54 protein-coding genes (1 of these 54 only partly in view) are annotated in these 54,714 nt (G+C 72.9%); 17 read left to right on the top strand and 37 right to left on the bottom strand.

All coding sequences use genetic code 11. The features are described 5' to 3' along the window. Positions 1 to 147: 147 nt before the first annotated feature. A complete protein-coding gene (locus ABZ899_RS03665) occupies positions 148 to 345 on the bottom strand; it encodes a hypothetical protein (protein WP_361340185.1) in 198 nt (65 codons plus the stop codon). Positions 346 to 960: 615 nt separating this feature from the next. On the opposite strand from ABZ899_RS03665, the gene ABZ899_RS03660 reads away from it, so the two are divergent. After that, entirely contained in the window at positions 961 to 2,340 is a 1,380-nt protein-coding gene (locus ABZ899_RS03660; RefSeq protein WP_361340567.1) for a protein kinase, read from the top strand. Positions 2,341 to 2,343: 3 nt separating this feature from the next. Here the strand turns inward: ABZ899_RS03660 and ABZ899_RS03655 are convergent, their stop codons facing one another. The 9 genes from ABZ899_RS03655 to ABZ899_RS03615 form a co-directional block, all read right to left on the bottom strand. Next, on the bottom strand, positions 2,344 to 3,162 hold the full coding sequence (locus tag ABZ899_RS03655) for an RNA methyltransferase (protein ID WP_361340182.1): 819 nt from the start codon (positions 3,160 to 3,162) through the stop codon (positions 2,344 to 2,346). 63 nt (positions 3,163 to 3,225) lie between these two features. Continuing rightward, positions 3,226 to 4,479, bottom strand: a complete 1,254-nt coding sequence (cobA, locus tag ABZ899_RS03650; RefSeq protein WP_361340180.1) for a uroporphyrinogen-III C-methyltransferase — start codon at positions 4,477 to 4,479, stop codon at positions 3,226 to 3,228. Positions 4,480 to 4,648: 169 nt separating this feature from the next. Beyond that, positions 4,649 to 8,329 carry a nicotinate-nucleotide--dimethylbenzimidazole phosphoribosyltransferase gene (gene cobT / locus ABZ899_RS03645; RefSeq protein ID WP_361340177.1) on the bottom strand — a complete coding sequence of 1,227 codons (3,681 nt, stop codon included), beginning with the start codon at positions 8,327 to 8,329 and terminating at the stop codon, positions 4,649 to 4,651. A 367-nt stretch (positions 8,330 to 8,696) separates the two neighbouring features. Further along, positions 8,697 to 9,908 (bottom strand): precorrin-6y C5,15-methyltransferase (decarboxylating) subunit CbiE, encoded by a 1,212-nt coding sequence (gene cbiE, locus ABZ899_RS03640; protein ID WP_361340174.1) that lies wholly within the window; start codon positions 9,906 to 9,908, stop codon positions 8,697 to 8,699. Between the two features lie 114 nt (positions 9,909 to 10,022). Beyond that, positions 10,023 to 10,661, bottom strand: a complete 639-nt coding sequence (locus ABZ899_RS03635; RefSeq protein WP_361340171.1) for a GNAT family N-acetyltransferase — start codon at positions 10,659 to 10,661, stop codon at positions 10,023 to 10,025. Positions 10,662 to 10,822: 161 nt separating this feature from the next. Then, a complete protein-coding gene (locus ABZ899_RS03630; RefSeq protein ID WP_361340168.1) occupies positions 10,823 to 11,656 on the bottom strand; it encodes a MetQ/NlpA family ABC transporter substrate-binding protein in 834 nt (277 codons plus the stop codon). Positions 11,657 to 11,729: 73 nt separating this feature from the next. Next, the gene (locus tag ABZ899_RS03625) at positions 11,730 to 12,455 is read right to left on the bottom strand and encodes a methionine ABC transporter permease (protein ID WP_361340166.1); all 726 of its coding nucleotides are present in this window, start codon (positions 12,453 to 12,455) and stop codon (positions 11,730 to 11,732) included. Further along, positions 12,452 to 13,486: an ATP-binding cassette domain-containing protein gene (locus tag ABZ899_RS03620; protein WP_361340164.1), complete on the bottom strand. Its 1,035-nt coding sequence runs from the start codon at positions 13,484 to 13,486 to the stop codon at positions 12,452 to 12,454. Before ABZ899_RS03620 ends, ABZ899_RS03625 begins: the two co-directional genes overlap by 4 nt. 369 nt (positions 13,487 to 13,855) lie before the next feature. Then, a complete protein-coding gene (locus tag ABZ899_RS03615) occupies positions 13,856 to 14,503 on the bottom strand; it encodes an HAD-IA family hydrolase (protein WP_361340162.1) in 648 nt (215 codons plus the stop codon). A 71-nt stretch (positions 14,504 to 14,574) separates the two neighbouring features. Here ABZ899_RS03615 and ABZ899_RS03610 point away from each other — a divergent pair, with 71 nt between their 5' ends. Further along, the gene (locus tag ABZ899_RS03610; RefSeq protein WP_361340159.1) at positions 14,575 to 14,934 is read left to right on the top strand and encodes a hypothetical protein; all 360 of its coding nucleotides are present in this window, start codon (positions 14,575 to 14,577) and stop codon (positions 14,932 to 14,934) included. Then, positions 14,915 to 15,352: a hypothetical protein gene (locus tag ABZ899_RS03605; RefSeq protein ID WP_361340156.1), complete on the top strand. Its 438-nt coding sequence runs from the start codon at positions 14,915 to 14,917 to the stop codon at positions 15,350 to 15,352. Before ABZ899_RS03610 ends, ABZ899_RS03605 begins: the two co-directional genes overlap by 20 nt. On the opposite strand, the gene ABZ899_RS03600 is transcribed toward ABZ899_RS03605, so the two are convergent. The 3 genes from ABZ899_RS03600 to ABZ899_RS03590 all read right to left on the bottom strand — a co-directional run bounded on the left by ABZ899_RS03600 (position 15,342) and on the right by ABZ899_RS03590 (position 17,629). After that, positions 15,342 to 15,839 carry a GNAT family N-acetyltransferase gene (locus ABZ899_RS03600; RefSeq protein ID WP_361340154.1) on the bottom strand — a complete coding sequence of 166 codons (498 nt, stop codon included), beginning with the start codon at positions 15,837 to 15,839 and terminating at the stop codon, positions 15,342 to 15,344. The two genes, ABZ899_RS03605 and ABZ899_RS03600, sit on opposite strands and share 11 nt — an antisense overlap. Before the next feature lie 45 nt (positions 15,840 to 15,884). Beyond that, positions 15,885 to 16,394 (bottom strand): sigma-70 family RNA polymerase sigma factor, encoded by a 510-nt coding sequence (locus ABZ899_RS03595; protein WP_361340152.1) that lies wholly within the window; start codon positions 16,392 to 16,394, stop codon positions 15,885 to 15,887. Between the two features lie 74 nt (positions 16,395 to 16,468). Continuing rightward, entirely contained in the window at positions 16,469 to 17,629 is a 1,161-nt protein-coding gene (locus ABZ899_RS03590; protein WP_361340149.1) for a glycerophosphodiester phosphodiesterase, read from the bottom strand. A gap of 364 nt (positions 17,630 to 17,993) precedes the next feature. On the opposite strand from ABZ899_RS03590, the gene ABZ899_RS03585 reads away from it, so the two are divergent. Further along, complete coding sequence (locus tag ABZ899_RS03585) at positions 17,994 to 18,668, top strand: lysophospholipid acyltransferase family protein (protein WP_361340565.1); 675 nt, start codon at positions 17,994 to 17,996, stop codon at positions 18,666 to 18,668. 25 nt (positions 18,669 to 18,693) lie between these two features. On the opposite strand, the gene ABZ899_RS03580 is transcribed toward ABZ899_RS03585, so the two are convergent. From ABZ899_RS03580 to argH, 4 genes are all read right to left on the bottom strand, one after another. Next, positions 18,694 to 20,226 (bottom strand): MFS transporter, encoded by a 1,533-nt coding sequence (locus ABZ899_RS03580; RefSeq protein WP_361340147.1) that lies wholly within the window; start codon positions 20,224 to 20,226, stop codon positions 18,694 to 18,696. Further along, positions 20,223 to 20,774: a helix-turn-helix domain-containing protein gene (locus tag ABZ899_RS03575; protein ID WP_361340144.1), complete on the bottom strand. Its 552-nt coding sequence runs from the start codon at positions 20,772 to 20,774 to the stop codon at positions 20,223 to 20,225. Before ABZ899_RS03575 ends, ABZ899_RS03580 begins: the two co-directional genes overlap by 4 nt. An 83-nt stretch (positions 20,775 to 20,857) precedes the next feature. Next, positions 20,858 to 21,829, bottom strand: coding sequence for an aldo/keto reductase (locus ABZ899_RS03570; RefSeq protein WP_361340142.1), 972 nt, complete (start codon positions 21,827 to 21,829; stop codon positions 20,858 to 20,860). Positions 21,830 to 21,906: 77 nt separating this feature from the next. After that, positions 21,907 to 23,337, bottom strand: coding sequence for an argininosuccinate lyase (gene argH, locus ABZ899_RS03565; RefSeq protein WP_361340140.1), 1,431 nt, complete (start codon positions 23,335 to 23,337; stop codon positions 21,907 to 21,909). Positions 23,338 to 23,606: 269 nt separating this feature from the next. On the opposite strand from argH, the gene ABZ899_RS03560 reads away from it, so the two are divergent. The 6 genes from ABZ899_RS03560 to ABZ899_RS03535 all read left to right on the top strand — a co-directional run bounded on the left by ABZ899_RS03560 (position 23,607) and on the right by ABZ899_RS03535 (position 28,974). After that, positions 23,607 to 24,473 (top strand): hypothetical protein, encoded by an 867-nt coding sequence (locus tag ABZ899_RS03560; RefSeq protein WP_361340138.1) that lies wholly within the window; start codon positions 23,607 to 23,609, stop codon positions 24,471 to 24,473. 117 nt (positions 24,474 to 24,590) lie between these two features. Continuing rightward, positions 24,591 to 25,178: a pyridoxamine 5'-phosphate oxidase family protein gene (locus tag ABZ899_RS03555; protein WP_361340136.1), complete on the top strand. Its 588-nt coding sequence runs from the start codon at positions 24,591 to 24,593 to the stop codon at positions 25,176 to 25,178. Between the two features lie 3 nt (positions 25,179 to 25,181). Then, a complete protein-coding gene (locus ABZ899_RS03550) occupies positions 25,182 to 25,871 on the top strand; it encodes a L,D-transpeptidase family protein (protein ID WP_361340133.1) in 690 nt (229 codons plus the stop codon). A gap of 89 nt (positions 25,872 to 25,960) precedes the next feature. Further along, positions 25,961 to 27,343 carry a ferredoxin reductase family protein gene (locus tag ABZ899_RS03545; RefSeq protein ID WP_361340132.1) on the top strand — a complete coding sequence of 461 codons (1,383 nt, stop codon included), beginning with the start codon at positions 25,961 to 25,963 and terminating at the stop codon, positions 27,341 to 27,343. Between the two features lie 46 nt (positions 27,344 to 27,389). Further along, positions 27,390 to 28,178: an FMN-binding protein gene (locus ABZ899_RS03540; protein ID WP_361340130.1), complete on the top strand. Its 789-nt coding sequence runs from the start codon at positions 27,390 to 27,392 to the stop codon at positions 28,176 to 28,178. Between the two features lie 55 nt (positions 28,179 to 28,233). Then, entirely contained in the window at positions 28,234 to 28,974 is a 741-nt protein-coding gene (locus ABZ899_RS03535; RefSeq protein WP_361340127.1) for an FAD:protein FMN transferase, read from the top strand. A 27-nt stretch (positions 28,975 to 29,001) separates the two neighbouring features. Here ABZ899_RS03535 and ABZ899_RS03530 read toward each other — a convergent pair whose 3' ends face one another. Genes ABZ899_RS03530 through argC form a run of 5 tightly spaced genes read right to left on the bottom strand, consistent with a single transcriptional unit; the run spans position 29,002 to position 33,841 of the window. Then, positions 29,002 to 29,547: an arginine repressor gene (locus ABZ899_RS03530; protein ID WP_361340124.1), complete on the bottom strand. Its 546-nt coding sequence runs from the start codon at positions 29,545 to 29,547 to the stop codon at positions 29,002 to 29,004. Between the two features lie 7 nt (positions 29,548 to 29,554). Next, the gene (locus tag ABZ899_RS03525; RefSeq protein ID WP_361340121.1) at positions 29,555 to 30,751 is read right to left on the bottom strand and encodes an acetylornithine transaminase; all 1,197 of its coding nucleotides are present in this window, start codon (positions 30,749 to 30,751) and stop codon (positions 29,555 to 29,557) included. After that, positions 30,748 to 31,668: an acetylglutamate kinase gene (gene argB / locus ABZ899_RS03520; RefSeq protein ID WP_361340119.1), complete on the bottom strand. Its 921-nt coding sequence runs from the start codon at positions 31,666 to 31,668 to the stop codon at positions 30,748 to 30,750. Before argB ends, ABZ899_RS03525 begins: the two co-directional genes overlap by 4 nt. Then, a complete protein-coding gene (argJ, locus tag ABZ899_RS03515; protein WP_361340116.1) occupies positions 31,665 to 32,816 on the bottom strand; it encodes a bifunctional glutamate N-acetyltransferase/amino-acid acetyltransferase ArgJ in 1,152 nt (383 codons plus the stop codon). The genes argB and argJ overlap by 4 nt, the downstream gene beginning before the upstream one ends. Beyond that, a complete protein-coding gene (gene argC, locus ABZ899_RS03510) occupies positions 32,813 to 33,841 on the bottom strand; it encodes an N-acetyl-gamma-glutamyl-phosphate reductase (protein ID WP_361340114.1) in 1,029 nt (342 codons plus the stop codon). Before argC ends, argJ begins: the two co-directional genes overlap by 4 nt. Before the next feature lie 236 nt (positions 33,842 to 34,077). Here argC and ABZ899_RS03505 point away from each other — a divergent pair, with 236 nt between their 5' ends. Then, complete coding sequence (locus tag ABZ899_RS03505) at positions 34,078 to 34,521, top strand: DUF6314 family protein (protein WP_361340112.1); 444 nt, start codon at positions 34,078 to 34,080, stop codon at positions 34,519 to 34,521. Here ABZ899_RS03505 and ABZ899_RS03500 read toward each other — a convergent pair. From ABZ899_RS03500 to ABZ899_RS03490, 3 genes are all read right to left on the bottom strand, one after another. After that, positions 34,503 to 35,096, bottom strand: a complete 594-nt coding sequence (locus tag ABZ899_RS03500; protein WP_361340110.1) for a histidine phosphatase family protein — start codon at positions 35,094 to 35,096, stop codon at positions 34,503 to 34,505. The two genes, ABZ899_RS03505 and ABZ899_RS03500, sit on opposite strands and share 19 nt — an antisense overlap. A 142-nt stretch (positions 35,097 to 35,238) precedes the next feature. Beyond that, positions 35,239 to 35,673, bottom strand: coding sequence for a GNAT family N-acetyltransferase (locus ABZ899_RS03495; RefSeq protein ID WP_361340108.1), 435 nt, complete (start codon positions 35,671 to 35,673; stop codon positions 35,239 to 35,241). A 72-nt stretch (positions 35,674 to 35,745) separates the two neighbouring features. After that, the gene (locus tag ABZ899_RS03490) at positions 35,746 to 37,188 is read right to left on the bottom strand and encodes a PLP-dependent aminotransferase family protein (RefSeq protein ID WP_361340105.1); all 1,443 of its coding nucleotides are present in this window, start codon (positions 37,186 to 37,188) and stop codon (positions 35,746 to 35,748) included. Between ABZ899_RS03490 and ABZ899_RS03485 the strand changes: the two genes are divergently transcribed. Both ABZ899_RS03485 and ABZ899_RS03480 read left to right on the top strand, forming a co-directional pair. Next, positions 37,187 to 38,122, top strand: coding sequence for a DMT family transporter (locus tag ABZ899_RS03485; RefSeq protein WP_361340102.1), 936 nt, complete (start codon positions 37,187 to 37,189; stop codon positions 38,120 to 38,122). The genes ABZ899_RS03490 and ABZ899_RS03485 overlap by 2 nt on opposite strands. Positions 38,123 to 38,217: 95 nt before the next feature. Further along, on the top strand, positions 38,218 to 38,418 hold the full coding sequence (locus tag ABZ899_RS03480) for a DUF1918 domain-containing protein (RefSeq protein ID WP_361340100.1): 201 nt from the start codon (positions 38,218 to 38,220) through the stop codon (positions 38,416 to 38,418). A 46-nt stretch (positions 38,419 to 38,464) separates the two neighbouring features. On the opposite strand, the gene ABZ899_RS03475 is transcribed toward ABZ899_RS03480, so the two are convergent. Beyond that, positions 38,465 to 39,727: a family 10 glycosylhydrolase gene (locus ABZ899_RS03475; RefSeq protein WP_361340097.1), complete on the bottom strand. Its 1,263-nt coding sequence runs from the start codon at positions 39,725 to 39,727 to the stop codon at positions 38,465 to 38,467. A 200-nt stretch (positions 39,728 to 39,927) separates the two neighbouring features. Between ABZ899_RS03475 and ABZ899_RS03470 the strand changes: the two genes are divergently transcribed. Further along, positions 39,928 to 40,800, top strand: coding sequence for a 3-hydroxybutyryl-CoA dehydrogenase (locus ABZ899_RS03470; protein WP_361340095.1), 873 nt, complete (start codon positions 39,928 to 39,930; stop codon positions 40,798 to 40,800). A 215-nt stretch (positions 40,801 to 41,015) separates the two neighbouring features. Then, the gene (locus ABZ899_RS03465) at positions 41,016 to 41,273 is read left to right on the top strand and encodes a hypothetical protein (protein ID WP_361340092.1); all 258 of its coding nucleotides are present in this window, start codon (positions 41,016 to 41,018) and stop codon (positions 41,271 to 41,273) included. Between the two features lie 70 nt (positions 41,274 to 41,343). Here ABZ899_RS03465 and ABZ899_RS03460 read toward each other — a convergent pair whose 3' ends face one another. The 10 genes from ABZ899_RS03460 to infC form a co-directional block, all read right to left on the bottom strand. Beyond that, the gene (locus ABZ899_RS03460; protein WP_361340089.1) at positions 41,344 to 41,919 is read right to left on the bottom strand and encodes an NUDIX hydrolase; all 576 of its coding nucleotides are present in this window, start codon (positions 41,917 to 41,919) and stop codon (positions 41,344 to 41,346) included. Between the two features lie 75 nt (positions 41,920 to 41,994). Next, positions 41,995 to 43,335, bottom strand: a complete 1,341-nt coding sequence (locus tag ABZ899_RS03455; protein ID WP_361340087.1) for a transcriptional regulator — start codon at positions 43,333 to 43,335, stop codon at positions 41,995 to 41,997. Between the two features lie 258 nt (positions 43,336 to 43,593). Beyond that, on the bottom strand, positions 43,594 to 44,634 hold the full coding sequence (locus ABZ899_RS03450) for a PP2C family protein-serine/threonine phosphatase (protein ID WP_361340085.1): 1,041 nt from the start codon (positions 44,632 to 44,634) through the stop codon (positions 43,594 to 43,596). A 175-nt stretch (positions 44,635 to 44,809) separates the two neighbouring features. Next, positions 44,810 to 47,323 (bottom strand): phenylalanine--tRNA ligase subunit beta, encoded by a 2,514-nt coding sequence (gene pheT / locus ABZ899_RS03445; RefSeq protein WP_361340083.1) that lies wholly within the window; start codon positions 47,321 to 47,323, stop codon positions 44,810 to 44,812. Beyond that, positions 47,323 to 48,444 carry a phenylalanine--tRNA ligase subunit alpha gene (pheS, locus tag ABZ899_RS03440; protein ID WP_361340081.1) on the bottom strand — a complete coding sequence of 374 codons (1,122 nt, stop codon included), beginning with the start codon at positions 48,442 to 48,444 and terminating at the stop codon, positions 47,323 to 47,325. The genes pheT and pheS overlap by 1 nt, the downstream gene beginning before the upstream one ends. Positions 48,445 to 48,589: 145 nt before the next feature. Next, positions 48,590 to 49,714 carry an ATP-binding protein gene (locus tag ABZ899_RS03435; protein ID WP_361340079.1) on the bottom strand — a complete coding sequence of 375 codons (1,125 nt, stop codon included), beginning with the start codon at positions 49,712 to 49,714 and terminating at the stop codon, positions 48,590 to 48,592. A 53-nt stretch (positions 49,715 to 49,767) separates the two neighbouring features. Further along, positions 49,768 to 50,616 (bottom strand): RNA methyltransferase, encoded by an 849-nt coding sequence (locus tag ABZ899_RS03430; protein ID WP_361340076.1) that lies wholly within the window; start codon positions 50,614 to 50,616, stop codon positions 49,768 to 49,770. A gap of 163 nt (positions 50,617 to 50,779) precedes the next feature. Further along, a complete protein-coding gene (gene rplT, locus ABZ899_RS03425; RefSeq protein ID WP_006141703.1) occupies positions 50,780 to 51,163 on the bottom strand; it encodes a 50S ribosomal protein L20 in 384 nt (127 codons plus the stop codon). Between the two features lie 102 nt (positions 51,164 to 51,265). Further along, the gene (gene rpmI, locus ABZ899_RS03420; RefSeq protein WP_055574739.1) at positions 51,266 to 51,460 is read right to left on the bottom strand and encodes a 50S ribosomal protein L35; all 195 of its coding nucleotides are present in this window, start codon (positions 51,458 to 51,460) and stop codon (positions 51,266 to 51,268) included. A 109-nt stretch (positions 51,461 to 51,569) separates the two neighbouring features. Next, positions 51,570 to 52,244, bottom strand: coding sequence for a translation initiation factor IF-3 (gene infC, locus ABZ899_RS03415; protein ID WP_361340562.1), 675 nt, complete (start codon positions 52,242 to 52,244; stop codon positions 51,570 to 51,572). 362 nt (positions 52,245 to 52,606) lie between these two features. Between infC and ABZ899_RS03410 the strand changes: the two genes are divergently transcribed. Next, a complete protein-coding gene (locus tag ABZ899_RS03410; RefSeq protein WP_361340073.1) occupies positions 52,607 to 52,984 on the top strand; it encodes a DUF1844 domain-containing protein in 378 nt (125 codons plus the stop codon). 16 nt (positions 52,985 to 53,000) lie between these two features. On the opposite strand, the gene ABZ899_RS03405 is transcribed toward ABZ899_RS03410, so the two are convergent. Then, a complete protein-coding gene (locus tag ABZ899_RS03405) occupies positions 53,001 to 53,729 on the bottom strand; it encodes an SseB family protein (protein ID WP_361340070.1) in 729 nt (242 codons plus the stop codon). Positions 53,730 to 53,878: 149 nt separating this feature from the next. Here ABZ899_RS03405 and ABZ899_RS03400 point away from each other — a divergent pair, with 149 nt between their 5' ends. Continuing rightward, on the top strand, positions 53,879 to 54,714 hold the 5' portion of the coding sequence (locus tag ABZ899_RS03400) for a hypothetical protein (RefSeq protein ID WP_361340067.1). It continues 100 nt past the right edge of the window; 836 of the gene's 936 nt are visible here — the first part of the coding sequence; its start codon is at positions 53,879 to 53,881; the stop codon falls past the right edge of the window.

Raw genomic sequence — 54,714 nt, 5'->3', positions numbered from 1 at the left:
GTCCGCCGGTGGTGCCGGGCAACAGCAGTGCCGGCGCAGCTCCCCAGCTGCGCCGGCATCTGTGCCGTCCGCCGCACCCCCGTCCCCACGGGGTTTCATGGATGGATGTCCCCGCCCGGACCGCTCTTCCGGGCCTGGGGTCGCCGCTCAGCGCCCCAGCATCACACCCACGGACGACGCCTGTGTGGCCACCGTCTCCCACCCGTCGAAGACGAGGAGGAGCAGGGCCGCCAGGGGAAGGGCCATGAGTGTCGCCACCAGCGGGTGGCGGCGGCCCTGGCGGCGGGGGCGCGGCATGAGGCGCGCCTGCGTGCGGATCAGTGCCCGCGGTGCCGTCTGGGCCATGGTCCCTCTCCTGACCTGTGTCGGATCCGGTCGGCAGCGGCGGGCGTCTGACCTCGGGGGACGAGTGCTGCACCCGCCGCTTGACCTCAAATCTAGGCGCGTGCCCCCTTCCGCACGTCATGCCCTCGTACCGATTGGCGGGCCTCCCGGAGGATGAGCCCTCGCGGGCGGAGTACTCCCCTGGGTGGAGATCGGCGCGCGGGTCTCGGGGTCTTCCCGGAGGGGACGTCCGCTCCGCCCGTTTTCTCCGGGGTGTCCGCCGGGGGGGTCCGGCAGGCTCCACCGGGTGACTTCTCTCACTCGGTGTCGGCCGACGGGACCGCGATCCTCCGGTGGCGTCCGCCCCCGCCCGCCGTCGCCGGTCCGCCACGGCCGGCGTCCCGCTCCCCCGTCTCCCTCGCCGGGTCCCTGCCCGGCGTGGCCCCAACCTCCCCAGCTCCATTGTGGGTTGACACCGACGGAGGGGTGAAGTCGCCTTGCCCGTCAGCTCTCTGACCGCCTTTCACCTTCGCGGCAGGCGCCCGACAATCCACCGGACCGAGAGGGCGCGGCCTCTGCGCACGGCGGCCCGTGGAAACGTAAGCTGTGGCACGTCACACGGACCGGGCAGCGGGGATGAACATGGCGATGATGCGCCTGAGGCGCGAGGACCCGCGCGTCGTCGGATCGTTCAGGCTTCACAGACGGCTGGGCGCGGGCGGGATGGGCGTTGTCTACCTGGGCTCCGACAAGAAGGGGCAGCGGGTCGCGCTCAAGGTGATCCGGCCCGACCTGGCCGAGGACCAGGAATTCCGCTCCAGGTTCGCGCGGGAGGTCTCGGCGGCGCGGCGGATCCGGGGCGGGTGCACGGCCCGGCTGGTGGCCGCCGATCTGGAGGCGGAACGTCCGTGGTTCGCCACGCAGTACGTGCCCGGCCCCTCCCTGCACGACAAGGTCGCCGACGAGGGCCCGCTCGGGGCCGCGGAGGTCGCCGCCGTGGGGGCCGCCCTGTCCGAAGGGCTGGTCGCGGTCCACGAGGCGGGGGTCGTGCACCGGGATCTGAAGCCGTCCAACATCCTGCTGTCCCCCAAGGGGCCGCGGATCATCGACTTCGGCATCGCCTGGGCCACGGGTGCCTCGACCCTCACCCACGTCGGCACGGCGGTCGGCTCGCCCGGTTTCCTCGCCCCGGAGCAGGTGCGCGGCGCCGCCGTCACCCCGGCCACGGACGTCTTCTCCCTGGGCGCCACGCTCGCGTACGCGTCGATGGGTGACTCGCCGTTCGGGCACGGCAGTTCCGAGGTGATGCTGTACCGCGTCGTGCACGAGGAGGCGCAGCTGCACGGTGTGCCGGACGCCCTCGCGCCGCTCGTGCGCGCCTGTCTGGCGAAGGACCCCGGGGAGCGGCCCAGCACCGTCCAGCTGTCGCTGCGTCTGAAGGAGATCGCCGCCCGGGAGGCTCAGGGGCTCGGGGACGTGCGCCCGCCGGCGCAGCGCGCCGCCGAGGCGGACCGGGTCACCGGACGGCTCGCCGACACGTATCCGGAACCGCAGCGGGTGCAGCGGCGCTCGCCGGGCACTCCCCCGCCGCGGGGGGCGGCCGGACCGCGCGGCGCGGGTACGGGCCGGGTGCCCGGTCCCGCCCGGGACGGTTCCGCGCCGAGGACCGGTGGCGGCTCCGCGTCCCGCGCGGGTTCCCGGCCGATGCCCGCGCCGCGCGGCGCCCCGCGCAACGGTGGCAGGCCCGCGACACGGGGCGGCTCCGGCCGTACGGCTCCGCGGAACACCGGGACCGGGCGCCGGCCCGCCAATCCGCAGTTGCTGCGGCAGCGGCTGTTCGTGTTCGTCGTGGTGACGCTGCTCGTGGCGCTGGGGATCGCGGCCGCCCAGGGCTGCCAGGGTCCGGACCGGGGCCTCGGTGGCACCGGCGGCGGGCGTCCCGTGCAGGAGCGGGTCGCGCCGGACCACGGGACGATGGACGAGCGGTACTCCTCGGAGTTCGAGATCCCGGAGTAGGGGCTACGTCTCGGGGCGGCCCGTGGCCACCGCGTAGAAGGCCACGGCGGCCGCGGCGCCCACGTTGAGGGAGTCGACGCCGTGCGCCATGGGGATGCGGACCCATTCGTCGGCGGCGACCAGGGCCTGCGTGGACAGGCCGCCGCCCTCGGCGCCGAGCATCAGGGCCACCCGGTCCATCCGGTGCGGAGCGGCCTCGTCGAGGGTCTTCGCCTTCTCGTCCGGGGTGAGGGCGAGCAGGGAGAAGCCGGCCTCGCGCACCGTCTCCAGCGCCTTGGGCCAGGTGTCCAGACGGGCGTACGGCACGGAGAAGACCGCGCCCATGGAGACCTTGACGCTGCGGCGGTACAGCGGGTCGGCGCAGTCCGGGGAGAGCAGTACGGCGTCCATGCCGAGGGCCGCGGCGGAGCGGAAGATCGCGCCGATGTTGGTGTGGTCGTTGACCGACTCCATGACCACGACGCGGCGGGCGGTGCGGAGCAGGTCGGTGGCGCCGGGGAGGGGCTTGCGCTGCATGGACGCCAGGGCGCCGCGGTGCACGTGGTAGCCGGTGACCTGTTCGGCGAGGTCCGGGCTGACCGCGTAGACGGGTGCCGGGAGTTCGTCGATGACGTCGCGCATCACGTCGATCCACTTGGCCGACAGCAGCATCGAGCGCATCTCGTAGCCGGCTTCCTTGGCCCGTCTGATGACCTTCTCGCCCTCGGCGATGAACAGGCCCTCGGCGGGTTCGCGGCGGCGGCGCAGGTCGACGTCGGTCAGGCCCGTGTAGTCGCGCAGACGCGGGTCGTCGGGGTCGTCGACGGTGATGAGATCGGCCACAGAGTGATACTGCCTTGTCCTGGGTGTGGTGCCAACGGTGCGGGGCGGGGTTGTTACCCGCGGTTACGCGTGAGGGGCCGGCGAGGAGGCGGAGGGCGCGGGGCCCGCCTTCACGACCTCGCCGATGACGATGACGGCGGGCGGCTTCACCTCGTGCTCGATCACCGCGGCGCCGGCCGTGGCGAGCGTCGCGTCGACCCGGCGCTGCCCGGCCGTGGTGCCCTCCTGGACCAGGGCCACCGGGGTGTCCGGGGACTTGCCGTGGGCGATGAGCGTCTCGGCGACCTTGCCGAGGGTACCGACGCCCATGAGGATCACCAGTGTGCCGGTGAGCTTGGCGAGCGACGGCCAGTCCACCAGGGACCGCTCGTCGTCAGGGGCGACATGGCCGCTGACCACCGTGAACTCATGGGCCACGCCCCGGTGCGTCACCGGGATGCCGGCGGCGCCCGGCACGGAGATCGAGCTGGAGATGCCGGGCACGACCGTGCACGGGATGCCGGCCTCCGCCAGCGCGATGACCTCCTCCATGCCCCGGCCGTAGACGAACGGGTCGCCGCCCTTGAGCCGTACCACCGACTTGCCCTGCTTGGCGTGCTGGATCAGGGCGTCGTTGATGGCCTCCTGGGCCATGAAGCGGCCGTACGGCAGCTTCGCCGCGTCGATCACCTCGACGCTCGGCGGCAGTTCCGCGAGGAGGTCGCGCGGGCCGAGATGGTCGGCGATGACCACGTCGGCCTCGGCGAGCAGCCGGCGTCCGCGCACGGTGATCAGGTCCGGGTCGCCGGGGCCGCCGCCGACGAGGGCGACGCCGGGCTTGCGGGTGCGGTGGTGCGGGGCGACGAGGGTGCCGTCGCGCAGGCCCTCGACGACCGCGTCCCGGATGGCGGCGGTGTGCCGGGGATCGCGACCGCGTGCGTCGGTCGTGAGGACGGCGACGGTGACACCCTCGCTGTGACCGGTGGCCGGCGTCCAGGCCGTCGCGGCGTCGGCGTCGTCCGAGCGGACGCACCACACACGGTGCCGCTCGGCCTCGGCGGAGGCGGCCGTGTTGGCCTCCGGGTCGCTGGTGGCGATCAGGGCGTACCAGGCGTCCGCGAGGTCGCCCTCCTGGTAGCGGCGCCGGTGCCAGGTGAGCTCTCCCGCGTCCGCCATCGCCTCGACCGACGGGGTCGCCTCGGGGGACACCAGCCGGATGTCGGCGCCCGCCGCGACGAGCGCCGGGAGGCGGCGCTGGGCGACCTGGCCACCGCCGAGGACGACGACCCGGCGACCGGTGAGGCGCAGGCCTACGGGATAGGCGGGGTGTTCGGCCATGAGGGTGCGGCTCCCTTGGAGGTGGCGGCGGGGCGATGCCCTGACGTGCGGATTTTATGCTGCGGACGGCACCGGCCGTCGGGGGGTCCGAGGGCTGGGCGGCTCTCGGGTCTGCGCGCGCACGGCGAGGGGACCCGGGGCGCGCGGCTCCGGGTCCCCTGGCACCCGGCTACTTCTCGGTGACGCCCGCCGAGTCGAACGTCGCCACCTCGTGCATCGCCCGGGCCGTGCTCTGGACGAGCGGGAGGGCCAGGAGCGCGCCCGTGCCCTCGCCGAGCCGCAGGTCGAGGTCGACCAGGGGGCGCAGACCCAGCTTGTTCAGGGCGGCCACATGTCCGGGCTCGGCGCTGCGGTGGCCCGCGATGCACGCCGCCAGCACCTCGGGGGCGATCGCGCGGGCCACCAGCGCGGCGGCGCCGGCGCTCACGCCGTCCAGGATCACCGGCGTGCGCAGGGAGGCGCCGCCGAGCAGCAGACCGACGAGCGCGGCGTGCTCCAGACCGCCGATCGCGGCGAGCACCCCGATCGGGTCGGCCGGGTCGGGCCGGTGGAACTCCAGGGCGCGCCGGACGACCTCGGTCTTGCGGGCCAGCGTCTCGTCGTTGATGCCGGTACCGCGGCCGGTGACCTCGGCCGGGTCGGTGCCGGTGTAGAGGGAGATCAGCGCGGCGGACGCCGTGGTGTTGGCGATGCCCATCTCACCGGTCAGCAGTGCCTTGTTGCCGGCCGCCACCAGGTCGCGGGCGGTCTCGATGCCGACCTCGACGGCCTGCTTGGCCTCCTCGCGGGTCATCGCCGGGCCGGTCGTCATGTCGGCGGTGCCGGCGCGGACCTTGCGGGGCAGCAGGCCCGGGGTGGCCGGGAGGTCGGCGGCCACGCCCACGTCGACCACGCAGACCTCGGCGCCGACCTGGGCGGCGAAGGCGTTGCAGACCGCGCCGCCGCCGAGGAAGTTGGCCACCATCTGGGCCGTGACCTCCTGCGGCCACGGGGTGACGCCCTGGGCGTGCACGCCGTGGTCACCGGCGAAGATCGCGACGGCCGCGGGCTCCGGGATCGGGGGCGGGCACTGCCGGGACAGGCCGGACAGCTGCGCGGAGATGATCTCCAGCATGCCGAGCGCGCCGGCCGGCTTCGTCATGCGCTTCTGCCGCTCCCACGCCTCGCCGAGCGCCTTGGCGTCCAGCGGGCGGATCTGGGAGACGGTCTCGGCGAGCAGGTCGTGCGGCTCCTCGCCGGGCAGGGCGCGGCGGCCGTACGTCTCCTCGTGGACGACCCAGGACAGCGGGCGGCGCTTGGACCAGCCCGCCTGGAGCAGCTCGGGCTCGTCCGGGAACTCGTCGACGTACCCGACGCAGAGGTAGGCGATGACCTCCAGGTGCTCGGGCAGGCCGAGGGCGCGGACCATCTCGCGCTCGTCGAAGAAGCTGACCCAGCCGACGCCGAGGCCCTCGGCTCGGGCGGCGAGCCAGAGGTTCTCGACGGCGAGGGCGGCGGAGTACGGCGCCATCTGCGGCTGGGTGTGCCGGCCGAGGGTGTGGCGGCCGCCGCGGGTGGGGTCGGCGGTGACGACGATGTTCACCGGGGTGTCGAGGATGGCCTCGATCTTCAGTTCCTTGAACTGCTTCGCGCGGCCCTTGGGCAGCGACTTGGCGTACGCCTCACGCTGGCGCATGGCCAGTTCGTGCATGGTGCGCCGGGTCTCCGAGGAACGGATGACGACGAAGTCCCAGGGCTGGGAGTGGCCGACGGAGGGCGCCGTGTGCGCGGCCTCCAGGACCCGCAGCAGCACCTCGTGCGGGATGGGGTCGCCGCGGAAGCCGTTGCGGATGTCGCGGCGCTCGCGCATCACCTTGAGCACGGCCTCGCGTTCGGCGTCGTCGTACGCGGGTGCGGCGGCGCCGGGCCGACGCGGCTCCTCCTCGGCCGGGGTCTCCTCCGCGCGCGCGTCCTGGTCTGCCCGGTCCTCGTCGGCGGCCCGGGTGTCCAGGTCGTCGGCGTGCTGGACGAGCCCGGGGCCGGCCTCGCGGGGGGCGGGCACCTCGGCCGCGGGGGCCGGGGGCTCCTCGGTGGGGAGGAGGAGCGGCTGCGGCGGGGTGGGCGCGAGGTGCGGGGTGGTCGGCACGGTGCCGTCGACCGGGACGAACTGGCCGAGGGACTGGCCGGGCGCGGGCTCCTGGGGGACGGCACCCGGCATCACTGCCACGGCGTCGTCCGGCCTGAGCTGCGGGCCCGCCGGTTCGGCGACGTACTGCCCGGCCGCGTACTGCTCGGCCGCGACCGCCTCGGCCGCGACCGGCTCGGAGGCGACGGCCGCCGCGAGCGGCTGGACGGGCTCCGTGGCCTCCGCGGGCTCCGCGGCGACGGCCTGGGGGGCCGCGTCCGGGACCGGCTGCTCGGCCCGGGCCGCCACCGCGTCGGTCAGCGGGGCCGGCTGTTCGGCCGGGGCAGGCTCGGCTGGCTGCTCGGCGGCGGGGGCCTGGACGGCCGGTTCGGGGGCCGCGACGGCTTCCGGTTCGGCCTGCTCGGGTGCGGCGGTCGGGGCGGCCTGGGGTTCGGTCTGTTCCGGTACGTCGGCGGGGACGGCCTCGGGGACCGGGGCCAGGGGCGGGAGCGCCTGGGCGGGCTCGGGGGTGTGCGCCCCCGCCTCGGGCTCCGGGGCGTGTGCCGGGACGGGCTCGGGGCTCTGGGGCGGTTCGGGCTGGGACTGTGCCTCGGTGCCCTCCGGGGCAGGCACCTCGCCGCCGGCCGGGGTCTCGACGTCCTGCGGGGCGGGCTCGGGGGCCTCGGCGACCGGGGCCGGGGCGTCCTGCACCGGGTCCACGGACGCCGCCTCGGCGACGGGCGCGCCGTCGTGGGGCGCGACCGCCTCGGGCTCCGGCGCCTCGGCGACGGACACGGCCTCGGGCGCCGGCATCTCGGCGACGGACACGGCCTCGGGCACCTCGGGAGCGGCCGGGGCCTGCGCGGGCTCGCCGGGCTGAACGTCCTGCGGGGCGGCGACGGCCTGGGGCTCGGCGGCGTCCTGCGGGTTGCCGCCGGTCGCGGCCGGGGCGGCCGTCTCCCCGTGGGGCTGGTGGGCGACCGGGGCCGGAGCACCGGCCTGGCCGGGGACGGCGGCGGCGTGCTCGGGCGACGGTTCGGCTGCGCCGTACGTCTCGTCGTGGGCGACGGGCGCCCGGTCCTCGGCGGCCTGCGCGGCGGCACCGGCCTCGGCGGCCTGGGCGACGCCCGCGACGGCACCGGCCTCGGTGGCGACGCGGGCCACGACGGCCTGCGCGGCCCCGACGGGCTCGGTGACCGGGACAACCGTTTCGGCAGCCTGGGCCTCGGTCCCGACCGGGGCGGGGGCGGGCGCTCCCCAGGCGGGGGCCTGCGGCGGGGCCTGCGTCTCGGCGTGCTCGGGGACGGCCGGGCCCGGCTGCCGGACCGGCATGCCGACGGCGCCCCGGTCGGCCAGCGAACGGACCGGGCTGGCGGAGGCGTCCGGGATGGGCGGGCCCAGGTGCAGGGGGCGCCGGGGCGTGATCGGCGGGATCGGCGTCGTGGGGGCCGTGGGCGCCGAGGGTCCGGGCAGCCGCACGCCGGTCAGGTCGACGGAGCCGCTGTCGCGGCCGGAGAGCTCGTGCGCGTCGGGCTTGTGCACGGCCTCGACGACCGGCTCCGGCGCGGGCGGAGCGACCTCGTTGCCCCAGGCGCCCTGGGAACCGGGCAGGAGCAGGTCTTCTTCCTCGGCGGGAGTCTCGGAGAGGTAGCTGTACGCATCCGGCGCCGCGGGGACACCCGGCTGCTCCACCATGCCTGCACTCTCCGGCAGTCCCTCGCCCGGGACCTGGCCGGTGTCGGTCATGCGTACCCCTCGCCCATCGGTTAGTGCTTCTACGACCTGCTCACCGGGGACGGCGCACCGACCGCCCCGCTATGAAGAACGAGCGTCCGAGCCCAGCGGCACGAACGACCCGCCCAAAAAAGGCGACAAAGCCATTGAGTGGCATTGTCCTGGCCGTTCGGCCGTCGCGACAGGCTGATCCGCGACGTGCCGCTGTGGACTGCGCCACGTTGCGCGTCCTCCGGTTCCGCCGTACCACACCCACCCCGAACCGGGAGCGTTTTTCCGGACATTGACCGACGAACTGCCGGGCGCCCGCATGCGGTACGACGATCGGCCAGCCTACCGCGAGCGGTACGACAACAGGATCACGGGGATGGTCGGACGGTCACACCGAGCGATCGGGCAGAACCCCGCTGAGCAGGAAGGCGACGCTCCGCTCGCGTTCCGTCCAGGCCCGCGTGTCGAGTTCGACGGACTGCAGCAGGGCGCACTCGACGTCGTAGCCGTGCTCCGTGAGGTCGCGGCCGACGAGTTCGGCGGCGTCGCGGGTCGCGGCGTGGGTGACGATGCGCTGCGGGCGCCGGTCGGCCACGGCGGAGACGACGGCCGCTCCCCCGCCGCCGACGCGGACGACGTCCGGTTCGGGGAGGTCCTCCAGGACGTGCGGGGCGGTGCCGTGGACGATCTGGGTCTGGACACCGAAGGCGCGCGCGTTGGCCTCGGTGCGCTCGCAGGCCCGCGGGTCGCTGTCGACGGCGATGACGGCCGCGCCGGCCCGCGCGGCCTCGGTGGCGAAGGCGCCGCTGCCGCAGCCGATGTCCCAGACGAGGTCGCCGACGCGCGGGCCGAGCCGGGCGAGTTGGGCGGCGCGCAGGGGTTCGAGCTCGCCCTCGCCCATCAGGCCGCCGTAGGACTGCGCGGGCAGGGTCCAGCCGCGCGGGCCGCTGGACGGGTCGCGGCCGGCGATCCAGCCGAGGCCGTCGGGCGCGGGGGCGGTGCCGCCGGCGACGATCACGACGTTGGGGTCGCGCCAGGTGTGGTCGGCGGCCTTGTCGGAGGTGACGACGGTGACCTGCTCTCGGTCGGTGCCCAGTTCCTCGCAGATCACGAAGGTGCGGTGGACGCCCTCCAGGAGCAGCCCGAGTTCGGCGGGGCCGGCGCCCGGGGAGGTGAGCACGGCGACCTTGGTGTGGGCCCGGCACACATTCACCGCGCGTCGCAGGGTGCGTGGGTGGGCCACGACCACCTGTGCGTCGTCCCAGGGCATCCCGGCGCGGGCGAAGGCCGAGGCGACCGGGGAGACGGCGGTGACCACCTCGACCTCGAGGCCGAACTCGGGTGCGCGCAGGGTGCGTACGACGCCGAAGAAGCCGGGGTCGCCGTCGGCGAACACGACCGCGGTGCCGCGGTGGCCGGCGATGCGGCGGGCGGCGAGGGCGACGCTGCCCAGGCGGACGCGCTCGGCGGTGGGCGGCACCTCGGGGAGCGCCAGATGGTGGGCGGCACCGGCCACGAGGGTGGCCGCACCGAGGGCGGAGCGTGCCGCGGCGGTCAGCGGCGAGCCGTCCCAGCCGATCACGGTGACGCGGTCGGCCATCGTCGTCAGTCTCCTGGGTTCGCGCAGGTCGTCATGGGGAGCCCGAGGACCGGGCCTCGTGAGCGTACCTGGTCGCGGCGCGGCAGCCGCCGGGGCCCGGGGGCCTGGTCCGGGTCAGTTCCACTCGCCGTAGGAGGTGAACCCGTCGGATCCGGCCAGGTGGTCCCCGGCGCCGTCGAGGTCCTCGGGCAGGAGGCTCCACACGATGAAGTCGGTGCGCACATCGGTCCAGGTGCCGTCCGCGGCGCGTACGTGGGCTATGCAGGCGTTGCGCAGGACGCCCTCGCTGATGCAGCCGATCTTCTGGGCGACCTGCTGGGAGGCGGTGTTGTCGGCGGCGGTGCGCAGCTCGATGCGCTCGAACTTCTGGTCGCTGAACAGCCATTGAGCGGTCGCGAGGGCGGCCTCGGATGCGTAGCCCTCGCCGCGGGCCCAGGGGGCGACGATGTAGGAGAGTTCGGTGGCGCGTACGTGCCAGTTGGTCTTGGCCAGTTGGACGATGCCGACCAGGCGCTGGGTGAGGAACTCGGTGACGGCGAGGTCGAGTCCGCGGCCGGCCTCCCGTTCGGCGGGGGCGCGTTCGGTGATCCAGGTGCGCGCGCGGTCCTCGGTGAACGGCTGGGGCACGTCCGTCCAGGCGCCGACCTGTTCGTCGTTCATCATCTCGGCCAGGGCGGGCACGTCGTCCTCGTCCAGGGGACGCAGCACCAACCGCTCCGTGCTGATGGAGATGGTGGGGAAGGTGCCAGTCATGCGCCGCTCCGTAACCGTCGGATTTGCCTTCAGGGCCTGCGAACTGCCCAGCATGCAGCATGAAAGCACCTCACCGCACCACGGGGTCCACACCCGGTGAAGGTGTGGACCCCGTGCTGGGCGAAACGCGTCGAACGCCCCGTCAGACGACGGGCGGCGGCTCAGAACGAAGCGACGACGGCGCCGTCGTACTTGTCCTCGATGAACTTCTTCACCTCGGGCGAGGTGAGCAGCTTCGCGAGCTTCTGGACGCGCGGGTCGTCCTCGTCGCCCTTCTTCACGGCGAGGAAGTTGCCGTACGGGTTGTCCTTCGGGGACTCGGCGGCGAGGGCGTCCTTCGCGGGGCTGAGGTCGGCCTCGAGCGCGTAGTTGCCGTTGATCACGGCGGCGTCGACGTCGGCGAGGGAGCGGGGCAGCTGGGCCGCCTCCAGCTCCTTGAAGTTCAGGTTCTTCGGGTTGGAGGCGATGTCCTTGGGGGTCGCCTCGTAGCCCACGCCCGCCTTGAGCTCGATCAGGCCGTTGGCCTCCAGCAGCTTCAGCGCGCGGGCCTCGTTGGTGGTGTCGTTCGGCAGGGCGACGGTGGCGCCCTTCTTGAGGTCCGCGAGCTTCTTGACGCCCTGGGAGTAGACGCCGAGGGGCTCCAGGTGCACCGTGGCGTTCGGCACGGCGACGATGTCGGTGCCGTTCTTCTTGTTGAAGTCGTCCAGGTACGGCTGGTGCTGGAAGTAGTTGGCGTCGACCTCGCCCTGCTGGACGGCCGTGTTCGGCGTCACGTAGTCGGTGAACTCCTTGACCTCGAGGTCGAGGCCGGCCTTCTTCGCGAGGTTGTCCTTGATGTAGGTGAGGATCTCGCCCTGCGGGGTCGGCGTGGCGGCGACCTTGAGCGGGGCGTTCGCGTCGGAACCGGAGTCCTTGTCCGAGCCGCAGGCGGTGAGCCCGAGGGTGAGGGCTCCGACGGCGAGGGCGGCGGTGGTGATCTTGGCGGTGTTACGCACGAAAAGTGCCTTTCCTAGGGGTGGTGCGACCCCGGCATGGGTGCCCGGGGAGTTCGGGGGGTGCGGGCAGGGCCTAGACGGTCTTGCCGGTGGCGGTGGCGGCCTTCAGCAGGCGCAGCTTCGGCGCGGGTCCGGAGCGGCCGCCGCGGTGGTGCAGGGAGCGGGCCGCGTAGTCGCCGGCGGCCTGGATGACGGAGATGACGACGGCGAGGATCGCCACCGTGATCCACATCAGCTCGGTCTCGAAGCGCTGGAAGCCGTAGCGGATGGCGATGTCGCCGAGGCCGCCGGCGCCGACCGTGCCGGCCATGGCCGAGTAGCCGATGAGGGCGACGATCGTGGTCGTGGTGCTGGCGATCAGGGACGGCAGCGACTCGGGGACGAGGACCTTGCGCACGACGGTCCAGGTGTTGCCGCCCATCGCCTGCACGGCCTCGACGAGTCCGCCGTCCACCTCGCGGACGGCCGTCTCGACCAGCCGCGCGAAGAAGGGGATCGCGCCGATGGCGAGCGGGACGATGGCGGCCTCGCGGCCGATGGTCGTGCCGGTGACCCAGCGCGTGAAGCTCATCAGGGCGACCATCAGGATGATGAAGGGCATCGAGCGGGCGATGTTCACGATCTGCCCGATGACCTTGTTGGCGAGGACGTTCTGGAGGAGCCCGTCGCGGTCGGTGAGGACGAGCAGGATGCCCAGCGGGAGGCCGCCGACCACCGCGATGAGGGTGGACCAGCCGACCATGTAGAGGGTGTCCCAACACGCCTGCTCCAGCAGGGGCTGCATCTCGGACCAGGTCACTTGGCGCCTTCCTTCAGCAGAGCGGGCTCCTGGCCCAGGACGTCGATCTGGAGTCCCTGTTCGCGCAGGAAGCCGATCGGCACGACGTTGTCCTCGTAGCGGCCGGGCAGTTCGATGCGCATCCGGCCGACCTGGAGACCGCCGACGGTGTCGATGGCGGCGCCGAGGATCGATATGTCGATGTTGTAGATGCGTGAGAGCTGGGAGATGACCGGCTGGGTGGCGGCCTCGCCGTGGAAGGTGACGTCGACGACGGTGCGGTCGTCGGCGGAGGCCTCGCCGCCCACCGGGAAGAGGGCGGAGGCCAGTTCGGAGCCGGGGGTGGCGAGCAGTTCGCCGACGGTGCCGGACTCGACGATCCGGCCGCGCTCCATGAGGGCGGCGGAGTCGCAGATCGACTTCACGACGTCCATCTCGTGGGTGATGAGCAGAACGGTGAGGCCCAGCTGCCGGTTCAGGTCGCGCAGCAGCTGGAGGATCGAGCGGGTGGTCTCCGGGTCCAGGGCGCTGGTGGCCTCGTCGGACAGCAGCACCTTGGGGTCGCCGGCCAGGGCGCGGGCGATGCCGACGCGCTGCTTCTGCCCGCCGGAGAGCTGGGCGGGGTAGGCCTTCGCCTTGTCGGCGAGGCCCACCAGGTCGAGCAGTTCGAGCGCCTTGCGGGAACGTTCCTTCCCTGACGTGCCGAGGATCTCCAGCGGCAGCTCGACGTTGTCCTGGACGGTCCGGGAGGACAGCAGGTTGAAGTGCTGGAAGACCATGCCGATACGGCTGCGCGCCCGCCGCAGTTCCCGGCCGGCCCGGGGGCCGCGTCCGGCCAGGGCGGTGAGGTCCTGACCGGCGACGGTCACGGTGCCGGAGGTGGGGCGTTCGAGCAGGTTGACGCAGCGGATGAGCGAGGACTTGCCGGCGCCGGACTGGCCGATGACGCCGTACACCTCGCCCTCGCGGACGTGCAGGTCGACGCCGTCGAGGGCGGTGACCTCGCGGCCGCGCGAGCGGTAGACCTTGGTGAGGCCCGAAGTGGTGATCACTGGAGTTCCGTCACTGTCGAGTGCGCGGCGCGTCGTGGTCGCCGGGCACGGGGCATACGTGGTCGAAGGCAGCCGGGCGCAGCACGGTCCCGTGAAAGGGCGGAACGCGGAGAACGTGTGCGCGGGGGCGTGGCTCAGTCCTGGAACCCGGGGCGGGCGGACCTGAGCCGGCTCGCTTCGGGGCGCGAGGCTCGGATGGTGCGGGGGCCCTCTAGAAGGCGCACATTCGACACATACAACGAGCACCGGGCGTCAGGGGCGCCTCGGTCGCGGGAATGCGGCTGCTCGTCGTGGTCATGCGATCAGTAAAGCAGACGTACGGTCCTTACCGACCGCCGCTGTCCGGATGCTGGACAGCGGCGGACAGGGTCAGACAGGGGCGGAGATCTCCACGACGTCATCGCCCACCAGCGCGGACAAGGCCGACAGGTCCTTCACGACGAGGTCGGCGTCCAGCTCGTCGGCCCGGTGGGTTGTGGTCAACGCCACGGTGGTCATGCCGGCGGCCCGGCCGGCCGCGAGGCCCGCGGGGGCGTCCTCGAAGACGACGCAGTCGGCCGGGTCGACGCCCAGCTCACGGGCGGCGAGCAGATAGGGCTCGGGGTCGGGCTTGCCGCGCGTGATGTCGTCGGCGGTCACCATCGTCTTCGGCAGGATGCCGACGGCGCCGAGCCGGGCCTCGGCGAGCCGGCGGGTGGCGGAGGTGACGACGGCCCAGCGGTCGGCGGGCAGTGCGTCGAGGAAGTCCCGGGTGCCGGGCAGCAGATGGACGCCGCCGTTCGGCACGTCCTCCACCTCCAGCGCCTCGATCCGGGCGAGCGCCTCGGGGACGCGTGCCGCGGGCAGCAGGTCGGCCACGATCTCGACGGCCGGGCGCCCGTGCAGCTCGACCCTGCCGAACGCCTCCGTGACGCCGTACTCCGCGGCCCAGCGCGTCCAGCAGCGGTCCACGGAGGCGAGGGAGGAGACGAGGGTGCCGTCGTTGTCGAACAGGAGGGCTTGTGCACGGATCTTCATGCCCCCGAGCCTACGGCCGCTGTCCGGGGGCGGCCGCATCAGGCCTTTTGGCCCGTAATAGGCTCACCGGCATGTTCGCTGCCCTGATGCTGGTGACCGGTGTCGCCGCGCTGCTGCTCGCCGCGTGGTGCGGCTGGGCCGCCTCCCGCGACCAGCCGACGAAGGACTGGCACTTCATCGGCATGGCCGTCGTGACGGTGCTGGCGCTGGTGCAGCTGGTCGCCGGGATCGTGCTGCTGGCGCGGGGCGAGGAGCCGGAGCAGGGCACGACGATCTTCGTGGCGTATCTGCTGGGCGCGTTCGCGTGTGTGCCGGCGGCGGGCTTCATGTCGCTGGCGGAGCGGTCCAAGTGGGGCTCGGTGACGGTCGCCGCGGGCGGCGTGGTGCTGGCCGTGCTGGAGGTGCGGCTCCATGACATCTGGGGAGGCTGAGGTGGCCACGACCGAGGACGGGCCGGCACGGCTGATCGGCGGGCCCGGCGTGCTGCTGGTCTGGCTGTACGGCGTGATGGTGGTCGGCGCCGTGTCGCGCTCGGCGTACCAGATCGCGACGGACTTCGGCCGGGCGCCGCTCGCCTACACGCTGTCGGCGGTGGCCGGCGTGGTGTACGGCTTCATCACGTACACGCTGGTGCGAGGCGGGGAGCGGGCCCGCAGGGCGGCGCTGGTGTGCTGCGCCGCCGAGCTCGTGGGCGTCCTCGTCGTCGGCACCTGGACCCTGGTGGAGCCCTCGGCGTTCCCCGACGCGACGGTCTGGTCCGACTACGGCATGGGCTATCTCTTCATCCCGGTACTGCTGCCGCTGTCGGCCCTGTACTGGCTCCGCAGGGCCCGCGCCGTCACGCCGTAGCGGCGAAGGCGCCCGCCTCCTTCTCCAGGACGATCATGGGGACGCCGTCGGCGCCCTGGGAGGTGCCGACCGTCGCGTAGCCGACCTTGCGGTAGAGGCGGAGGTTGCCCTCGCTGCGGTGACCGGCCTCCAGGCGGAACCGCTTGGCGCCGCGCTGCTCGGTCAGGCCGGCCTCCGCCGCGCGCAGCAGGCGGGCACCGATGCCGTGGCCCTGCAGGCGGGGGTGGACGCACAGCTTGCCGATGGCGGCGGCGCCGTCCTCGGTGACATGGCCGCGGACCGAGCCGACGACCTCCTCGCCGAGCCGGGCCACGAAGACGCAGTCCGCGGCGACCTCGGCCCGGACCGAGTCCAGGCTCTGGATCAGCGGGGCGATGCGGTAGTTGCCGTACAGCGCCGCTTCGCTCTGGAAGCACAGGTACTGCAGCCTGAAGATCTGCTCAGCGTCCTGCTCGGTCGCCGCAGAGATGGTCACGCTCATGCCCATGTGCGCACGCCTCCCGCTCACCTGATCACCGGTCGTCCCTCACTCCTATCCCCGCCCACTGCGGGCCGCAACCTCCGGTGTGAGCAGTCGGCGCAGACATCCCAGGCATCGGGAACGTTCCGGGCCGAGACTGCCCTGTGAGATACCCAACTCCCCCGCGATCTCGCGGTAGGTCGGGTCGTCCGGGGAGAGCAGCGCCTCCAGCAGACGGGGGCAGCGGCCGGGCAGCCGGCGGACCGCGTCGCGCAGGGTGCGGCGGCGGACGGCGGCCAGCGCCAGGCGCTCGGGATCGTGCCGGTCGGTGTCGGCCACGGGCTCGCGCTCGTAGGGCCGTTCATGCCGGGCCGTACGGCGGCTGCGGCGGGACTCGGCGCGCACGGCGCGGCGCAGCCAGGCGTGCGGGTCGGCGGGCGGGCCGTCCGCGTCGAGGTGTTCCAGGAGGCGCAGCCACACCGCCTGTTCCAGGTCGGCGGGCTCGGCGCCGGAGGCGGACGCCTCGGCCCGGGCCTCGGCGGCGAGCAGCGGGTGCAGGGTGGTCACCAGGTCGTCCCTCATGTGCGGCACGACGCGGCCGCCCGGGCGCGGGGTTGCCGGGGCGGCCGCGGGTCACCCCAACCGGGGGCCGCACCTCAGCGGTTGACGAAGTCCTGGCGGGCCAGCAGGCCGGTGTCGGGGTTGTCGGTGAAGACCCCGTCGATCCCGGTGGCGAAGTACGCCCGGTAGGCGCCGAAGACGTCGCCGTAGGCGTCCGGGTCGGTGCCCTTGCGGAACTCGGCGGGCAGGAACGGGTTCTCGTTGCGCATCGTGTAGGGGTGCAGGAGGAGCCCTGCCTTGTGCGCGTCCCGGACCAGGGTGGTGGGGGTGGTGAGCCGCCCGGCCGCGTCCTTGGGGATGACCAGGTCCAGGGTGGGCCCGATGCCCTGGGCGTAGGTGGCGATCTCCCGCAGCCCGGCCGGGGTGACGAGGTCGGCGACGGTGCGCGGGTCCCCGGTCCTCTCGAAGTCCCAGGGGCGGCCGGCCGCCCCGGAGAGCAGGACGACGAGCGGGTTGCCGACGAGCTTGTCCATGCGCTGGACGCTGGTGGGCTCGAAGGACTGGAGGATGACGGGCGAGTCCCGCCGGTCCTTGCCGTGCCGGCGCAGCACCTTGGCGACCCGCTCCTCCAGGCCGAGGCCCTGCTCGCGGAAGTAGGTGGGGTGCTTGAGCTCGGGGTAGATCCAGACCTGCCTGCCCCGCCTGCGGGTCTGCTCGTCCTGCCAGGCGAGGACCTCCTCGAACGTGGGGATCGCCCAGCGGCCGTCGTAGAGGGTGTTGTGCGGGCGGTTGGCCGGGATGCGCTCGGTCGCCCGCAGGGTCTTCAGCTCGGCCAGCGTGAAGTCCTCGGTGAACCAGCCGGTCGTGGCGACCCCGTCGAGCAACTTCGTCTTCCTCCGGCCGGCGAACTCGGGACGGCTCGCGACGTCGGTCGTACCGCCGATCTCCGGTTCGTGCCGGCAGACGAGGTGGCCGTCCCGGGTGGGGACGAGGTCGCCGGCCTCCACGATGTCGGCCCCGAGGTCGAGGGCGAGCTGGTAGGAGCCGAGGGTGTGCTCGGGCCGGTAGCCACTGGCGCCGCGGTGCCCGATGATCGTCGGCTTGGGCAAGCTGTTCAGTCCACCGCCCCCGTGCCCGCCGCCGGCGGCGGCCGCCTGACCGGAGAGCCCGAGGACGCCTCCCGCCCCGAGTACGGCCGCGCCGAGAAGAGTCCGCCGTCCGGTGGTGGCGGTCTGCTCGTTGTCCTGGGTTCCCATGAGCGCCCTTCCTGCCTCGATGCGTCGGTGCGCGCCGATCGTAGGTGCGCGTGCATGACAGAGGGGAGACCCCGAGCCGAACACGTGGGTGACACCGGATGGCGTGTGGGGGCGGCGAGGTGACGGAGCGTCGGATTCGCCACGCCCGGACGGGGCACCCGGGATGCGCCGCCCGAGCGACGTCCGTCACACCGTTGCGGCCGCGTTACGGCCTAGCGGCGCCGCGTCACCGCAGGTGAACGCAGGTCAACGGCGAGTAAGACCTGGGTGAAGTCGGCGTCCCCGATGTGCGGGAACGCGGCGACCGCGAGTATCGTCCTCACCTGCACAGACATAGATGAATCCCTTGACACCGGAGGGCCCGTTGTCCCGCTTCGCGCTCATCAAGGCAGTGCTCGGACCGATCATGCGCCTGATGTTCCGCCCAGGGGTGGAGGGCGCGGAGCACATCCCGGGCGACGGTCCGGTCATCCTGGCCGGCAACCACCTCACGTTCATCGACTCGATGATCCTTCCGCTGGTGTGCGACCGGCAGGTCTACTTCATCGGCAAGGACGAGTACGTCACCGGCAAGGGCGTCAAGGGCCGCCTCATGGCCTGGTTCTTCACGGGCGTCGGCATGATCCCGGTGGACCGCGACGGCGGCCGGGGCGGCGTCGCCGCGCTGATGACCGGGCGCCGCATCCTGGAGGAGGGCAAGGTCTTCGGCATCTACCCCGAGGGCACCCGTTCCCCCGACGGCCGCCTGTACCGGGGCCGCACCGGCATCGCCCGCCTGACGCTGATGACGGGCGCGCCGGTCGTGCCCTTCGCCATGATCGGCACGGACAAGATCCAGCCGAACGGCGCCGGCATGCCCCGCCCGGGCAAGGTGACCGTGCGCTTCGGCGAGGCGATGGAGTTCTCCCGCTACGAGGGGATGGACCGCGACCGCTATGTGCTGCGCGCGGTGACCGACTCCGTGATGGCCGAGGTCATGCGGCTGTCCGGGCAGGAGTACGTGGACATGTACGCCAGCAAGGCCAAGGAAGCGGCGTAACCACGGCCCAGCGCGGAGGCCGTCCTCACCGGGACGCCGAGTCGTCCAGTCGCTGCCCCCGCAGCAGGAACCACGCCGCCACCGCCGCCGCCAGCAGGACCGCCGCTCCGGCTCCCGCCGCCAGGGCGAGACCGTCGACGAAGGCGGTGCGGGCCGCGTCCAGCATCGCCTCGGAGGTTCGGGCGGGCAGGTCCGCCGCCGCCTCCACCGCTCCGCCCAGCGACTCGTGGGCCTCGGCCGGGGTACCGGCCGGGCCGGTGAAGCCCCGGTAGACGCCGGTGACGATCGAGCCGAGCACCGCGATGCCGAGGGCCGCGCCGAGTTCGTACGCCGTCTCCGACACCGCCGACGCGGCGCCCGCCCGCTCCTTCGGCACCGAGGAGAGGATGACGTCCGACGTCACCGTGAAGGAGAAGCCCGCGCCGACGCCCACCACGAGGAGGGCCGCGCCCAGCAGGGGGTAGCCCGTGCTGCGGTCGACCACCGTGAGCACGGCGAGCGCGACGCCGATCGCGGCGAGGCCGGCCGAGACGACGGCCCGGACCGAGAAGCGGCGGGCCGCACGGCCCGCGACCAGCCCGGCGACCACCGCGCCGATCGCCGCGGGCAGTTCGGCCAGACCCGCCTCGAGCGGTCCCCTGCCCTGCACCAACTGCAGGAACTGCGACAGGAAGAACACGAGCCCGGACAGGCCGAGGATGGTGAGCAGGTCGGCCAGGACCGCGCCGCTGAAGCCCCGGTGGCGGAACAGCCGCATGTCGAGCAGCGGCGCTGGCAGCGTGAGCTGGCGCCGGACGAAGCCGTACAGGGCGCCCGCGCCCGCCAGGCCCGCGCCGAGCGTGAGCCAGGTGAAGCCGTGCGCGGCGGCCTCCTTGACGGCGTAGACGACGCCGACCATGCCGAGCAGCGACAGCAGGACGCTGGGCAGGTCCCATGGGCCGGGGGCCGGATCGCGGGACTCGGGCAGCAGCCGCACGCCGACGAGCACCAGGACCACCATCACGGGCAGGTTGATCAGGAAGACCGAGCCCCACCAGAAGTGTTCGAGCAGGAATCCGCCGGCTATCGGACCGACAGCCGTGCCCGCGGACGCCGTCGCGCCCCAGATGCCGATGGCGAGGCTGCGCTCACGCGGGTCGTGGAAGAGGTTGCGGATCAGGGCGAGGGTCGCCGGCATCAGGGTGGCGCCCGCGACGCCGAGCAGCGCCCGGGCGGCGATCAGCATCTCGGGGCTCGTGGCGTAGGCGTTGAGGACGGACAGCGCGCCGAACGCCGTGGCGCCGACGAGCAGGATCCGCTTGCGGCCGATGCGGTCGCCGAGGCTGCCCATCGACACGAGCAGACCCGCGATCACGAACGAGTAGACGTCGCCGATCCACAGGAGCTGGGTGCCGGAGGGCTCGAGGTCCTCGCTGATGTACGGGGTCGCGAGACCGAGGACGGTCGCGTCGACGGCCACCAGCAGCACGGCGAGGACGAGGACGGACAGCGCGAGCCAACGTCCCCGGCGCCTGGTCACCGCCTCGGTCGTCTCCGCCGGCCGCAGGGTGCTGGTCATGATTCCTCTCTCCGGAGTGCGCCGCCGAGCAGCAGCCCGGCGATCATGTGGTGGAAGTCCCTGGGCGCTCCCTTGCCGCTCTGCACCATCCAGGCGCCGGAGGCCATCAGGCCGAACAGCGCCTCGGTGAGCCAGGCCGGGGTCAGGTCGATACGGAACTCGCCGCCGAGCTGTCCGCGCCGGAACAGGGCGGCGATGCGCTCGTCGATCGCGGTCCAGCCGGGGTTGATCTCCTCGCCCTCGTAGAGCTGGTTCTCGGTGTAGAGGAAGGCGAGGAGTCCCGCGGCCGGCTCGATCGCGCGTACGAGCCGGCGGACGGCGTCGGACGCGGAGCCGCTGTCGAGGTCGGCCGCGTCCAGCGCGGCCTCGCATTCGGCGATGCCCAGCGACTCCAGGGCGCGGACGAGCGCTTCGCGTCCCGCGAACTGCCGGTGCAGGGTGGCGCGGCTGATCCCGGCAGCCTTGGCGACCTCGTCCATGGTCGCGGTGGCCTTGCGGGTCAGCAGGGCCGCGGCACTGCGCAGCACGTGTTCACGATCGACAGCCATGACACGAGAGTAACGCACATGAGACAGTGATGTCTCATTCAGGCCGTGCGCGACTCATCACCGGTCGCCGGAGCGAAGAGAGATCAGTGCCAGGGCAGGTGGCCGCGCTTCTCCCAGTACCCGCCCGGCTCCTCCGCGAGGGCCGTGAGCCGTGCCAGCCGGTCCTCGTCCAGGTCGACCACGGCGGCGTGCAGGTTGGACGCCAGCTGCCCGGTGGTCGCCGCACCGGAGAGGACGACACCCACCCAGGGCTCGCGCAGGACGAACGCGAGGGCGACCGCGTCGCAGCCCTGGGAGGTCTCGGCGGCCAGGGCCTTCAGCGCCTCGGGCGCGTGAGGGCCGGCGAGCCGGCCGTTGGCCATGCCCTCCTTGACGATCACCGTGAGCCCGGCGTCGTGCGCCTCGGCGAGGGCGGGGCCCGCCGAGGTCTCCAGGACGTTGTACGTCGACTGGACGGTCCGGAAGAGGGGTTCGCCGTCGACCGTCACGGCGAGGGCGGCGCGCACGGCGTCCGCCTGCGCCGGGCCACTGGTGGAGAACCCGATGGTCACGCCCTGCGCCGCGGCCTCCGCGAGGCGCGCGTGCAGTTCCTTGTCGGTGAGCGCGGGACTGTCCGGGGTGACCGAGTGGATCTGATAGAGGTCCAGACGGTCGCCGAGCAGCGCGGCGGTCTCGGCGCGCTGGCGCTCGTAGGTGGCGAGGCCGTGGTCCTTGACCTCGTGCCGCTCGGCGTCCGTCGTCCAGTCCGCGGTGTAGGTGTAGCCCCACTTGCTGCCGACGACGACGTCGTCGACGTCCGGCCGTGCGGTCAGCCAGCCGGCGAGGAACTCCTCCGAACGGCCGTAGGAGCGGGCGGCGTCGAAGTAGCGCACGCCCTGGGCGTAGGCGGCGTCGAGGAGTTCATGGGTGCGGGTGCGCAGCGTCTCGACGCTGCGGTCGGCCCCGAGGTCCTCGTCGCGGCCGAGGTTGATGTAGCCGGGGCGGCCGACGGCGGCGAGGCCGAGTCCGATGTGGCAGGTCGGGGTCGTCGCTGTCGCCAGTCGGGCGAAGGGCATCGCGGGCTCCGTTCGGTCGGCTGCGTACCGCACTCCGACCAACGTAACCCGCGACGCCCCGGCCCACGGGGCGGGCCTCAGCCCTTCTTGGCCGTGGCCCAGGCGTGCTGGGCCGCCACGTCGGCCTTGACCTCGGCGAGCTGGACGGCGACCGCGCTCGGGGCGGTGCCCCCGCGGCCGCTGCGGGAGGCCAGGGCGCCGGGCACGTTCAGCACGGTCCGCACCTCGGGCGTCAGATGGGCGGAGATCTTCGCGAACTGCTCGTCCGTCAGCTCGTCCAGCTCCTTGCCCTCGGCCTCGGCGACCTTCACGCACTCGCCGGCGACCTCGTGGGCGACCCGGAAGGGGACGCCCTGCTTGACCAGCCACTCGGCGATGTCGGTGGCCAGGGAGAAGCCGGCCGGGGCCAGTTCCTCCATGCGCGCGCGGTTGACCGTGAGGGTGGCCATCATGCCGGTGAAGGCGGGGAGCAGGACCTCCAGCTGGTCGCAGGAGTCGAACACCGGCTCCTTGTCCTCCTGGAGATCGCGGTTGTAGGCGAGCGGCAGCGCCTTGAGCGTGGCCATCAGGCCCGTGAGGTTGCCGATCAGACGGCCGCTCTTGCCCCGGGCGAGCTCGGCGATGTCCGGGTTCTTCTTCTGCGGCATGATCGACGAGCCCGTGGAGAAGGCGTCGTGCAGGGTCACGAAGGAGAACTCCTTCGTGTTCCAGATGATGATCTCCTCGGCGATCCGGGAGAGGTTCACGCCGATCATCGCGGTGATGAAGGCGAACTCGGCGACGAAGTCACGGGAGGCCGTGCCGTCGATCGAGTTGGCGGCGGAGCCGTGCTCGAACCCGAGGTCCTCGGCCACCGCCTCCGGGTCCAGACCGAGCGAGGAGCCCGCGAGCGCGCCCGAGCCGTACGGCGAGACGGCCGTCCGCTCGTCCCACTGCCGCAGCCGTTCGGCGTCCCGGGACAGGGACTGGACGTGGGCGAGGACGTGGTGGGCGAAGAGGACCGGCTGGGCGTGCTGGAGGTGGGTGCGGCCGGGCATCGCCACGTCCGGGTGGGCCTCGGCGAGCCCGATCAGCGCGTCCTGGAGGTCGGCGATCAGGCCGCCGATGATCCGGGCGTGGTCGCGCAGGTACATCCGGAAGAGGGTGGCGACCTGGTCGTTGCGGGACCGGCCCGCGCGCAGCTTGCCGCCGAGGTCGGGGCCGAGGCGCTCCAGCAGGCCGCGCTCCAGGGCCGTGTGGACGTCCTCGTCGGCGACGGTGCCCACGAACGAGCCGTCGGCGACGTCCGCCTCCAGCTGGTCCAGGCCGGCGATCATGCGGGTCAGCTCGTCCTCGGTGAGCAGTCCCGCCGCGTGGAGCACGCGCGCGTGCGCACGGGACCCGGCGATGTCGTAGGGCGCCAGCCGCCAGTCGAAGTGGACGGAGGCGGACAGCTTGGCCAGGGCCTCGGCGGGACCGTCGGCGAAACGGCCGCCCCAGAGCCGGACGTCACCGCTGTTGCTGCTCACTCGCTGTGCTCCTCGGAGGTCTGGGTGTGGCGTCGGTCCCCCGTGGGGTGCACGAGGGACCGTCGCCACGCTAGTGGGCGCCGGCCGGCTCACCACGCATTGTCCTGCATGAGTATGCAGAGGGCTGCATGATTCGTCAATCCGGGCCGGGTCGGAGCGGAAAGCGCGGGCTCCCGTTGAACACGGGTAACCGCTTACTCGTATCTCCCGGCGAGCGCAGGCGCCGCGTTCTCACCCGACGACACCCCGAACCCGAGTGAGGCATCCGTATGTCCAGGGCTCTTCCGAAGTACAACAGGCGTCGTGTCGCGTTCGCCGGCGGCGCCGCCGCGGTGGCGCTGTCCGGCACGGTGATCGCCGGATTCGCCCTGGCCGGGGAGGACGGGCAGCGCGCCGGCGCCGCCCGCACCCTGGCCGGTCCGGGCACGATCACCTGCCCCGACGTCACCGGAGAGCTGCCCGCGATCCCCGCCTCCGCCCAGGCCGAGGTCGACCGCAACCTCGCCCAGCTCCAGACCCAGATCGCCGAGGCAAATCAGCGCCTGGCCGACACCGTGGGACAGGGCGGACCCGCCTTCGTCCAGAACGCCATCCTCGGCCCGCTGAAGGACAAGCGCGTCGCCGCGCTCAACCGCATCGAGACCGCCATCGGCCGCGCGGCAGCGAAGCCCGACGGGCTGGAGGAGTTCGCCGCCTGCACGCTGAACGCCGACGGAGCACAGGCCGCGCCCACGCCGGGCCGGACCGCGGGCGGCGCGGAGGAGACCGGGAGCGAGGCGGGCGCGGGCGCCGACCAGGGCAACGGGAACGACGGGGGCAACGGGAACGGGGGCGATGCCGGCGTCGGCACGATCACCTGCCCCGACGTCACCGGAGAGCTGCCCGCGATCCCCGCCTCCGCCCAGGCCGAGGTCGACCGCAACCTCGCCCAGCTCCAGACCCAGATCGCCGAGGCAAATCAGCGCCTGGCCGACACCGTGGGACAGGGCGGACCCGCCTTCGTCCAGAACGCCATCCTCGGCCCGCTGAAGGACAAGCGCGTCGCCGCGCTCAACCGCATCGAGACCGCCATCGGCCGCGCGGCAGCGAAGCCCGACGGGCTGGAGGCGTTCGCCGCCTGCACGCTCACCCGGTGACGTGACAGGCAGCCGTGGCCGCCCCGTTGGCACGCCGGCCGGGGCGGCCATGGTGACACCGGGACGGCACGCGAATTCCTTAGACAGCCGAAGGATCAGCGCCCATAATCGGTGGACGTGGGCAAAACATATGAGCGCATCGACGGCAGGCTCCGCACGTTCATCGAGGAGCAGCCGCTCTTCTTCACCGCCACCGCGCCGCTCGCGGCCGACGGCACCGTCAACCTCTCCCCCAAGGGCCTCAAGGGCTCCTTCGCCGTCCTCGACGAACGGACACTGGCCTACCTGGACTTCGCCGGCTCCAACGCCGAGACGATCGCGCACCTGCGGGAGAACGGCCGGATCACCCTCATGTGGTGCGCCTTCCAGGGGCCGCCGAACATCGTGCGCGTGCACGGCCGCGGCGAGGCCGTCCTCCGTGACGACCCGCGCTTCGCCGGGCTCCTCGGCCACTTCCCCGCCATCGACCCGGCCCGGCACGGCCTGCGCGCCATCGTCGTCGTCCACGCCGAGCGCATCCGGGACTCCTGCGGGTACGCCGTCCCCCTGATGACGTACGACGAGGACCGGGACCTGCACGGAAAGCGCTTCTCCCGGGAGGACGACGACTCGCTCAGCGCCTACTTCGCCAAGAAGGAGTACATCGCGACCAGCCTGGACGGCCTACCCGGGCTGCCGTTGCCGCTGCCGCCCTCTAGCGTCTGAGGCATGCGCCGTGCCGCCCTCGCCCTCGTGTCCGCCTCCCTCCTCGCGCTCGGCGCCGCGCCGCCGGGCCCCCTGCCCGGCCGGATGGCCGACACCGGGGGCGGCACCCAGCTGATCACCGCCGTCGCGCCGCGGACCGGCTCGACCAGGGGGACGGTGACCTGGTGGGACCGCGTGGGCGGCCGCTGGGTGCGGGCGGGTTCGGCGCCCGCGCGGTTCGGGGCGAAGGGCCTGGTCGCGGGGGCACGGCGGAAGCAGGGCACGAACACGACGCCGACCGGGCTGTTCCGGCTCCCGTACGCCTTCGGCATCGAGGCCGCGCCGCCCGGTACGGCGTACAGCTACCGCCGTGTCCGTGAGAACTCCTGGTGGTGCCAGGACAACGACTCGCGCGCGTACAACCGGTGGAGCCAGCCGCTGGCGCGCGACTGCCGGCCCGCCGAGTCGGAGCACCTGATCACCTACGGCTCCCGCTACGCGCACGCGCTCGTCATCGGCTTCAACTACACCCGTCCGGTGAAGGGGCGCGGCGCGGGGATCTTCCTCCACGTCAACGGGCGGGGCGCTACGGCGGGTTGTGTGTCGGTGCCGCGGGACGCGATGGAGAGGATCCTCGGATGGGCCGATCCCGGACGCAAGCCGCACATCGCGATCGGCACCGCGTCCGGCTCCACGGCGATCACCCGGTACTGACGGGGAACCGCTGAACACACGGGCCTCCGCGCACGTATCTCTGGGCCAAGGGACCACGTCAACCCCTTGCTCCCGTCCCCGGAGGAACCGTGACCACCACGCTCGCAGGCGGCCGTGCCGCCCGCCGCCAGACGATGCGCCGCATCCGTCCGCGCCGCTCCCCGGCCGTCCCGCTGGTCGTCGCCCTGTGGGCGGGCGCGGCGGCGGTGCTGTGGCTGTGGTGGGACAACACGCCGTCCCTCGCGGACAACACCGCGAAGATCCTCGCCGCCGGACGCATCACCGGTCTCCTCGCCGGCTATCTGATGGCGCTGGTCGTCCTGCAGATGGCCCGGGTGCCCGCGCTGGAGCGGCGGGTCGGCTCGGACCGGGTCGCCCGCTGGCACGCCATGAGCGGCCGGTACACGGTCTGCCTGGTCATCGCGCACGTCTTCCTGACGATGTGGGGCTACGCCCTCCAGGGCGGCCGGACCCTCGGCGACGTCGTCCAGCAGACGATCGACTCCGTGAACACGCTGCCCGACATGGGCAAGGCGGCCATCGGCACCGGACTGCTGTTCGTCATCGCGTTCATCTCCATCGGCGGCATCCGGCGCCGCATCCCCTACGACAGCTGGTACCACGTGCACCTGCTGACGTACGCGGCGGTGTTCCTGACGTTCTGGCACCAGATCACCACGGGCAACGAGTTCGCCGTCGAGCCCACCGCGAAGACCTTCTGGTACGGCCTGTACGGCGCGGTCACCGCGCTGGTGCTCTGGTACCGGGTCATCACCCCGATCCGCCTCAACCTGCGGCACCGGATGTACGTCGAGGCCGTCATCGAGGAGACGCCCGGCATCGTGTCGGTGCTGATCGGCGGACGCAAGCTGCACCGGATGGGCGCCGAGGCCGGGCACTTCTTCCGCTGGCGGTTCAAGGCGCCGGGGATGCGCTTCAGCTCCCACCCGTACTCGCTGTCGGCGGCGCCCCGCCCCGACATGCTGCGGATCACGGTCAAGGCGATCGGCGACCACACGTCCCGGCTGCGCGATCTGAAGCCCGGCACCAAGGTGTGGGCGGAGGGCCCCTACGGCGCCCTGACGGCCCAGCGCCGCAGCCGGGGCAAGGTGCTGCTGGTGGCCGGCGGCGTCGGCATCACGCCGATGCGGGCGCTGTTCGAGACGCTGCCGGGCGCCGCCGGCGACATCACCCTGCTCTACCGGGCCAACAGCACCCAGGACCTGGCGCTGTGGGACGAGCTCTCGGCCATCGCCGACGAGCGCGGTGCCCGGCTGATGTACGCGGTCAACAGCCCGGACGGCGAGCGTCCGGACATCTCGGCGGAGCGGCTGCGGCAGAAACTGCCGGACATCGACAAGCACGACGTCTTCCTCTGCGGCCCGCCCGGGTTCGCGCAGTCCGTGTACGAGGCGCTGCGCGGCGCCGGAGTGCCCGCCCGCCGCATCCACCACGAGTCGTTCGAGATGTGAGCGACCGGACTTCGAGTCACCACCACTCCAGGAGCTGTGGAAAGCCATGAGGAAGAGCCACCCCATCCGGCGTTTCGTGCTGGCCGGCGCGGCCACCGTGTCGGGGATCGTGCTGCTGCTGTCGCTGAAGCCGGCGACCGACCCGGCGTCCGCCCAGGCGGCCGGCGGCGCGGCGCCGCCGGTCGCGGCCTCGCCGCAGGGCGGCGCCCAGGCCGCCGGGTCGGGCACGGTCACCGGTGACGCGGCGCGCACCCAGTACGGCGCGGTCCAGGTCCGGCTGACCGTGGCCAACGGCAAGATCACGAAGGCGGAGGCCGTCCAGGCCCCCAAGGGCGGCCAGAGCGACCAGATCACCGCGAACGCGGTGCCGAAGCTCAACCAGGCGGCGGTGGCGGCGCAGAGCGCCGACATCGACGCCGTGTCCGGCGCGACCTACACCAGCGCCGGCTACAAGCAGTCCCTCCAGTCGGCGATCGACAAGGCCAACGCCGCCGCGGGCGCCGGGCAGGGCTCGGGCTCGCAGGAGTCCGGCGGGCAGGGCTCGGGCGGCGGCGCCGCCCAGGCCCGTACCGTGACCGGCGCCGTGGCGCAGACGCAGTACGGGCCGGTCCAGGTCCGCGTCACCGTCAGCGGCGGGAAGATCACCAAGGCGGAGGCCGTGCAGGCGCCGAGCGGCGGGCAGAGCACCAACATCACCGCGAACGCGGTGCCGAAGCTCAACCAGGCGGCCGTGGCGGCCGGCAGCGCCGACATCGACGCCGTGTCCGGCGCGACCTACACCAGCGCCGGCTACAAGGAGTCCCTGCAGTCGGCCCTGGACCAGGCCGGTGGCTGACACGGTGGTGGAACCGACACCAGCTCCCGCCGCGGTACGTCGTGCGGAGGAGGTCATGGGGACGGTCGTCTCCTTCGACGTCCGCGGCGGGGATCCCGACGCCGTCCGGTCGGCCCTGGACATGGCGGTCGCCGGGCTGCACCGGGTCGACGAGGTGTTCAGCACGTACCGTGACGGCAGTCAGGTCTCCCGGCTGGCCCGCGGGGAGCTGACGCTCGGCGCCTGCGACCCGGAGGTGGCCGAGGTGATCGAACTCGGCGCCGAGGCGCAGCGGTTGAGCGACGGCTGGTTCAGCACGTCGTACGCGGGGAGCGTGGACCCGACCGGCATCGTCAAGGGCTGGTCGGTCGAGCGGGCGGCGCGGGCCCTCGCCGAGGTCCCCGGGGTGACCGGCGTGAGCGTGAACGGCGGCGGGGATGTGCAACTGCTCGGTCTGCCGGGTCCCCGGCGCCCCTGGCGGGTGGGCGTGGCCGACCCGCTGCGTCCCGGGGGGCTCGCCGCGGTCATCTCCGCGGCCGGCCTGGACGAGCTGGCGGTGGCCACCTCCGGCACGGCCGAGCGCGGCGCCCATATCGTCGACCCGCGCACGGGCCGCTCGGCGGTCACGGACCTGGTGGCCGTGACGGTGACCGCCCCCCGGCTGACCTGGGCGGACTGCTGGGCGACGGCGGCCTTCGCCATGGGGTCGCGGGAGGGCCTGGCCTGGCTGGAGTCCCTGCCGGACGTGGAGGCGCTGCTGATCACCGCGGGCGACGAGGTGCGGTGCACGGGAGGGCTGGCGGCCCGCCTGGGCTGAGGGGGCTCCCGCCCCCCTCCCGGCCGCTCAGTGCGCGTTCTGGGCCAGCCTCAGCAGGTGGTCGGCGAGCGCCTGGCCTCCCGTGGGGTTCCGGCTGATCAGCATCAGGGTGTCGTCGCCGGCGATCGTGCCGAGGATGTCGTGCAGTTCGGCCTGGTCGATGGCCGAGGCCAGGAACTGGGCGGCCCCCGGAGGGGTGCGCAGGACCACGAGGTTCGCCGAGGCCTCCGCGGAGATCAGCAGCTCCTGCGAGAGCCGCCGCATCCGCTCCTCCTTGGCGGACTCCCCGAGCGGGGCGCGGGGCGTGCGGAAGCCGCCCTCGCTGGGCACCGCGTAGATGAGGTCGCCGTCGTTGTTGCGGATCTTGACCGCGTTCAGCTCGTCGAGGTCGCGGGAGAGCGTCGCCTGGGTGACGTTCAGCCCGTCGTCGGCGAGCAGTTTCGCCAGCTGACTCTGCGACCGCACGGGCTGCCGGTTGAGGATGTCCACGATCCGGCGGTGACGTGCGGTGCGGGTCTGCGGCACGGCGGGCCCGGCGGCCCCGTTCGCCCCGTGGTCCTGTGCCTGGCTCATCGTCGTCTCATTCTCCGGATCCGTCCCCTGCGGCCACGTCCAGGATGCCGGGCAGGCCCCGAAGAAGCGCCTCCACTTCGTCGTCCCCCAGGTTCAGCGGCGGCATCAGCCGTACGACATCGGGGGCGGGCGCGTTCACCAGGAAACCGGCGTCCTGGGCCGCCTGCTGCACCTTGGCGGCGAGCGGCCCGGTGAGCACGATACCCAGGAGCAGCCCCGCGCCCCGGACATGGTCGACCGACGGGTGGCCGAGCGCCTCGACGCCGTCGCGCAGTTTCTCGCTCTGCCGCTTGACGTTCTCCAGCAGCCCGTCGTCCGCGATGGTGTCCAGGACGGCCAGGCCCGCGGCGCAGGCGACCGGGTTGCCGCCGAAGGTCGTGCCGTGGTGACCGGGCTGGAGCAGGTCCGCGGCCCGTCCGAAGGCGACCGTCGCGCCGAGCGGCAGTCCGCCGCCGAGCTGCTTGGCCAGGGTGACGACGTCCGGGAGGACGCCCTCGTGGGCCTGGTAGGCGAACCAGTGCCCGGTGCGGCCGATGCCGGTCTGCACCTCGTCGAGGACGAGCAGCGCGCCGGTGGCGGCGGTGATCGCCCGCGCCGCCTTCAGATAGCCGGGCGGCGGGACCACGACGCCGTTCTCGCCCTGGACGGGCTCGATGATCACGAGGGCCGTCTCCTCGGTGACGGCCGCGGCCAGCGCCTGCGCGTCGCCGTAGGGGACGTGGGTGACGTCGCCGGGCAGCGGCAGGAAGGGATCGCGCTTGCCGGGCTGGCCGGTCAGCGCGAGGGCGCCCATGGTGCGGCCGTGGAAGCCGCCGTCGGTGGCGACGACGTGGGTGCGTCCGGTGAGCCGGCCCAGTTTGAACGCGGCCTCGTTGGCCTCGGCGCCGGAGTTGCAGAAGAAGACCCTGCCGTCCCGGCCGAAGAGCTGGAGCAGCCGTTCGGCGAGGGCGACGGTCGGCTCGGCCATGAAGAAGTTGGAGATGTGGCCGAGGGAGGCGATCTGCCGGCTCACGGCCTCGACGATCGCCGGGTGGGCGTGGCCCAGCGCGTTGGTGGCGATGCCGCCGACGAAGTCGAGGTACTGCGTGCCCTCGGCGTCCCAGACCTTCAGGCCCTCGCCGCGCACCAGGGGGAGCCGCGGGGTGCCGTAGTTGTTCATGAGCGAGCCCTGCCACCGCTGGGCGTACTCCTGGTTGGCGGTCACTGCGCGTCCCCCTCCGGCGCGTCCGGCACGACCATCGTGCCGATTCCCTCATCGGTGAAGATCTCCAGCAGGATCGAGTGCTGGACCCGGCCGTCGATGACGCGGGCGGTGGTGACGCCGTTGCGTACGGCGTGCAGGCAGCCCTCCATCTTCGGCACCATGCCCGAGCTGAGTTCGGGCAGCAGTTTCTCCAGCTGGGAGGCGGTGAGGCGGCTGATCACCTCGTCGGAGTGGGGCCAGTCCTCGTAGAGGCCCTCGACGTCCGTGAGGACCATGAGAGTCTCCGCTCCCAGCGCAGCCGCGAGTGCCGCAGCCGCCGTATCAGCATTGACGTTGTAGACATGCCCTTGGTCGCCTCCGTCCTGACTGCGGGCGATGGAGGAGACGACCGGGATGCGGCCGTCGGCGAGCAGGGCCTCGATCGCGCCCGTGTCGATCTCGGTGATCTCGCCCACCAGCCCGATGTCGATCAGTTCTCCGTCGATCTCGGGCTGGTGCCTGGTGGCGGTGATGGTGTGCGCGTCCTCGCCGGTCAGACCGACGGCGAGCGGGCCGTGCTGGTTGAGCAGGTTGACCAGCTCGCGCTGCACCTGTCCGGCGAGCACCATCCGTACGACGTCCATGGCGTCCTCGGTGGTGACGCGCAGGCCGGCCTTGAACTCGCTGACGATGCCGTGCTTGTCGAGGGCGGCGCTGATCTGCGGGCCGCCGCCGTGCACGACGACCGGCTTGAGCCCGGCGTGGTGCAGGAACACGACGTCCTGGGCGAACGCGGCCTTCAGGTCCTCGTCGATCATGGCGTTGCCGCCGAACTTGATGACGACGGTCTTGCCGTTGTGGCGGACGAGCCAGGGCAGCGCCTCGATGAGGATCTGGGCCTTGGGGAGCGCGGTGTGCTTCCGCGTCGTATTGCTCATGACGAGTAGGCGCTGTTCTCGTGGACGTAGTCCGCGGTGAGGTCGTTGGTCCAGATCGTGGCGGTCTCGGAGCCGGCCGCGAGGTCGGCGACGATGTGGACCTCGCGGTAGCGCATGTCGACCTTCTCCCGGTCCTCGCCGACGCCGCCGTTCTTGCAGACCCAGACGCCGTTGATGGCGACGTTGAGCCGGTCCGGCTCGAAGGCGGCCCGCGTGGTGCCGATCGCGGACAGCACCCGGCCCCAGTTGGGGTCCTCGCCGTGGACGGCGCACTTGAGGAGGTTGTTGCGGGCGATGGTGCGGCCCACCTCGACGGCGTCGTCCTCGGTCGCGGCGTTGATCACCTCGATCTTGATGTCCTTGCTGGCGCCCTCGGCGTCGCGGATGAGCTGCCGGCCGAGGTCGTCGCAGACCTGCCGGACCGCCTCCGCGAACTCGTCGTAGGCCGGGGTGACGCCGGACGCGCCGGAGGAGAGCAGCAGGACGGTGTCGTTGGTGGACATGCAGCCGTCGGAGTCGACCCGGTCGAAGGTGACCCGGGTGGCGGCCCGCAGGGCCTTGTCCAGCGTCGCGTCGTCCAGGTCGGCGTCCGTGGTGAGGACGACCAGCATGGTGGCGAGGCCGGGGGCGAGCATGCCGGCGCCCTTGGCCATGCCGCCGACGGTCCACCCGTCCTTCGTGACGACGGACGTCTTGTGGACGGTGTCGGTGGTCTTGATGGCGATGGCGGCCTTCTCGCCGCCGTGCTCGGAGAGCTGCCCGGCGGCGGTCCCGATGCCTGGGAGCAGCTTGTCCATGGGCAGCAGGACGCCGATCAGGCCGGTCGAGCACACGGCGATCTCGATGGCGCCCCGGCCGAGCACCTCGGCCGCCTTCTCGGCGGTGGCGTGGGTGTCCTGGAAGCCCTTGGGCCCGGTGCAGGCGTTGGCGCCGCCGGAGTTGAGGACGACGGCCGACACCTGGCCGCTTTTGAGGACCTGCTCGGACCACAGCACGGGTGCGGCCTTGACGCGGTTGGAGGTGAACACGCCCGCGGCGGCGCGGCGGGGCCCGGTGTTGACCACGAGGGCCAGGTCCGGGTTGCCGTTCTCCTTGATCCCGGCGGCGATGCCCGCCGCCGTGAATCCCTTGGCTGCCGTGACGCTCACGGTGCGACTCCGATCGTGGAAAGCCCGGTCTCCTCGTGGAACCCGAGCACGATGTTCATGCTCTGCACGGCGCCGCCGGCCGTGCCCTTGGTCAGGTTGTCGATGGCGCTGATCGCGATGATGCGGTGCGCGGCGGGGTCGAACGCGACCTGCACCTGAACGGCGTTCGAACCGTGGACGGACGCCGTGGCGGGCCACTGCCCCTCCAGGAGGAGGTGGACGAAGGGCTCGTCCGCGAACGCCTTCTCGTACGCGGCGCGCACGGCCTCGGCGCCGACGCCGTCGCGGGCCCGGGCGCTGCACGTGGCGAGGATGCCGCGGGGCATCGGCGCGAGAGTCGGCGTGAAGGAGACGGAGACCCGCTCCCCCGCGGCCGCGCTGAGGTTCTGGATCATCTCGGGGCTGTGCCGGTGGCCGCCGCCGACGCCGTACGGCGTCATGGAGCCCATGACCTCGCTGCCCAGCAGGTGCGGCTTGGGCGACTTGCCGGCGCCGGACGTGCCGGAGGCGGCGACGATCACGGCCTCCGGTTCGGCGAGGCCGGCCTGGTAGGCGGGGAAGAGGGCCAGGGAGACGGCGGTCGGGTAGCAGCCGGGGACCGCGATACGCCGGGAGCCTTCCAGCGCGGCGCGGCCGCCGGGCAGCTCGGGCAGGCCGTACGGCCAGGTCCCGGCGTGCGGGGAGCCGTAGAACCGCTCCCAGTCGCCGGCGTCCTTCAGCCGGAAGTCGGCACCCATGTCGACCACGAGCACGTCCGGGCCGAGCTGCTCGGCGACGGCGGCGGACTGTCCGTGCGGCAGGGCGAGGAAGACGACGTCGTGGCCGGCCAGCGCCTCGGGCGTGGTCGGGGCCAGCACCCGGTCGGCGAGCGGCAGCAGATGCGGCTGGAGTGCCCCGAGCCGCTGTCCCGCGTTGCTGTTGCCGGTCAGGACGCCGATCTCGACCTCGGGGTGCGCCAGGAGCAGACGCAGCAGTTCCCCGCCCGCGTATCCGCTCGCTCCGGCCACTGCCGCACGTACCGCCATGGATGCCTCCTCCTCGATGGCATGACTATACGTTTCGCCGCAGTTTTATGCAATCGCGTTCATCGGCGGGCGGCTTCCAGGCGGAGGAAGGTCACGGAGTTCGCTGGGAACGTTCGAGCGGTCCGGCGGTTCGACCTGACGTACGGCGATCAGGAATCCGAACGGCAAGATAGGGAGGGGAGCGAGGAGCGTCGCCGGGTCCCGCGGGCCCTGAAGCGACGGGAGAGAGGGAAGGGATGGGCGAGTTCTGGCCGGTGCCGGAGGCGCTGACCTATCTGGCCGGCGACTGGCGGGTCGCGCGTTCCGTGCGCGACCTCGCGAGCGGCGACGAGGGCGCCTTCACGGGTACGACGGTTTTCGGGCCGCTGGCGGGCGGCGGACTGCTGCACCACGAGTCCGGTGAGTTCGTCTGGCGCGGGGTGGCCCGGCCGGCGGAGCGCACGTTGCGGTTCCTGCCCGGTGCCGCACCGGGCACGGCGGACGTGCGGTTCGCGGACGGCCGCCCGTTCCACGATCTCGACCTGCGCAGCGGCCGTCACATCGCCGACCACCCCTGCTCGGCGGACCTCTACCGGGGCGACTTCACGGTCCGGGACGAGGACCACTGGCGGACCGTGTGGCGGGTGCGCGGCCCCGCCAAGGACCTGGTCCTCACCACGGACTACGCGCGCGTGGTCTGAGCCGAGGTCCCCTCCAGACGCAGATTCCAGCGGCCGGCGTGCCCGATGACCGTGGTCGCCGCCAGGGGTCTGACATCGATGTTCCAGTACGTCGACGGCGGCGCCTTCAGGGCGTAGACCAGCGCGGCCCGGATCACGGACGGCTCGGCCACCGCCACGATCCGGTCGCCGTCCTCCACGGGCCGCGTGTCCAGCCAGCCGCCGACCCGGGAGATGAAGGCGATCAGCGACTCGCCGCCGTGCGGGGTGCCGCGCGGGTCGGCGAGCCAGGCGTCCACCGCGTCGGGCTCCCGGGCCATGGCCTCGCCCAGCGTGAGCCCGCGCCAGCGGCCCATGTCGCAGTCGCGCAGGGCCAGTTGGACCAGCGGGGCGTAGCCGAGGGCGTCGCCGGTGGCGCGGCTGCGCGGGGTGGGCGAGCAGTAGCGCAGGTCGGCCGCCGCCAGCGGCAGCAGGTCGCGTGCGACATGCTGCACCTCGTCCCAGCCGGCCTGGTCCAGCGGCCGGTCGTCCTGGAAGCGCTCGGCGAGCAGCGCCGAGCTGCGCGCGGCGGCGACGAACGTGACCCGTAGCGACATGCGGTGATGGTGTGACGGGAAGGTGACCAGGTCAAGAGGGATCGTTCCCATGTCACCGACGGTGGACACGCCCTCACTGCGTGGTCGGGACCAGGCGGGCGGACCCTCGCAAAAAGGGCCGCGCCGCCCGGTGCGGGATCGTCTACAGGTAGAGCGCCATCCAGTGGTCCGGGCGCTCCAGCGCGGCGAACCCGAGCTTCGCGTACACCCCGTGGGCGTCGTGCGTGGCGAGCAGGACGCGCCGGACCCCGTACGGGCGCAGGTGCTCGCGCACGGCCCCCACGAGGGCCGTCCCGATGCCCTTGCCGCGCACCGACGGGTCGACGTACACGTCGCACAGCCAGGCGAAGGTGGCGTGGTCGGTGACGACCCGGGCGTACGCGGCCTGCTCCCCCGACGCCGTGTCGTACACCCCGAAGTTCAGCGACCCGTCGATGGCGGCCTCCTGCTTCTCCCGAGCCCGCCCGAGCGCCCAGTAGGCGTCGGTGGACAGCCAGCGGTGCACCCGCTCGCGGTCGAGGCGTGCCGCGTCGGTGGAGATCTCGTAGCCCTCGGCGAGGGGCGGGGTGTCGGTCATGCGCCGAGATTCGCAGGGCCCGGGCGGCTCCGTCGAGCCTTTTTCCCAGGTGGGATCGACGGCCCCCGGCGGTCACAGCACCTCGTCGCAGGCGGCCCTCAGGCGTCGTACGCCCTCCGTGATCTCCCCCGCGCCCGCCACGCCCGCGAAGCTCAACCGGATGTGCGGGGCCGGGGGTTCGGCGCTGAAGTACGGGCGGCCCGGAGTGATGGCGACTCCGGCGCGCAGGGCGGCGGTGGTCAGGCCCGCCTCGTCGGTGCCGTCGGGCAGGCGCAGCCAGAGGTGGTAGCCGCCGGAGGGGATGTGCGGGAGGGCGAGTTCGGGCAGGGACAGCCGGAGGGAGGCGGTCATGGTGTCCCGGCGTGCCTTCAGCTCGGCGGCGACGGCCCGCAGGTGCCGGGGCCAGGCGGGCGAACCGACCAGTTCCACCGCCGCCTCCTGCAACGGGCGCGGCACGAAGAAGCTGTCGACGACCTGGATCGCGCGCAGCCGCTCCAGCACCGGGCCCCGGGCGGCGAGCGCGCTCACCCGGAAGCTCGGCGAGGTCGCCTTGGTCAGCGAGCAGACGTGGACGACGACGCCGTCGGGGTCGTCGGCGGCCAGCGGACGCGGGAGCGGCCCCGCGTCCTCGTGCACCAGCCGCCGTACGAAGTCGTCCTCGACGACGAAGGCGCCGGCCTCGCGGGCGATGCGCAGCACCTCGCCGCGCCGCTCCGGTGCGAGCAGGGCGCCGGTCGGGTTCTGGAACAGGGGCTGACACACGAACACCCGGGCTCCGGTGGCCCGGAAGGCGTCCGCGAGCAGGGCGGGCCGGACGCCGTCCGCGTCGACCGGCACCGGGACCGGGCGGAGTCCGGCGGCGCGGGCGATGGCCAGCATGCCCGGGTAGGTGGGCGACTCGACGAGGACCGGGGCGCCGGGCGGCGCGAGCGCCTTCAGCGCCGTCGTCAGGGCGGACTGGCCGCCCGCGGTGATCAGCACCTCGGCGGCCGTGACCGGGCCGCCCGGCCCGCCGATGCCGCGCGCGAACCACTCGCGCAGCTCCGGCAGCCCCTCCATCGGAGGGCGTCCCCAGGCGCCGGGCCGCCGACCGGCGCGGGACAGTGCGGCGGCCATCGCGCGCTCGGGCTGCAGCGAGGGGTGCAGATAGCCGCCGTTGAACTCGATCACGCCGGACGGCGGGGCGGCCAGCGACACCAGCACCCCGGAGGCGTCCACCGACCGCGGCACGAGTTCCGTGGCGCTGTCGGCGCTGAGCGTCACCTCCTGCCAGGAGGTGTCCCCGGTGGCGGCGGCCGGTGCGGGCCGCTCGGCGCGGAAGGCGCCGGCGCCGGGCCTGGTGACGACGAGCCCTTCGGCGGTCAACTGGGCGAGGGCCCGGGACACGGTCACCGGGCTCACCCGGAAGCGTTCCACGAGGGCTCTGCTCGACGGCAGCTTTCCACCGGGAGAGTAGCGGTCCAACTCCCGACGCAGTTGATTCGCCAACTCGGCCACGCTGCTACGCTCTTGCATGAGGACTGAGAATAGCGCTATCGCCCCGAGCCCGATAGCGGTCAGCAGCCGCACCGACCCGGACGTCGTGGCCGCCCCGGTCGTCCGCGGCACGCTCCAGGCCGGCCTCGGGGTCGCGGCCTTCTCCCTGACCTTCCCCGCCACGGCCTGGGGCCTGGAGGGGTTCGGCCCGTGGTCGCTGGTGGCCGTGCGCAGTGTGCTGGCCGCCCTGATCGCGGGCGGGTGTCTGCTGGCCCTGCGCGTGCCGCTCCCCGCCCGCCGGCACTGGGCGGGGCTCACGGTGGTCGCGGCGGGCGTGGTCCTCGGCTTCCCGCTGCTCACCACGCTCGCGCTGCGGACGTCCACCACCGCGCACGCCGCCGTGGTCGTCGGTCTGCTGCCGCTGACGACGGCCCTGTTCTCCGCCCTGCGGGTCGGCACCCGGCCGTCGCGCACCTTCTGGCTGGCGGCGCTCGCGGGCGCCGCCGCCGTGGTCGCCTTCACCGTCCAGCAGAGCGGCGGCGCCCTGACCACCGCCGACCTGTACCTGTTCGCGGCGCTGCTGGTCTGCGCGGCCGGCTACACCGAGGGCGGCCGGCTGGCCCGGGCCATGCCGGGCTGGCAGGTGATCGGCTGGGCGCTGGTGCTGTGCCTGCCGCTGGGCCTGCCGGCCGCCGCGGTGGCGCTGGCGCACGAGCCCGTGCGGTGGACCTGGCACGGCGTGACCGGACTGCTCTGGGTCGCGGCGGGTTCGCAGTTCCTCGGGCTGGTCGTCTGGTACCGCGGCATGGCCGCCATCGGCATCCCGAAGGCCAGCCAGTTGCAGTTGGCCCAACCCCTGCTCACACTGGTGTGGTCGGTGCTCCTGCTGGGCGAGCACCTGACGGTGGCCGCACCCCTCACGGCCGTGGCGGTGCTCGTCTGCATCGCCGTGACCCAGCGGGCGCGTGGCTGAGCGGGTGCGATCCGGCCCGCCTCCCGCTCCCGCCTGGCGCCGTAGACTCAAGGCCACGGACCGCTGCTCCGGCATCCGCTGAGGAGGCCCAACCAATGCGCGCAACCGTGGGCGACCAGCTTGTCCAGCACGGCAGGGTGGTCGGGCAACACGACAAGATAGGCGAGATCGTCGAGATCCTGGGCCAGAAGGGCAATCCTCCGTACCGCGTCCGCTTCGAGGACGGGCACGAGGGGCTGTGCTCCCCCGGCCCCGACACCGAGATCCGTCACCGTCACCAGGAGATGTCCCACTGACCGTGTCCACCGGCCCGGCTCGTGCCGGCCGGGCCGGCCGGACCGGTCACACCGGGGGCGGCACGGGCTGCCCGTAGTGGTCCGCGACCACGCGGTCGACAGCCCCGATCCGGTCCGCCGCCACGTCCTTGGCCGCGAAGAAGACATGGCCGCGCACCTGTGCGTGCTTCTTGGCGAGGGTCAGATGCCGTGACAGCTCCGCCGGGTCCTGCCAGGCGGCGGGCTGCGCCGGGTCGCCCGCCTTGTACAGCGCCTCCCCGAGGTAGAGCCGCGTCCTGCTCCCCTTCGCCACCGCGGCCCACCACGGCACCAGCCGGGCGTAGTCGGCGGCGGCCAGCCCGATGTTCCAGTACAGCTGCGGGCAGATGTAGTCGATCCAGCCCTTGCGCACCCAGGTGCGGGTGTCCGCGTGCAGGTCGTCGTACGTCTGCACACCGGCGCGGGTGTCGGAGCCGCGGGAGTCGGTGGCGGCGTTGCGCCACACCCCGAACGGACTCACGCCGAACTGGGTCGCGGGCCTGGTCCGTTTGACGGCGGCGGCCATCTCCCGGATCAGCCGGTTGATGTTGTCCCGCCGCCACGCCGCCCGGACCGGGAAGGCGCTGCCGTGGGCGTCGTAGGCGTCGTCGTCGTCGAAGGACTGCCCGGCGACCGGGTACGGGTAGAAGTAGTCGTCGAAGTGGACCGCGTCGACCGCGTACCGCTCGACGGCGTCGAGCATGGCCCGCTGCACGAAGGCCCGGACCTCCGGCAGCCCCGGGTTGTAGTAGAGCCGGCCGCCGTACGGCACCACCCAGTCGGGGTGCTGCCGGGCGGGGTGGGAGGCGACGAGCCGGCCGACGTCGCCGTGGTTGGCGACGCGGTACGGGTTGAACCAGGCGTGCAGCTGCAGTCCGCGCTTGTGGGCCTCGGTGACGGCGGTGCCCAGCGGATCCCAGCCGGGGTCCCGGCCCTGGGTGCCGGTGAGGACCTGCGACCAGGGCTCGTGCGGCGACGGCCAGAGGGCGTCCGCGGTGGGGCGCACCTGGAAGATCACCGTGTTGAGGCGGCGCTTCACCGCCGTGTCCAGGTGGGCGAGGAGTTCGGTGCGCTGCTGCCGAGCGCTCAGGCCCTGCCGGGAGGGCCAGTCGCGGTTCGCCACGGTCGCCAGCCACATCCCGCGCATCTCCCGGGCCGCGTGGCGTCGGTCACGGTCGGTCCCGCCCGCCACGGCGGTCCCCGCCGTCAGGGCACCGCCCGACGCCACGAGTGCCGACAGGGCGGTGACGGTGAACGCCCGTCGTGACAGCGGTGACTTCCGGTGCAGCATCGTCTTCGTACCTCCCGTGGTGACGCGGTCAAGGACCCCCGTTCCATGACAGATCCGGATGAACCGGACCGGTCCGGCGTCAGCCTTTCATGAGGCACCCGAACGATCGATCAAGCTGCGCCGAAGGTAACGTGCCCTTTTGGAGCAGGCGCCGAACAACGGCGGACCTGCCGCAGTCGTGGATCAGCGAAGGGGACGATGTGACCGGCATCTCCGGAGATATTGCACGCGTCGGTGTCGTGGGCTGCGGCCAGATGGGGGCGGGCATCGCCGAGGTCTGCGCCCGCTCCGGGCTGGACGTGAAGGTCGCCGAGACCACCGGCGAGGCCCTGGAGATCGGCCGCACCCGGCTGCTCAACTCCCTGGCCAAGGCCGCCGAGCGCGGCAAGATCAGCGAGGAGGAGCGGGACGCGACCGTGGCGCGGCTGTCCTTCACCACCGACCTCGGCGAGTTCGCCGACCGCGACCTCGTGATCGAGGCCGTCGTCGAGAACGAGCAGGTGAAGACGGAGATCTTCCAGGTGCTCGACCAGGTCGTGACCCGGCCGGACGCGATCCTCGCCTCCAACACCTCCTCGATCCCGCTGGTGAAGCTCGCCGTCGCCACCTCGCGCCCGGACCAGGTCATCGGTGTCCACTTCTTCAACCCGGCGCCGGTGCAGAAACTGGTCGAGCTGATCCCCGCGCTCACCACCTCCGAGGGCACGATCGCCCGCGCCCAGGGCTTCGCCGAGAAGCTGCTCGGCAAGCACGCCATCCGCGCCCAGGACCGCTCGGGCTTCGTCGTGAACGCCCTCCTCATCCCGTACCTGCTCTCCGCGATCCGGATGTTCGAGACGGGCATCGCCAGCCGTGAGGACATCGACAACGGCATGGAGATGGGCTGCGCCCACCCGATGGGCCCGCTGAAGCTGTCCGACCTGATCGGCCTGGACACCGTCGCGTCCGTGGCGCACAGCATGTACGAGGAGTACAAGGAGCCGCTGTACGCCGCTCCCCCGCTGCTGCAGCGGATGGTCGACGCCGGCCGGCTCGGCCGGAAGACCGGCTCGGGCTTCTACGCCTACAACTGACGGCCTCCACGCCGACGGCTGATTACCGACCGTCAGATTCCGGCCAGACACGCGGGCCCGGCACCGGGAAAGGTGCCGGGCCCGCGCGTTTCGCACCCGGTGTGCGCGCCGGGCCCGCATATGCCGTTCGCACACGCTCCCCACGCGCCCACCAGGCGAGTTCACTTTGCTGCGCATGCCAGGGATGGAAGACGACTGCGGAAAGGAGCGGACACGTGACCGCCGATCCCGAGCACCCCGCCGTTCAGGGGGAACTCGCAGAGTTACGACGCCGGCTCGACGTCGCCTACGCCCGCGTGGAGGGCGGGCTGACTCTGCTGACGCACCGCACCGAGGAGAGCGCCAAGGAGCTGGACGAGCTCGACTCCCGGATCACGACGCTGGAACACGGGCGCTGGCCGCTGCCCGCGGTCGCCGCCCTCGTCGCCGTGGGCGCTCTGGCCGTGGCGATCTGGCAGGCCCTCGGGCACTAGGTGGTGTCCGTGGGGTCGCACCGGACGCCGGACGGCAGGCGGGACGTCGCGGACACCCCTGGGCCGCCTCTCAGGTGGCACGCCAGTGCGGGCCCGCGCGCCGGCCCAGGACGTCCTGCCCCAGCCGGAGATGGTGCAGCAGCAGTAACGCGGCCGCCATGTTGGCGGCCGGGACCTCCCCTCGGGCGACCATGTCGGGAACGAGCTTGAGGGGGACCCACTCCCGGCGGTCCGACTCGAAGTCGTCCACCGGATGCCCGACGTACTCTCCCTCCTCGGCCCAGTAGATGTGGTGCCGGGCGTCGGTGAGCCCGTTGGAGGGCTCCACGCTCATCAGGTGGTGCAGAGGTCCCGGCCGCCAGCCCGTCTCCTCCTCCAGCTCCCGGGCGGCCGCGCCGGCGATGTCCTCACCGTCCTCGACGACGCCCGCCGCGAGCTCCCACCCCCAGCTGTCGGTGATGAAGCGGTGGCGCCACAGCAGGAGGACCTCGTTGGCCTCGTTGACCACGGTGGCCACGGCGACCGGCCGCAGCCGTATCAGGAAGTGGTCCAGATGCCGGCCGTCGGGCAGTTCCACGTCTGCCAGGTTGACGCTGAACCAGCGGTTTTCATACACAGTTTGTTCGTTCTGTTTCGTCCACTGCACGGTTCTGCCACCTTCCGTCGAGTAAGTGGCAATATCGCAGCAGCGACTCAGAGTTGTCGGAGAGCGGGCGGAGGTCTAGAGCGGTACGCGCAGTGCCCCGTCGATGAGTGCCGCGGCCTCGGAGGTCCCCGCGCAGCCGCTGCGCGCCAGATGTTCGCGCACCGCCCGGAGTCTGTCGCGCAGCCGCTGGGACTCCATTCCGCGCGCCTGTTCGGCCATCTGCACGGCGATGGCCACGGCGTTGTCCGCGTTGCCCTGGCGCAGTTCGATCGTGCTGAGCATGGCCAGCCGGTGCACCCGGCCCCGGTCGTGCGCGGGGTTGTCCACGGCCGCCGCGGCGTGCTCGCGCGCGGCCGCGACCTCCCCGAGACTCAGCAGGGCCTCCGCCACCTGGACGTTGACGAGCCCGGGCTGGACATAGCCCGTCTCGTCGGGTTCGTAGCCGCGCCGGATGCGTTCGGCGGCCTGCTCGGCACGCCGGATACAGGACAGGGCGCTCGTCCCGTCCCCGAGGTGGGCGTACGCCTTCGCCTGCATCGCGTACAGATCGGAGGCGAGCGCCGGGGTGATGTGCTTGCCGGCGGCCCGCAGCGCGGCCTCGGCGAAGGCGACCGCCTGCCGGAACTCCCGCACGAACAAAGCCTGGTTGACGAGCAGCGCGATCACATAGGCGCCGAGTCCCCGGTCCCCGCTGGCCTTCGCCAGCCGCAGCGCCTGATGGAAGTACCGCTGCGCCAGCCCGTGGGCGTCCGAGTCGTACGCGCAGATCCCGGCGATGGCCACCAACCCGCCGGTCGCGCGGTGCAGCTGACGGCCCGTCGCGTCGGTGTAGCTGCCACGCAGCAGCGGGGCGGCCTCCGCGTTGAGAAAGCCGACGATCCTGGTGCGCGTCGCCATACCGCCCGCCTTGCGGTACATCTGCTCGTAGTGGGCGCGCGCGGACCGCAGCATCTCGATGTCGGCGGCGGTCACCCGGTGCCGGCCGCCGCGCGAGACGTCGACGTCCTCGGGCGGGTTCTCCCACTCCCACACCGGCATGACGGCGGGCGTGCCGGTGACCGCGGGGGCACCCAGGAGGTGCGGGCGCTGCTGCTCGTCGGAGCGCCACAGGGCGGTGGCCCGCTCGACGAAGCCGGACAGCGAGGTGGTGTGCGCGGCCGACTGCTCACCCGGCACGCCGAGCCCGATGTCGTCGAGGGTGACCGTGCGGTGCAGCCGTCCGGCCAGCACCTCGCAGATCAGGTCCGGGACCTGCCCGCGCGGCCGCTGCCCCTTCAACCACCGCGCGACGGCGGTGTGTTCGTATCTCAGGGCGAGCCCGCGCGCCCGCCCCGCCTGGTTCACGTGTGCGGCCAGGCCCGCGTGCGAGATCCCCGCCTCGTCGAGGATCGCGTCGAGCAGAGTGTTGGGCTGCATGGATGCCCCCCGGGTGGCTCGGTGCCGACAGACTAGTGCGAACCGGTTCACACGGGGTGTGAACGGAGTGCGCGAATCCGTAGGGTGCGCGCGCTGTCGCGGAGCGTTTCCTGCCGGTTGACTGAAATGCCTCGCAAGAGGCCGGCCGGGCCGCCGGCTCCCCCTCGTACAGTGCGGCGGCCCGCTTTCGCGCCGTCCGCCCGGCTGCCTGCCCGACACTCCGTGGCGGGGCGGACGGCGCCGCCGACGGCGGGCGGGTCAGGAGGCGGCCGGCCGCGGGCCGGGGGCGGAGCCGCCCGTGTCGTGGGCGCGTGCCCCGAGGGGACCGCAGGTCACGCGTGCCCGGTCGTTGCGCAGGACGACGAGGGCCACGTCGTCCTGCGGGCGGCCTCGCGTGTGCCGCAGGAGCGCGGAGAAGAGGAGGCGCAGGGTGGTCTCGGGAGCGGCCGGGAGACGGCCCGCCAGTCCGGCCAGGGTCGCGTGGAGCGGAAAGAACCGGCCGGCGGCGTCCCGGGCGTCCTCGACACCGTCCGTGTACAGGACGAGCACGTCGCCGGGCAGGAACGCACCGCACCGCTCGGGCGCCAGGTCGCCCGGGAGCGGGAACGGGCCCATGGGAGGGAGCGGATCGGCCCGAGCCAAAGGCTCGACGCGCCCGTCGCACAGCAGAAAGGGCCAGGGGTGCCCGCAGTTGAGGGCGGTGAGCTCGCCGTCCGGGCGGATCTCCAGGAGCAGCGCGGTGACGAAGTCCTCCACGGGGTCGTCGTGAGCCCGCTCACCCAGGTGCCGGGCCAGGGCCCGGTCGAGTCTGCGCAGCACCCCGCCGAGGTCGGGCTCGTCGTGGGCGGCCTCGCGGAAGCTGCCGAGGACCGCCGCCACCGTGCCCAGGGCGCCGATGCCGTGACCGCGGACGTCCCCGATGAGCACGCGTACGCCGTGCTCGGTGGCGGCGACCTCGTACAGGTCGCCGCCGACCCGGGCGCCCCGGTCGGCGGACAGCTGGGCGGCGGCGATCCGCACCCCGGCGACCCGGGCGGGCGGCGGCCGCAGCAGCACGCTCTGTGCGGCGCCGGCGACCGTCCGGGCCCGGCACAGCTCCCGCAGCAGGGTGCGCCGGGTGTGCAGGAGGAGGCCGGCGCCCACGGCGAGGAGGAGGGCGCCGGAGACGACGCGGGCGCACAGGCCCTCGCGCTGTGCGAGCGGGCGGGTCAGTTCGTAGGCGAGCACCGTGGCGCCCCAGGTCGCGGGCAGCCCGATGGCCGGCGCTGTGCGGGGAACCCGAGCCGTGATGCGGAACATGCCGATGGCCCCCCAGGAAAAGGCCCTGACGACGCAGAATCGGACCGGCCTCGAAAGACCGGTCCGATTCTGTCGGCAGATGCCCCGGAACGACGAGATCGCCCAAGGAAGTCACCCCATCGAGTGAGGTGACCCCCTGGCTCCCACCTGGGACGCAAGGGAGCCGCACAGGGGGTCAGCCCCGCAGCACCGCTCCGGTCCGCTCGCCCGCGAGAGCCACCGCGGCGTCCCGCGCGGCCGACGCCTCGTCGACCGTCAGCGTCCGGTCCCGCGCGCGGAACCGCAGGGCGTACGCCAGCGACTTCTTGCCGGCGCCGAGCTGGTCCTCGTTCTCGTACACGTCGAACAGCCGGATGTCCTCCAGCAGTTCACCCGCTCCCTCGCGCAGCGCGGCCTCGACCTCGGCGGCCGGGACCGTCTTGTCGACGACGAGGGCGACGTCCTGCGTGGCGACGGGGAACGTCGAGATGCTCGGCGCCTGGGGCGTGTTGTCGCCGACCTGCTCCAGCGCGTCCAGGTCCAGCTCCATCGCGCAGGTGCGCGCGGGCAGACCCAGGGCCTTCAGGACCCGCGGGTGCAGCTCACCGGCGTGACCGATGACCCGCTCCGCCCCGTCCACGGTGATCGACAGGACGGCGCAGCGGCCCGGGTGCCACGGCCCGTACTGTCCGGCGCGGACCGTCAGCGCGGCGCGCACCTCACGGGCGACGAGCCGCGCGGCCTCGACGGCGTCGGCCCACACGGCGGGACGCCCGGCGCCCCACCAGCCGGCCTGCTCGCGGGCACCGGCGAGAACGGCGGCCACATGCCGTGGCTGCTCGGGCAGCACGGCGTCCAGCGCGGCCAGTTCCTCGTCGGTCGGGCGCCGGTCCACGGGCAGATGCGCGGCGGCGGCCTGCCCGTCGCGCGGATGGAAGACCAGGCCGGTCTCGAACAGCGCGAGGTCGTGCATGCCGCGTCCGTCGTTGCGCCGCAGCGCGGCGAGCAGACCCGGCAGCAGCGACGTGCGCAGCGCGGGCTCCTCGTCGTTGAGCGGGTTGACCAGCTTGACGGCACGGCGGGCCGGGTCGTCGGCGTCCAGGCCGAGCTGGTCGAAGATCTGCTCGCTGACGAACGGGTAGTTCGGTGTCTCGACGTAACCGGCGCCCGCCAGCGCGCGGCCGACCCGGCGGTGCAGCCGCTGGCGGGCCGTCAGACCGCGGCCGGACGGCGGCTTCGGCAGCGTGGAGGGCAGGTTCTCGTAGCCCTCCAGCCGGATGACCTCCTCGGCGAGGTCGTTCGGCTCCAGCAGGTCGGGCCGCCAGGACGGCACGGTGACGAGCAGCTCGTCCTGCCCGTACACGTCGCAGCCGATCTGCTGCAGCCGGCGCACGACGGTCTCCCGGCCGTACTCGACGCCCGCGACCTTGTCGGGGTGGTCGGCGGGGACCGAGATGGTGTGCGGCGCCGACGGCGTGGCGATCTCGGTGACACCGGCCTCGGCGGTGCCGCCCGCGAGCAGCACCAGCAGGTCGACGGTGCGCTGCGCGGCCGCCGCGGCGGCGGCCGGGTCGACGCCGCGCTCGAAGCGCCGGGACGCCTCGGAGGACAGCTTGTGCCGGCGGGCCGTCCGCGCGATCGACACCTGGTCGAAGTGGGCGGCCTCGATCACGACGTCCGAGGTGGCGTTCTCGACGTCCTCGTGGTCGGCGATCTCGGTGTTGGCGCCGCCCATCACGCCAGCGAGGCCGATGGGGCCGCGCTCGTCGGTGATGACCAGGTCCTCGGAGTGCAGCGTGCGCTCCACGCCGTCGAGGGTGACGAGCGTCTCCCCCTCCTCGGCCCGGCGAACGCCGATGGTGCCCTGGACGCGGCTGCGGTCGTAGGCGTGCAGCGGCTGGCCGAGTTCCATCATCACGTAGTTGGTGATGTCGACGGCGAGCGAGATCGGGCGCATGCCGACCTTCTGCAGCCGGCGCTGGAGCCAGATCGGCGAGCGCGCCTCGGGGCTCAGACCGCTCACGGTGCGGGCGGTGAAGCGGTCGCAGCCGAGCGGGTCCGAGACCTGCACCGGGTAGCCGAAGGCGTTCGGGCCGGGCACGTCGAGCAGCGCCGGGTCGCGCAGCGGCAGGCCGTAGGCGATGGCGGTCTCGCGGGCGACGCCGCGGATGGACAGGCAGTCGCCGCGGTTGGCGGTGACGGCGATGTCCAGGACCTCGTCGACCAGTTCGAGCAGCTCGATGGCGTCCCTGCCGACCTCGGTCTCCGGGGGCAGCACGATGATGCCCTTGGAGCCGTCGTCGCCCATGCCCAGCTCGTCGCTGGAGCAGATCATGCCGTGCGAGACCTTGCCGTAGGTCTCACGGGCGCTGATGGAGAAGCCGCCGGGCAGGGTGGCGCCGGGCAGGACCACGACGACCTTGTCGCCGACGGCGAAGTTCCGGGCGCCGCAGACGATCTCCTGGGGCTCACCGGTGCCGTTGGCCTGGCCGACGTCGACGGTGCAGAAGCGGATCGGCTTCTTGAAGCCCTCCAGCTCCTCGATGGTCAGCACCTGGCCGACGACCAGCGGGCCCTTGAGGTCGGCGCCGAGCTGTTCGACGGTCTCGACCTCCAGGCCGGCCGAAATGAGCTTGGCCTGCACGTCGCGGCCGGTCTCGGTGGCCGGCAGGTCGACGTACTCCCGCAGCCAAGAAAGCGGGACCCGCATCAGATCTCCATCCCGAACGGCCGGGTGAACCGGACGTCACCCTCGACCATGTCTCGCATGTCCTCAACGTTGTGGCGGAACATCAGCATCCGCTCGATGCCGAACCCGAAGGCGAAGCCGCTGTACCTCTCCGGGTCGACGCCGCAGGCGGTCAGCACCCGCGGGTTGACCATGCCGCAGCCGCCGAGCTCGATCCAGCCCTCGGAGGAACAGGTACGGCAGGGCCGGTCGGGGTTGCCCACGGACGCGCCCTTGCAGACGTAGCAGAGCATGTCCATCTCGGCGCTCGGCTCGGTGAAGGGGAAGAAGTTCGGCCGCAGCCGGGTCTTCATGCCCTCGCCGAACAGCGACTGGACCATGTGGTCCAGGGTGCCCTTGAGGTCCGACATCGTCAGGCCCTCGTCCACGGCGAGCAGCTCGACCTGGTGGAAGACCGGGGTGTGCGTGGCGTCCAGCTCGTCGGTGCGGTACACGCGGCCGGGGCAGATCACGTACACCGGCGGCTCGCGGTCGAGCAGGGAGCGGATCTGCACCGGCGAGGTGTGGGTGCGCAGCACCACACCGGAGTCGGCGCCGCCGTCGGGGCCCTGCACGAAGAACGTGTCGGCCTCGCCGCGGGCCGGGTGGTCCGGGCCGATGTTCAGGGCGTCGAAGTTGAACCACTCGGCCTCGACCTCGGGGCCCTCGGCGACCTCGTAGCCCATGGCCACGAAGATGTCCTCGATGCGCTCCGACAGGGTGGTGAGCGGGTGGCGGGCGCCGGGCGGCACGCGGTCGAAAGGCAGCGTGACGTCCACGGCCTCCTCGACCAGCACGCGCTGGTCGCGCTCGGCCTCCAGCTCGGCCTGGCGGGCGGCGAGCGCCTTGTTCACGGCGCCGCGGGCCTGGCCCACGCGCTTGCCGGCGTCGGCCTTGGCGTGCGGGGGCAGGGCGCCGATCTCGCGGTTGGCGAGGGCCAGCGGGGAGGCGCCGCCGGCGTGGGCGGTCTTGGCCTCCTGGAGCGCGTCGAGGGAGTCCGCGGCGGCGAAGGCGGCGAGCGCCTCGTCCCGCATGCGCTCGATCTCTTCTGGTTTCAGTGCCTCGACCTCGACAGGGTCGTACGACTTGTTCGGTGCCGACATCTCTTCCCGTGCTTCCGGTTGGCTGGCGGATGGCCCCGTACCGACTCGCGGACATCTCGTCTCGGTCATGGGGACACAAAGGTGCCAAAGGCCGAGTCTAACGGGGTTGAGGTGAGCGAATGCGCCCGTGGGGCCGGTCCGGCTCTCAGGTGAGATACGCCGGTGCCGCCACGGGCAACGTAAATCGGAACCGCGCGCCGCCCCCGGGGGCGCGCCCGACCGTGATGGTGCCGCCGTGGGCCTCGACGATGCCCTTGACGATGTAGAGCCCGAGGCCGGTGCCGCCGCGCTTGCTGCCCCGCCAGAAGCGGGTGAAGACGCGGTTCATGGACTCCTCCGGGATGCCGGGGCCTTCGTCGCTCACGGTGACCGACGTGCCGGTGTCCTCTCCCTCGCGGGGGGACGGCGAGGCCGTGACGTCAATGGTGACCGTTCCGTCGCCGTGCCGCACGGCATTTTCGATGAGGTTGCTGAGCACCTGGTCGATCTTGTCGGGGTCGGCCCACAGGGCGGGCAGCGGCTGCTCGACGCGCAGCAGGAACCGGTCGGCGGGCTGCCCGGCGGCGACGTACGCCTGGATGTGCCGTCCGACGGCCGCGCCGATGTCGACGGGCTGGCGGCGCACCTCGAGGCGGCCGCTGTCGATCCGGGAGATGTCGAGCAGTTCGGCGATGAGCCGGGTGACCCGGTCGGCGTCGGCGTCGACGGTCTCCAGCATCAGCCGCTTCTGGTCGTCGGTGAAGCGTTCCCACTTGGCGAGCAGGGTCGCGGTGAAGCCCTTGACGGAGGTGAGCGGCGAGCGCAGCTCGTGCGCGACGGTCGCGATCAGCTCGGCGTGGCTGCGCTCGGTCCGGCGGCGGGCCTCGGTGTCGCGCAGCGAGACGACGACGCGGCGGACGGGGCCGGCCGGCTCGGCGCGGACGTAACGGACCGCGACCAGCACCTCGCGGCCGCCGGGCAGCAGCAGGTTGCGCTCGGGCTGGCGGCTGCGGATGGCGAGGCCGCCGTAGGGGTCGGTCAGCTGCCACCAGCGCCGGCCTTCCAGGTCCTCCAGCGGCAGCGCCGTCTCCAGGCGCTGTCCGAGGGCGGTGGCGGCCGGGACGGCGGTGATGCGTTCGGCGGCGGCGTTGAAGCAGATCACGTGCCCGTGCTCGTCGGCGACGACGAGGCCGTCGGGCAGGTCGTCGGGGTCGATGCCGAGCCCGGCGGTGGCCTCGGCAGGCGGCCGCACCTGTCGTGCCCCCGGTGCGCTGCTCGTGCCGACACTCATCCCCGTACCCCACCTCTCACAACGGCTGAGGGGCCCCCGAGCTGGTCACCCTACTAGCTTCCGGTGACAGAGCGGCACCCTCCGGAGGCGCGCTGTGCACGGGCCGACGCGTAGAGACATACGGCTGCGGCGGTGGCGAGGTTCAGGCTCTCGGCCTTTCCGTGGATGGGGACGCGCACGACGGCGTCCGCCAGCGCGCGGGTCTCCCCCGGGAGCCCCCATGCCTCGTTGCCGAACACCCAGGCGGTGGGGCCGCCCATGGTGCCCTCGTCGAGCTCGGCGTCGAGGTCGTGGTCGCCCGCGCCGTCGGCGGCGAGGACCCGCACCCCGGCGTCCTTCAAACCGGCGACGGCCCGCTCCACGGGTACGCCGACGGCGACCGGCAGATGGAACAGGGATCCGACGGAGGCCCGTACGGCCTTGGGGTTGTAGAGGTCGACGGAGGCGTCGGTGAGCACGACGGCCTCGGCGCCCGCGGCGTCGGCGCAGCGCAGCACGGTCCCGGCGTTGCCGGGGTCGCGGACATGGGCGAGGACGGCGACCAGCTTGGGCCGGGCGGCGAGGATCTCCTCGAAGGGGGTGTCGACGAACCGGCAGACGCCGACGAGCCCCTGGGGCGTCACCGTGGTGGAGATGTCGGCGATCACCTGCTCGTCGGCCAGGTGCACCCGGGCGCCGGCGGTCCGTGCCTCGCCGATGATGTCGGCGTACCGCTCGGCCGCCTCGACGGTGGCGAACAGCTCGACGAGGGTGTCGCCGCACGCGGCGGCCTCCCGCACGGCCTGCGGCCCCTCGGCCAGGAACAGCCGCTCCTTGCCCCGGAAGTTCCGCTTCGCCAGGCGCCGGGCGGCGAGCACTCGCTGCGAACGGGGGGAGATCAGCTCGGGGGCGGGGGGCGCCATGGGTTCCATCACCTTCTGCGGGGTCTCGACGCGGGGTGCGACGGGGTCGCGGACAGCTCGACGCGGGGTGCGACGGGGTCGCGGAGAGCCGGGCGGGCAATCGAAGGACCCGCAGGCTCGCAGCCTGCGGGTCCTTCGGCGTCAGCTCAGAGCCGGCGCGGTGTCACGCCGCCTTCGGGGCGTTGACGTCGCTCGGGAGCGCCTTCTGGGCGACCTCGACGAGCGCGGCGAACGCGTTGGCGTCGTTGACGGCCAGTTCGGCCAGGATCTTGCGGTCGACCTCGACGTTCGCGGCCTTCAGACCCTGGATGAAGCGGTTGTAAGTGATGCCGTTCGCGCGGGCAGCGGCGTTGATGCGCTGGATCCACAGCTGGCGGAAGTCACCCTTGCGCTTCTTGCGGTCGTTGTAGTTGTAGACCAGCGAGTGGGTGACCTGCTCCTTGGCCTTGCGGTACAGGCGCGAACGCTGACCGCGGTAGCCGGAGGCCTGCTCGAGGATCGCCCGGCGCTTCTTGTGGGCGTTGACTGCCCGCTTGACGCGTGCCACTTGTTTAACTCCTTGTAGCGGGGCCGCGGTTGGACTCACACGGCCCGGAATCGATGGGGTCCCGGTCCAGACGTGGGGCGCTCACGCGGAGCGCCGCGTACGTCACTTGCCGAGAAGCTTCTTGATCTTCTTGGCGTCGCCCGGGGCCATCTCGGCGTTGCCGGTGAGGCGACGCGTCACACGGGACGACTTGTGCTCGAGCAGGTGGCGCTTGCCGGCGCGCTCACGGAGCACCTTGCCGGAGCCGGTGACCTTGAAGCGCTTGCTGGCACCGCTGTGCGTCTTGTTCTTCGGCATAGCGCCGTTCTCTCCTCGTGGGTGGCGCTCCGGTGCCCGGTCGTGAAACCGGGCACGGTGGAGCGTCGCTCGTTTGTCGGTTATGTCCTGGGGACGGTGTCCCCCGGGATCACGCCTCGGCGGAGGCCTCGGCAGGAGTCTCGGACTCCGCCGCGTCCTCGGTGTCCGCGGCGTTCTCGGTGTCCGCGGCGTTCTGCGACTTGCCGGGGTTGGCCTTCGCTTCTGCCTTGCGGGCTTCCTGCGCCTGGCGGGCCTCGGCCATCGCCTCGGTCTTCTTCTTGTGCGGACCGAGAACCATGATCATGTTTCGGCCGTCCTGCTTCGGGTTCGACTCGACGAAACCGAGGTCCTGGACGTCCTCCGCGAGACGCTGCAGCAGTCGGTAGCCCAGCTCGGGCCGGGACTGCTCGCGACCACGGAACATGATCGTGATCTTGACCTTGTCGCCCTGCTTGAGGAACCGGACGACGTGACCCTTCTTGGTGTCATAGTCGTGCGGGTCGATCTTCGGCCGGAGCTTCATCTCCTTGATGACCGTGTGCGCCTGGTTCTTGCGCGCCTCACGGGCCTTCATGGCCGACTCGTACTTGAACTTCCCGTAGTCCATGAGCTTGCACACGGGCGGACGGGCGTTCGCCGCGACCTCGACCAGGTCCAGGTCGTACTCCTGCGCAAGCTCCAGTGCCTTGGCCAGCGGGACAATGCCCACCTGCTCGCCACTGGGACCGACAAGTCGCACCTCGGGAACGCGAATCCGGTCGTTGATGCGGGGCTCGGCGCTGATGGATCCTCCTCGGTTAGCACCACACGGCGGTCTGGCGGACCGTCGCGTATGTCTCTTCTAGACAGACCCAACCGCTCGGAGGCACTAAAAATGCCCCGGACGATCACAGGCGGGGCTCCAAAGCACTTCCGGAGCACCGCCGCGATGCCGCGGGGCGCGATTCGGGCGGCTCCATCGTCCGTACGGAACGATGGTGGCCGCCTGACCGGGGGTGACCCGCCGTCCCGGGGGACGGTCAGGTGGGAGATCGGAGCCTCCACTTGTGGGCTGGTTACATGAGTCTCCAGCCGGTCATTACACAAGGTTAGCATCAACCCGGGGGCGGCGCTAACCGGCCCGCACCGGGGCCTATCGTGTGGGGCATGAGTGACACCTCCCCCTCGGACCGCCCCGAGACCTCCGGCCCCACCGACTTCGACGCCATGACCCGCGACATCGCCGAGGTGCCGGCGGTCGAGGTGATCGTGACGGTCGCGGTCAACCTGATGAGCGCGGCCGCCGTGAAGCTCGGTCTGACCGAGGAGGGCGACAAGTACAAGGACCTCGACGAGGCCCGCAAGCTGATCCACGCCCTCGCCGGCCTGCTGGACGCGAGCACCACCGAGATCAGCTCCTTCCACGCCGCCCCGCTGCGCGACGGCCTGAAGTCGCTGCAGCTCGCCTTCCGCGAGGCCTCCGTCGTCCCCGACGAGCCGGGCCAGGGACCGGGCGAGAAGTACACCGGTCCGGTCTACGGCTGAGCCGTACCGTTTCTGTTCATCCGCGTACGTACAGGGGCTCGCCCGGCGGCGTGGTCCCGGCCGGCAGCAGTGCCAGGTCGAGGCCGCGCACCAGGCGGGCCCTCAGTGTCTCGTCGGCGGCCAGCCGCTCGGCGACCGAGCGGGCCGCCTCCGCGGGCTCGGCCGCGTCGATCACGAGGGCCAGGGTGCCGTCGGCGCGGCCCGGCCCGAGGTGGGCGCGCAGGACGGTGGGCTCCGCGGCGACGACGGCCCGTACGGCGTCCCGCACGGCCGGGTCGGCGAGCGGGTCCGTGCTCGTCCGTCCCTCGGCCAGCGCCAGCAGGGAGCGCCCGGTCAGCTCGTAGGGCACCGGTCCGGCCAGGTCCAGGACGATCGTGTCCGCCTTCTCGTGCGCGGCGGCCTCCAGGGCCGAGCTCAGCGGGACCGCGACCGGGCGGGCGGCCGGGTCCCAGCGGGCGAGGGACTCCGTGGAGGTGAACGCGGGCAGCGCGGTGCGGTTCCCGGCCTTCAGGGTCGGGACGGCCATGTCGCTGGTCTTCTCCCGGCGCAGACCGTTCTCGTCCTCCTCGACCTCGCCGAGCACGGCCACGACCGGGACGAGCAGCCGGGCCTTTCCGAGCGCCCGCAGGACGGGGCCCTCGGCGGAGCGGTCCTCGGCCCAGGCGGCGAGCGCGGCGCTCAGCGCGGGGTCGGCGGAGCCGTCGTCGTCGGAGAAGGGGGAGTCGGGAATGTTCTTGTTCGCCACGGTCACCGACCCTATCGGGGGGATCCTGCTGCGCTTGTGCGGGTCCGGAAACCCAGGCGTGACGCAGGGGGCGGCGGTGCCCGTTTTTCTGACACGGCTCTAACCTGCGGCTAACGGCGCGCTCAGCTGGGGCGCCCACGATCGCGGCCATGGAGTCCTCCCCACCCCGCCGTGCCCGCCCGCTGCTGTGCGGCGCCCTCGCCGCCGTCGTCGTCCTCGCCGGCACGGTCCACGGGTCGTCCCGGGCGCACCGGGCGGCCGGGACCGTATCGTCGTCGTCCGCGGCGGCGTCCGGGTCCGCCTCGCCGCCGGCGGGTGAGGAGGCTGCGGTGGAGCGTGTGGCACGGCCGACGGTGGACCGCGACGCGCTGCTCGCGCGCGCCCTGCGGGCGGTCGCCGTCCCGGACGGGGCCCGGCTGTCGGTCGGGGTGCTGGACCTGGCGTCCGGGGAGAGCGCCACGTACGGGACGGGCGCCTTCGACACGGCGAGCGTCGTCAAGGTGGACATCCTGTGCGCGCTGCTGCTGCGCGCCCAGGACGAGGGCCGGGGGCTGACGGCGGCGGAGCGGGCGGACGCTGCCGCGATGATCGGGCACAGCGACAACGCCTCCGCGTCCCGGCTGTGGCGGGCGATCGGCGGGGCTGCCGGGCTCGACGCCGCGAACGAGCGGTTCGGCCTCACGGGGACCGACGGCGGCGACGGCATGCTGTGGGGGCTGACCCGCACCACGGCCGCCGACCGGCTCCGGCTGCTGCGGCAGGTGTTCGGGGAGGACTCGGAGCTGGGCGCGGCGTCGCGGGCGTATGTGCGCACGCTGATGGGCCGGATCGCCGAGGGGCAGCGCTGGGGTGTGTCGGCGGCGGCCGACGGCTCCGGGTGGGCGCTGAAGAACGGCTGGCTGCCGCGTACGGCCACCGGGCTGTGGGACGTCAACAGCGTCGGGCGGGTGGCGGCCGGGGGCCGTGAGCGGCTGGTGGCCGTGCT

Source organism: Streptomyces sp. NPDC046859 (assembly GCF_040645135.1).
Lineage (GTDB): Bacteria > Actinomycetota > Actinomycetes > Streptomycetales > Streptomycetaceae > Streptomyces.
The sequence above is the reverse complement of the archived record's forward strand: the minus strand, read 5'-3'. Positions and strand labels throughout refer to the sequence as shown.

Bases quoted from the DNA above. Each gene is read 5' to 3' on its own strand.
- ABZ899_RS03435 (WP_361340079.1), bottom strand. From the start codon at position 49,714: ATGAGTGTCGGCACGAGCAGCGCACCGGGGGCACGACAGGTGCGGCCG.
- ABZ899_RS03495 (WP_361340108.1), bottom strand. From the start codon at position 35,673: ATGACCGACACCCCGCCCCTCGCCGAGGGCTACGAGATCTCCACCGAC.
- ABZ899_RS03615 (WP_361340162.1), bottom strand. From the start codon at position 14,503: ATGAAGATCCGTGCACAAGCCCTCCTGTTCGACAACGACGGCACCCTC.
- ABZ899_RS03540 (WP_361340130.1), top strand. From the start codon at position 27,390: ATGAGGAAGAGCCACCCCATCCGGCGTTTCGTGCTGGCCGGCGCGGCC.
- argB (WP_361340119.1), bottom strand. From the start codon at position 31,668: ATGAGCAATACGACGCGGAAGCACACCGCGCTCCCCAAGGCCCAGATC.
- ABZ899_RS03535 (WP_361340127.1), top strand. From the start codon at position 28,234: ATGGGGACGGTCGTCTCCTTCGACGTCCGCGGCGGGGATCCCGACGCC.
- ABZ899_RS03410 (WP_361340073.1), top strand. From the start codon at position 52,607: ATGAGTGACACCTCCCCCTCGGACCGCCCCGAGACCTCCGGCCCCACC.
- ABZ899_RS03430 (WP_361340076.1), bottom strand. From the start codon at position 50,616: ATGGCGCCCCCCGCCCCCGAGCTGATCTCCCCCCGTTCGCAGCGAGTG.
- ABZ899_RS03560 (WP_361340138.1), top strand. From the start codon at position 23,607: ATGTCCAGGGCTCTTCCGAAGTACAACAGGCGTCGTGTCGCGTTCGCC.
- ABZ899_RS03605 (WP_361340156.1), top strand. From the start codon at position 14,915: ATGACATCTGGGGAGGCTGAGGTGGCCACGACCGAGGACGGGCCGGCA.
- rpmI (WP_055574739.1), bottom strand. From the start codon at position 51,460: ATGCCGAAGAACAAGACGCACAGCGGTGCCAGCAAGCGCTTCAAGGTC.
- argC (WP_361340114.1), bottom strand. From the start codon at position 33,841: ATGGCGGTACGTGCGGCAGTGGCCGGAGCGAGCGGATACGCGGGCGGG.
- ABZ899_RS03450 (WP_361340085.1), bottom strand. From the start codon at position 44,634: ATGTTCCGCATCACGGCTCGGGTTCCCCGCACAGCGCCGGCCATCGGG.
- ABZ899_RS03490 (WP_361340105.1), bottom strand. From the start codon at position 37,188: ATGCAAGAGCGTAGCAGCGTGGCCGAGTTGGCGAATCAACTGCGTCGG.
- ABZ899_RS03660 (WP_361340567.1), top strand. From the start codon at position 961: ATGAACATGGCGATGATGCGCCTGAGGCGCGAGGACCCGCGCGTCGTC.
- ABZ899_RS03455 (WP_361340087.1), bottom strand. From the start codon at position 43,335: ATGCAGCCCAACACTCTGCTCGACGCGATCCTCGACGAGGCGGGGATC.
- ABZ899_RS03600 (WP_361340154.1), bottom strand. From the start codon at position 15,839: ATGGGCATGAGCGTGACCATCTCTGCGGCGACCGAGCAGGACGCTGAG.
- ABZ899_RS03635 (WP_361340171.1), bottom strand. From the start codon at position 10,661: ATGACTGGCACCTTCCCCACCATCTCCATCAGCACGGAGCGGTTGGTG.
- ABZ899_RS03570 (WP_361340142.1), bottom strand. From the start codon at position 21,829: ATGCCCTTCGCCCGACTGGCGACAGCGACGACCCCGACCTGCCACATC.
- cobT (WP_361340177.1), bottom strand. From the start codon at position 8,329: ATGACCGACACCGGCCAGGTCCCGGGCGAGGGACTGCCGGAGAGTGCA.
- cbiE (WP_361340174.1), bottom strand. From the start codon at position 9,908: ATGGCCGACCGCGTCACCGTGATCGGCTGGGACGGCTCGCCGCTGACC.
- pheT (WP_361340083.1), bottom strand. From the start codon at position 47,323: ATGCGGGTCCCGCTTTCTTGGCTGCGGGAGTACGTCGACCTGCCGGCC.
- cobA (WP_361340180.1), bottom strand. From the start codon at position 4,479: ATGGCCGAACACCCCGCCTATCCCGTAGGCCTGCGCCTCACCGGTCGC.
- pheS (WP_361340081.1), bottom strand. From the start codon at position 48,444: ATGTCGGCACCGAACAAGTCGTACGACCCTGTCGAGGTCGAGGCACTG.
- ABZ899_RS03575 (WP_361340144.1), bottom strand. From the start codon at position 20,774: ATGGCTGTCGATCGTGAACACGTGCTGCGCAGTGCCGCGGCCCTGCTG.
- ABZ899_RS03475 (WP_361340097.1), bottom strand. From the start codon at position 39,727: ATGCTGCACCGGAAGTCACCGCTGTCACGACGGGCGTTCACCGTCACC.
- ABZ899_RS03530 (WP_361340124.1), bottom strand. From the start codon at position 29,547: ATGAGCCAGGCACAGGACCACGGGGCGAACGGGGCCGCCGGGCCCGCC.
- ABZ899_RS03595 (WP_361340152.1), bottom strand. From the start codon at position 16,394: ATGAGGGACGACCTGGTGACCACCCTGCACCCGCTGCTCGCCGCCGAG.
- ABZ899_RS03590 (WP_361340149.1), bottom strand. From the start codon at position 17,629: ATGGGAACCCAGGACAACGAGCAGACCGCCACCACCGGACGGCGGACT.
- ABZ899_RS03610 (WP_361340159.1), top strand. From the start codon at position 14,575: ATGTTCGCTGCCCTGATGCTGGTGACCGGTGTCGCCGCGCTGCTGCTC.
- ABZ899_RS03580 (WP_361340147.1), bottom strand. From the start codon at position 20,226: ATGACCAGCACCCTGCGGCCGGCGGAGACGACCGAGGCGGTGACCAGG.
- ABZ899_RS03485 (WP_361340102.1), top strand. From the start codon at position 37,187: ATGAGGACTGAGAATAGCGCTATCGCCCCGAGCCCGATAGCGGTCAGC.
- ABZ899_RS03500 (WP_361340110.1), bottom strand. From the start codon at position 35,096: ATGTCGCTACGGGTCACGTTCGTCGCCGCCGCGCGCAGCTCGGCGCTG.
- ABZ899_RS03480 (WP_361340100.1), top strand. From the start codon at position 38,218: ATGCGCGCAACCGTGGGCGACCAGCTTGTCCAGCACGGCAGGGTGGTC.
- ABZ899_RS03665 (WP_361340185.1), bottom strand. From the start codon at position 345: ATGGCCCAGACGGCACCGCGGGCACTGATCCGCACGCAGGCGCGCCTC.
- ABZ899_RS03505 (WP_361340112.1), top strand. From the start codon at position 34,078: ATGGGCGAGTTCTGGCCGGTGCCGGAGGCGCTGACCTATCTGGCCGGC.
- ABZ899_RS03550 (WP_361340133.1), top strand. From the start codon at position 25,182: ATGCGCCGTGCCGCCCTCGCCCTCGTGTCCGCCTCCCTCCTCGCGCTC.